At 44.9% G+C, this 57671-nt stretch carries 38 protein-coding genes, 2 pseudogenes and 1 riboswitch (1 of these 41 running past the window's edge); of the genes and pseudogenes, 4 read left to right on the forward strand and 36 right to left on the reverse strand.

Annotated elements, in window-relative coordinates:
* Positions 1 to 283: hypothetical protein (locus FU659_RS36445; RefSeq protein ID WP_222708599.1), on the forward strand; the 283-nt coding region annotated here is incomplete at its 5' end.
* A gap of 21 nt (positions 284 to 304) precedes the next feature.
* Here the strand turns inward: FU659_RS36445 and FU659_RS21580 are convergent.
* From FU659_RS21580 to FU659_RS21600, 5 genes are read right to left on the reverse strand one after another with little or no spacing between them, the layout of a single operon-like run.
* On the reverse strand, positions 305 to 2230 hold the full coding sequence (locus tag FU659_RS21580; protein ID WP_187274299.1) for a coiled-coil domain-containing protein: 1926 nt from the start codon (positions 2228 to 2230) through the stop codon (positions 305 to 307).
* Between the two features lie 37 nt (positions 2231 to 2267).
* Entirely contained in the window at positions 2268 to 4733 is a 2466-nt protein-coding gene (locus tag FU659_RS21585; RefSeq protein ID WP_147949444.1) for a coiled-coil domain-containing protein, read from the reverse strand.
* Positions 4717 to 5472, reverse strand: coding sequence for a DUF6063 family protein (locus FU659_RS21590; RefSeq protein ID WP_147949474.1), 756 nt, complete (start codon positions 5470 to 5472; stop codon positions 4717 to 4719). The genes FU659_RS21585 and FU659_RS21590 overlap by 17 nt, the downstream gene beginning before the upstream one ends.
* A complete protein-coding gene (locus tag FU659_RS21595) occupies positions 5462 to 6988 on the reverse strand; it encodes a replicative DNA helicase (RefSeq protein WP_147949445.1) in 1527 nt (508 codons plus the stop codon). Before FU659_RS21595 ends, FU659_RS21590 begins: the two co-directional genes overlap by 11 nt.
* A complete protein-coding gene (locus FU659_RS21600) occupies positions 6976 to 8022 on the reverse strand; it encodes a Wadjet anti-phage system protein JetD domain-containing protein (RefSeq protein WP_147949446.1) in 1047 nt (348 codons plus the stop codon). The genes FU659_RS21595 and FU659_RS21600 overlap by 13 nt, the downstream gene beginning before the upstream one ends.
* Positions 8023 to 8159: 137 nt before the next feature.
* Here FU659_RS21600 and FU659_RS21605 point away from each other — a divergent pair, with 137 nt between their 5' ends.
* On the forward strand, positions 8160 to 9125 hold the full coding sequence (locus tag FU659_RS21605; protein WP_147949447.1) for a ParB/RepB/Spo0J family partition protein: 966 nt from the start codon (positions 8160 to 8162) through the stop codon (positions 9123 to 9125).
* An 81-nt stretch (positions 9126 to 9206) separates the two neighbouring features.
* On the opposite strand, the gene FU659_RS21610 is transcribed toward FU659_RS21605, so the two are convergent.
* The 5 genes from FU659_RS21610 to FU659_RS21630 form a co-directional block, all read right to left on the reverse strand.
* Positions 9207 to 12896 carry an S-layer homology domain-containing protein gene (locus FU659_RS21610; RefSeq protein ID WP_147949448.1) on the reverse strand — a complete coding sequence of 1230 codons (3690 nt, stop codon included), beginning with the start codon at positions 12894 to 12896 and terminating at the stop codon, positions 9207 to 9209.
* Positions 12820 to 15867, reverse strand: a complete 3048-nt coding sequence (locus FU659_RS21615; RefSeq protein ID WP_261807958.1) for a glycoside hydrolase family 3 N-terminal domain-containing protein — start codon at positions 15865 to 15867, stop codon at positions 12820 to 12822. Before FU659_RS21615 ends, FU659_RS21610 begins: the two co-directional genes overlap by 77 nt.
* Positions 15868 to 15901: 34 nt before the next feature.
* Positions 15902 to 16732, reverse strand: coding sequence for a carbohydrate ABC transporter permease (locus FU659_RS21620; protein ID WP_147949449.1), 831 nt, complete (start codon positions 16730 to 16732; stop codon positions 15902 to 15904).
* Position 16733: 1 nt separating this feature from the next.
* On the reverse strand, positions 16734 to 17618 hold the full coding sequence (locus tag FU659_RS21625) for a carbohydrate ABC transporter permease (protein ID WP_147949450.1): 885 nt from the start codon (positions 17616 to 17618) through the stop codon (positions 16734 to 16736).
* Between the two features lie 75 nt (positions 17619 to 17693).
* Entirely contained in the window at positions 17694 to 19085 is a 1392-nt protein-coding gene (locus FU659_RS21630; RefSeq protein ID WP_147949451.1) for an ABC transporter substrate-binding protein, read from the reverse strand.
* 298 nt (positions 19086 to 19383) lie between these two features.
* Here FU659_RS21630 and FU659_RS21635 point away from each other — a divergent pair, with 298 nt between their 5' ends.
* Both FU659_RS21635 and FU659_RS21640 read left to right on the forward strand, forming a co-directional pair.
* Positions 19384 to 21189 (forward strand): cache domain-containing sensor histidine kinase, encoded by a 1806-nt coding sequence (locus FU659_RS21635; protein ID WP_187274300.1) that lies wholly within the window; start codon positions 19384 to 19386, stop codon positions 21187 to 21189.
* A gap of 2 nt (positions 21190 to 21191) precedes the next feature.
* The gene (locus FU659_RS21640; RefSeq protein ID WP_147949453.1) at positions 21192 to 22829 is read left to right on the forward strand and encodes a helix-turn-helix domain-containing protein; all 1638 of its coding nucleotides are present in this window, start codon (positions 21192 to 21194) and stop codon (positions 22827 to 22829) included.
* Positions 22830 to 23155: 326 nt separating this feature from the next.
* On the opposite strand, the gene FU659_RS38940 is transcribed toward FU659_RS21640, so the two are convergent.
* The 26 genes and pseudogenes from FU659_RS38940 to FU659_RS21765 form a co-directional block, all read right to left on the reverse strand.
* Entirely contained in the window at positions 23156 to 23221 is a 66-nt protein-coding gene (locus FU659_RS38940) for a hypothetical protein (protein ID WP_147949476.1), read from the reverse strand.
* The gene (locus FU659_RS21650) at positions 23218 to 28320 is read right to left on the reverse strand and encodes a discoidin domain-containing protein (RefSeq protein ID WP_147949454.1); all 5103 of its coding nucleotides are present in this window, start codon (positions 28318 to 28320) and stop codon (positions 23218 to 23220) included. Before FU659_RS21650 ends, FU659_RS38940 begins: the two co-directional genes overlap by 4 nt.
* 145 nt (positions 28321 to 28465) lie before the next feature.
* Complete coding sequence (locus FU659_RS21655) at positions 28466 to 28660, reverse strand: dockerin type I repeat-containing protein (protein WP_147949455.1); 195 nt, start codon at positions 28658 to 28660, stop codon at positions 28466 to 28468.
* Between the two features lie 36 nt (positions 28661 to 28696).
* The gene (locus tag FU659_RS21660; RefSeq protein WP_222708600.1) at positions 28697 to 29194 is read right to left on the reverse strand and encodes an S-layer homology domain-containing protein; all 498 of its coding nucleotides are present in this window, start codon (positions 29192 to 29194) and stop codon (positions 28697 to 28699) included.
* A gap of 32 nt (positions 29195 to 29226) precedes the next feature.
* Positions 29227 to 29427 carry a hypothetical protein gene (locus FU659_RS21665; protein WP_147949457.1) on the reverse strand — a complete coding sequence of 67 codons (201 nt, stop codon included), beginning with the start codon at positions 29425 to 29427 and terminating at the stop codon, positions 29227 to 29229.
* Between the two features lie 215 nt (positions 29428 to 29642).
* Positions 29643 to 30491: a carbohydrate ABC transporter permease gene (locus tag FU659_RS21670; RefSeq protein ID WP_147949458.1), complete on the reverse strand. Its 849-nt coding sequence runs from the start codon at positions 30489 to 30491 to the stop codon at positions 29643 to 29645.
* Between the two features lie 13 nt (positions 30492 to 30504).
* Positions 30505 to 31385, reverse strand: a pseudogene (locus tag FU659_RS21675) (carbohydrate ABC transporter permease).
* A 150-nt stretch (positions 31386 to 31535) separates the two neighbouring features.
* Entirely contained in the window at positions 31536 to 32108 is a 573-nt protein-coding gene (locus tag FU659_RS38380) for an extracellular solute-binding protein (RefSeq protein ID WP_315971344.1), read from the reverse strand.
* Positions 32102 to 32920 carry an ABC transporter substrate-binding protein gene (locus tag FU659_RS38385; RefSeq protein ID WP_315971345.1) on the reverse strand — a complete coding sequence of 273 codons (819 nt, stop codon included), beginning with the start codon at positions 32918 to 32920 and terminating at the stop codon, positions 32102 to 32104. Before FU659_RS38385 ends, FU659_RS38380 begins: the two co-directional genes overlap by 7 nt.
* A 194-nt stretch (positions 32921 to 33114) precedes the next feature.
* Positions 33115 to 34359, reverse strand: a complete 1245-nt coding sequence (locus FU659_RS21685) for an extracellular solute-binding protein (protein ID WP_147949459.1) — start codon at positions 34357 to 34359, stop codon at positions 33115 to 33117.
* A 15-nt stretch (positions 34360 to 34374) separates the two neighbouring features.
* Complete coding sequence (locus FU659_RS21690; protein WP_187274301.1) at positions 34375 to 35364, reverse strand: substrate-binding domain-containing protein; 990 nt, start codon at positions 35362 to 35364, stop codon at positions 34375 to 34377.
* A gap of 13 nt (positions 35365 to 35377) precedes the next feature.
* Positions 35378 to 37150 carry a cache domain-containing sensor histidine kinase gene (locus tag FU659_RS21695; RefSeq protein ID WP_147949461.1) on the reverse strand — a complete coding sequence of 591 codons (1773 nt, stop codon included), beginning with the start codon at positions 37148 to 37150 and terminating at the stop codon, positions 35378 to 35380.
* Complete coding sequence (locus tag FU659_RS21700) at positions 37151 to 38770, reverse strand: response regulator (RefSeq protein WP_147949462.1); 1620 nt, start codon at positions 38768 to 38770, stop codon at positions 37151 to 37153.
* A 276-nt stretch (positions 38771 to 39046) separates the two neighbouring features.
* The gene (locus FU659_RS21705; RefSeq protein ID WP_147949463.1) at positions 39047 to 40114 is read right to left on the reverse strand and encodes an LLM class flavin-dependent oxidoreductase; all 1068 of its coding nucleotides are present in this window, start codon (positions 40112 to 40114) and stop codon (positions 39047 to 39049) included.
* A gap of 485 nt (positions 40115 to 40599) precedes the next feature.
* Positions 40600 to 41088: a CYTH domain-containing protein gene (locus FU659_RS21710; RefSeq protein WP_147949464.1), complete on the reverse strand. Its 489-nt coding sequence runs from the start codon at positions 41086 to 41088 to the stop codon at positions 40600 to 40602.
* Between the two features lie 74 nt (positions 41089 to 41162).
* Positions 41163 to 42296, reverse strand: a complete 1134-nt coding sequence (locus FU659_RS21715) for a response regulator (RefSeq protein WP_187274302.1) — start codon at positions 42294 to 42296, stop codon at positions 41163 to 41165.
* Positions 42297 to 42450: 154 nt separating this feature from the next.
* Positions 42451 to 46104 carry a collagen binding domain-containing protein gene (locus FU659_RS21720; protein WP_147949466.1) on the reverse strand — a complete coding sequence of 1218 codons (3654 nt, stop codon included), beginning with the start codon at positions 46102 to 46104 and terminating at the stop codon, positions 42451 to 42453.
* Positions 46105 to 46371: 267 nt separating this feature from the next.
* On the reverse strand, positions 46372 to 47172 hold the full coding sequence (locus FU659_RS21725) for a transglutaminase-like domain-containing protein (RefSeq protein WP_147949467.1): 801 nt from the start codon (positions 47170 to 47172) through the stop codon (positions 46372 to 46374).
* A 13-nt stretch (positions 47173 to 47185) separates the two neighbouring features.
* A riboswitch (cyclic di-GMP riboswitch) is annotated at positions 47186 to 47276 on the reverse strand.
* A gap of 68 nt (positions 47277 to 47344) precedes the next feature.
* Positions 47345 to 48001, reverse strand: coding sequence for a class D sortase (locus FU659_RS21730; RefSeq protein ID WP_261807959.1), 657 nt, complete (start codon positions 47999 to 48001; stop codon positions 47345 to 47347).
* A gap of 86 nt (positions 48002 to 48087) precedes the next feature.
* The gene (locus FU659_RS21735) at positions 48088 to 49575 is read right to left on the reverse strand and encodes an amidase family protein (RefSeq protein ID WP_147949468.1); all 1488 of its coding nucleotides are present in this window, start codon (positions 49573 to 49575) and stop codon (positions 48088 to 48090) included.
* Between the two features lie 152 nt (positions 49576 to 49727).
* A pseudogene (locus FU659_RS21740) lies at positions 49728 to 49958 on the reverse strand (DUF3502 domain-containing protein); the annotation flags it as partial.
* A 390-nt stretch (positions 49959 to 50348) separates the two neighbouring features.
* On the reverse strand, positions 50349 to 50714 hold the full coding sequence (locus tag FU659_RS21745; RefSeq protein WP_147949470.1) for a response regulator: 366 nt from the start codon (positions 50712 to 50714) through the stop codon (positions 50349 to 50351).
* A 13-nt stretch (positions 50715 to 50727) separates the two neighbouring features.
* On the reverse strand, positions 50728 to 51747 hold the full coding sequence (locus tag FU659_RS21750; protein WP_147949471.1) for an HD-GYP domain-containing protein: 1020 nt from the start codon (positions 51745 to 51747) through the stop codon (positions 50728 to 50730).
* A gap of 685 nt (positions 51748 to 52432) precedes the next feature.
* Complete coding sequence (locus FU659_RS38390) at positions 52433 to 52672, reverse strand: recombinase family protein (protein ID WP_315971346.1); 240 nt, start codon at positions 52670 to 52672, stop codon at positions 52433 to 52435.
* 504 nt (positions 52673 to 53176) lie between these two features.
* The gene (locus tag FU659_RS21760; protein WP_147949472.1) at positions 53177 to 56176 is read right to left on the reverse strand and encodes a stalk domain-containing protein; all 3000 of its coding nucleotides are present in this window, start codon (positions 56174 to 56176) and stop codon (positions 53177 to 53179) included.
* A gap of 180 nt (positions 56177 to 56356) precedes the next feature.
* Positions 56357 to 57671, reverse strand: the 3' portion of a protein-coding gene (locus FU659_RS21765) for an S-layer homology domain-containing protein (protein ID WP_147949473.1). 404 nt of this gene lie beyond the right edge of the window; only the last 1315 of its 1719 coding nucleotides appear in the window; the start codon falls outside the window, past its right edge; it ends in the stop codon at positions 56357 to 56359.

A 57671-nucleotide genomic window follows, 5' to 3' on the forward strand; every position in this document is an offset into this window, starting at 1 on the left:
GCGGTTTCAGGCCTTACAGCTGCCCTCTTCTGCTGCTTTTCTCTTTTTCATCACCTGTAAGGCCGTTTTCCGTGCTTACAGAGATGCTCTTCTGCTCGAGCAGCATGTAAGGCGGTTTCAGGCCTTACAGCTGCCCTCTTCTGCTGCTTTTCTCTTTTTCATCACCTGTAAGGCCGTTTTCCGTGCTTGCAGAGATGCTCTTCTGTTCACTCATAAGGTAAAAAAAATCTGCAACATCCTCTTTGATTCAAACAGAGGATGTGCAGATTTTTTTCACATATAAAAGACTAAAGCCCGCCCTTACCTAAACAAACAATTCCATCTGCTTAATGTCGCCAAGTCTTTCTAACGAAATGGGGGCATGATCTCGGAAATAAGCTTGATTAATCTCTTTTTCCTTGGTCATCACCAATTTAGAGCCGCTTGACGCCTGTCTAAGCCTGCAGCTAAACACAACAGGGAAATAGTCCTTCAGAAATTTGCCTTCTGCATGCGCGGTGAGCGCAATAATCTGGAAGCCAAGCTGTTCCGCGATAAAGAACACTGGGTTCAGCACATGGTCACTCGATGCTTTACCAAATGGATTATCCAAGATAACCGTGCGATGCCTTTTCATATTCGCTTGAATATGCTGACGCTTCTCGGCTACATAGTTGAGAAGACCTAAGAACAGCGTCATATTCTTGCTCCATTTCTCTCCGCCGGACCAGTTATTCGACTGTTCCCACGAGAACGAGGCTTTCGTCACGTTATTCTCATTTGTCACCTTCCGGCACGATACTTTCATCGGACGTTCTTGTAGGACAATATGCAAAAGCTGCTTGGTATCCAGCCACTTTTCGATTTCCTTACGAACGGTCGACGTATATTCGATTCCATCGTCATCCCGATATTGACCTTTTTCCAACTCCGTTAACATCCATTCCAAATGTTTACGTAAAGTGTCCTTGGCTTCAAGCTCATCCCATTCGGGAATGTGAAACGAGTAAATAAACTTCCATTGATCCTCGACCCTAACTCTCGTTTTGTTCGGGATGTCTCTGAGCTCAGAAGCAATCAGCTTCAAATGACTATGAACGTGAACAATGTATTGCTCCAACTGTTGGTTATGTGTTCGCATCGTTTCCTCAGCAATATGATTAACACGTTCGAGTCGGCTGTGCATTTTTTGCTGGAACATCGTCATCTCAGAATAGCTATCTTTGTTTTCAGCGCCCTGCTCAGCCATTTCTCTGAGCTTTACATCTTTGATCTGCTTCCTGCAAAAGTCGATAAACTGCCCTTTGGCTTTTTTCACTTTCTTTTCTTCGGCGTCCAACGCTTCCGTATGGGCTAGTACCTTGTCCATTGCTTTGCGCACGATGTTCATCTGGTCATAAAGAAAGGTCGATTTTGCCTCCTGCGACATCGTGAGAGCCTCAACACCCGGATTCTCAAAACCATGAATGATTTTGTAGGGGTTCAAATAGTGCAAAACCTCTTCAATTTTATTCAGCTGACCAACAATTTGCGCGGTTCTCTGCTGCAGTCCATGCTGTTCTTCCTTCAGGCGTTGATCTTCGTTTTGAACCTGATCCTCAACCACCTGCAGCGATTCCACAAAGACAGTAGGCATTTGCCCGCCATAAGCCCCTTTGTATTGTTCAATCCATAATTTCACTCTGGATTCCTGCGCAAGGTACTCCTTCTCCACACGTACATATTCTGCTTTCACACGTAGAAGCTGGGTTTCCCATTCCTTTTGTTGAACGCGCAGCTCAGCCATCTGTTGTTCTCCTGTTGTCGGAAACTCCAGCTGCTGATCCAGCTGCAAATCGCCATGCTCCTGTAAAAGCTGCTTCATTTCCTTCTCAAGCGTGCCTAATTTCTCCTTCGCATGCGACACATCCGATTCAAGCTGCTGACGCCCTTGCGTTATGCGATTCAGCTTCAAATGTAAGTGGCGTCTTTCGTTTTTCAGCCATTCCAGAGTATGAGATGAGGGAATCGCGATCGTATCGATCAACTCGGTATACAGCTCTTGACCTTGTAGTCCCGCTTTTTCCAGCTTGACGTAGGAAAGGCGCGTTTTTGCCGTCTCCATCAAATGCTCCAAATGCTCGATAGATCGCTGACGACTGTTGACCTTAGTTTGCAGCATTTCCGCTTGCTCCAGAAGCTCTTCGTTGGCTTTAGCCAGCTTATCGATTTCTTTCCCCAGTTCCACATACTTTGCCCTTTTTCGATCCACTGCTGTATCTGAATCCGCTCGTCCTTTTGCTCGTCCATCATTTGCTATGCTGCTCGATGCTCAACTCAGCTTCCTTAACCGATTTCTTATATTGCTCCTGCTGACTTTCCAGCGAGCGAACCTCATCGCGTTTCTGAGCGACCTGTCTCTCGTATTCTTGAACGACTTCAAGCGGGTATAATGCAATGAATCGCAGAAACGTCGTTTGCAGATCTAGTGTCATCTGAATATCCTGTTCCTTGGCTAAGCGTTTGGATTGGACCTCCAGCCCTTTCCGATAAATCGTTTGTTTCCAGTCTTCGAAAAGAGCGCCGTCCACGTTATCCCGCCAGTGCTGAGGCTCAATCCAAGCTTTCTCATTTGCTGCCATAGGCATATCCATATTAGCTAGACGAGAAGCTTCTTGCGATGAAATTACTTGAATCGGAAACTGCATATCCTCAGAAACCTGACGTAACTTATTAGCTAAAAGGCTGACTTCTTCCTCCGTTGTAATTAAAGTAATCGACCATAACGGATGAATCTTCACCAAATGATGTAACCCTTGTCCTTGTAAATAGTGAATGCCGGACTCTAATAAGGAGAATTGATTTTTCCACTTTTCTTGCAGCCCTGCCACATAGACATCCGCGAAAAAGGTCATCTGATTCTTATAATCATCGATATATCGAAAAGCGAGACGCTCTTTGAGCAAATCGTCTTCTCTCTCTTGACGGCGTTTCTCTATATCATCCCGAAATTGTTCTTCAATAGAGCTTTGTTTGTCATAGACGAAAGTGAGCCTTCCCCAAGAAGATCGATAAGCCGCCAGTTCGGATAGCAGTGTATGATGTGCTTTTTTGAAAACATCCAAATCCGTTTCCGCATTCGCACGATCCGTATAGGCCATCTTAAGGCGGTCACTAACCAGATCAAAAGCGCGGCTGTTTGCTTCCTTCTCGGCTGCTAAATCCTTATTTCGTTGCAAAAGTCGAACGTTGCTATCATCCAACTTTTGATCACGTTGAATCCAATCTCTCAAGCTGCCTTCCATACTTTCCACAGCAGGATTTGCCAGGACTTGTTTACGAAGGTTTTCTCTATCTTTCTCCCGAGCATCGATAATCGATTTATGTTCAATCAATTGCGTGTTCAGATTCTCCAATGGTCCGGCTAACTCTTTTAGAACCGTGTGCTCCAGATCCAGCGTATGCTGATAGGATGTCTCTTCCTGCTTAAGCCTCTCTTCTTCAGTCTGCCAGGCTAGTTCCATGCTTGTGAATAAGCTCTTAATTTGACCTCCGTTGCCGGACCATAAAGCTTGAAGCTCGTCTTCCTCTTTGGAGCTGCCGAACTGTTCCAGTTCGTGTTTCAAGTAGTTCATTCGCTCTTCCGCTTGCTGCCATTGCTGTTTGTAAGCAGCCAAACGTAAGGAATAATAGAGCTGCTTCGTTGTTTGGACTTGCACCTCTATTCGTTCTACGTCTTCCTCCACCAAGTTCAGCTTCGTTTTCAACGTAGATTGCTCTTGCTTTTGCTTAGCAATATTCAAGGCGTCTCGCTTCTGGATCAGTAATAGCAGCTTCTGTTCACAAGCTGTCATTTGCTGACGGTGCTCCGCAAGCTTTAGCGACTCTTCTTCCTTTTGCTCATTGGATAAAAACCAATACGCCTTCGCTTCGGCTTGCGAGGCCGCGTATTCCTGCTGTTTGGCATCTAAATCAGCAAAAACATGAACATAATGATCCAATTCGGACAGAATCTTTTGATTTTCCTCTATCTTCTCTCTTAATTCCTTATACTTCTTGAAACTATCTCTGTGAGATTCGAAGATTTCGGCGAACTCTCCCTGCTCATACCCCGACATGGCATCTTCAACGGTTGGAATCAGTAGACGATCAAAGAGTTGGCTGGTCGTTTTACAATCATCGAAGAAGCTTTCTACGCCACCCTCCGAACCGTTAATCTTGGCAATGCGTTCCCATTCTGTTGCAATAATATGGTAATCCTTTTCCAACAATTGTTTATATTCTTTTATGCTGGAAGGCATCTTGGCATTCATTCGCTTGGCTGTCATGCTTTGGTAATAATCATAAATCTCGCCTTTATCTGCGGAGCGAAGCTTGCCGCCGCTTGGCTTGACGAACGGAATTTGATCAATCGCATCTGCATCCAGAGCAGGATAATCATACACATAGCGATAAGAATCCAAGCCTGTTGCTGTAAGAAACAAACTGACACACGTAACCACATAACGGCGAGGCCTTTCATTCAGAATCCACTCAATGGCCAGATGCGCAGGGCCATTTTCAAGACTGAGGGTATCCTTCATTTTGCGTCCGGCCAGATCGGAATGGGGCAGCACAGCTTGAATCGCTGTCTGGATAAAAACCGTTTTTCCGCCGCCATTTTCCAACAAAATAGCTCCGTTATGTCCGTCGAATTGGAACATTTCGTCATTGTATCGCTTGTTTCCATCTTCATAGACAACATTGGTAAACCGTATTTTAGATATCGCCGGCATATGCTTGGCCCTCCTCATCACTGGAACTAGATTGATATAGAAACTCCAAAATGCCGCGGTTGTACTCTAGCTCCATAAAATAACGCTGTACGATAACTTTTGCTTTTTCCGTTAATGTAATCTCTTGATTACCGATCTCCATAACTAATTGCTGCGCGATCATAAATTTACGCACCGAATCCATGAAGCTTACCCGGCTAATCGTATTGCCGCTCTGCTTGGAGGCTGTTTCCTTAATATCATCCATCCCACTCCATTTATCGATCACAGAGATCCAATTATAGGAAAACTCCTTTTCCATCTCCCTTAATTCACCCTCTGAATAGCCTTTCAATACCGCAATCCGCTCATTAACCAGCGCTGTCCATTCCTCAATTCCGATAAAACTTCGCGTAGGCTCCATCGTTTGATAACTGTCATAGAAAGACCCTATCAAAACAATCATGCTCACATACATGAGATACAAATCCGCATTTACGCTATTCGCACGGAGATAGCCCCTCTTAATCGCCTCATTGCTCATATGAAAAGGGGATAATCGCGTCTCCGGAATCATGTACAGCTGCTCTCCTGCAATAAGGGTTACACAATCAACCTCCCGAGCAAACTGATCGACCAGCCCGCGCACCTCGTCATCCGCCATATATTGTTGCAGCAGTTCCTTACCCACCTCTCCCTCCCGAGCGAGCAGCGTATAGATGCGAAATGCTTTCATAACGACCTTATTTTCAATTGCCATTGTCATTCCTGTCTCCCCATGAAATCAACATATTCTGAATCGTAAACCTCTCGTTTACGGTAATCGTATCCGCTTGCTCCCTAACGATCAAAGAGCGACTGCCAAGCAAAGCATATAGATCATCCAGCCATGCACCCTGAACCTCATTGTGCTGACTTTCCCCATCTTGGGCCTGCAGCGGACTTCTTTGATGCAGAAAGATCCAGAAATCGTAAAAGGACCTTTCTCCCAATAAATGAGCGTAATCGCTCTTCTCTATTTGACGGATGAACACATGCAATTCAGTATCTCCCTGCTCATCCATCATGTGCAGCAACTTCTCCATTAGCAGCCTGTAGAGCTTTCGCTGAACAGCCTGATACGGGAGGACATCACCTTCAGCCTCAATATCAAGAAACTGATTATCCCGCTCCTGTCCGTCACTGTCCTCCTGAATATTTTGCTCCGCCCAAACCGTCAGCAGCGACCATTGCTTTGTTTCTTCGATAGGTAGAAAGGGAGCCAGTACCCCCTTCATGCTTGCCACAGGCAAAGGCGTACTAAAAATGAGCGAACCAATATCCTGATCAAAATTAAATGAATCCAGACCTGTATAATAAAGCGATTCCTGTGCAGCGCTCAGTGCAGATGACTTCAGTACCATGCTTTGTTGAAAAAGAATCGAGTGCTCGCCATGCACCATCTCCAGTTCATTGGAAATGCGTAAAATCAGCTCATAAGGCCGCTGGTCAACCTGTCTAATCGTCTCTGCGTGAACGCGATCTTTGGTCTCCTTCACGAACATCCGCAGCTCATCGAATTCTTCATTTTCCAGTTGGAGGCGCAGATAAATATCGTCCAGCAAGCCTTTGTACCGTCCGAACGTTTCCTCGGATACGATGTTTCTTTTCAATTCATGTTCCAACTTTACCATTCGCTCCTGCAGAGCTTCCACATCTACGCGCATTTCATTAATTTGCCGCAGCGCGCCCTCGAACTCGCCCTTCTCCAATTGCTTACGAAGGACCAGCTGGTGAATAGACAACTGAAACTCCATATAGAACTCTTTGGTCGCGAAAACAAGCTCAAGTCCGTCATCGTCAAGCGTATAAAACTGTGTATTTATTTTCAGATCGAACGCATGCGCTTTTAAAATAGAAATATAAATGGACTCCTGTTTCCCGGACTCCCAATTCTGAAAAGTGAACTCCCGTTTCTTTCCCGTAGCGGGTCGAAAAGTCTGAATAACCTGTCTAGCCAAATCTTCGAATCCCGCCTCGTCCAGATCAATGAAAATTCCCGATACCTTTGTCAGGAACTCAGCCAGGTCTTTCACCCCTGCTTTGTTATTGCGCATTAATTTCTGCTCAAAAAAATAAAGCAAAGTGAGCAGACCCAGTTCCATGAAGTCAATCGGCTTGTTTTGCCGATCCGTTTGCCGTTTTCGTTGAAGCTCATATAACGGATCGAACAAGGCAATCTTGGCCATACGTTCCCGAAAACCGGAAACGATCTGCCCTATTTCTAAGTAGTCCATTCGGTGTTCCTCCATAAAGCACAAAGCTCTTGTGTATGTAAAATTTCTTGGGGAAAATAGCCCCCTGCCGCTAAACACTGCGTAATCTGAATCTGCTCTTGGGCGGAAAAATGGCGCAAAAAGGCTTCGGCCGCTTCGCTATTATCACGTTGATTTTCTTTTCCATACGCGAAGCTTTTAGCTAAACAGGCCCTATAGAAAGGCATTGCCAGATGAACGGGACTATCAAACCAGGTCTGTACACGCCCTTGAAGGATGTGCCAGATGCTCATCCCTTCTTTATCGATATCACCGAAGTAATAAAACTCATGCTTACCCACAGGCAGCGGCAGCTGGATAGGCAGCAGCTCGATACTTTTGGTAATTCGGTAGCCACCGCCAAATATCAACGTCGTGAAAGGCACATCCGGCAGAGCTTGCAGCAGCGCCTGATACGTGGTCTTATTTTCGACGATGAGATGACGATGAACAGGAAATTGCAGACAGGATGGATGAACAGCCATCATCAATGGATCGGCAACGGGAATCACGAGCATCTTCTCCCACAGACCTATACGGTCCAGCAGTTCTTTGCCCTGCCCCTCTGTGATCCATTTCTCATTGCCTACAAGAGCAAAACTTCTTTCGGGAGCAGGTACAGGAAAACTCGGTAAGCCATGCTTGTTAAGATAAGTATCAATAAGCTGTATATAAGGCCAATCTTGCTGCCATATCGAAGAGCTGAGGGAATAATAAATGTCCAGTTGAATCCATCGGTGTGTAAGACTTCTTGCTTGATGAATTTGCTGATGCAGCTCCCCCTTTATTTGACTCTTATGGACCCTGTACTGATAGGCAAGATAAGGCTCCTTGACCATTCTGCCCTTCTTTTTTACGATTTGCAAAATCCCTTCGTTCTCCAATTCAAGCACTGCTGCTGAAAAATCCTCATATGTGCAAGACTGTCCGAGAAAAAGATCCTCAAGATCGGAAAGTAAAATTGTACTCTTTTTATAGGCATGCAAAAAGTCGATGAGATGTTTTTTTGGGTTCATAGTAGGGGCTCCTGTTTATAGTCCATATCCTCTATTATAGCAGAGTTTTGTTCGCTGTTCGTTCGTGTTTCCATTCACACGCTTTGAACCTTGTTATATAATAATCCAAGGACAATCTGAACGATAGGAGAAACGATATGGATATTCACGAAATTTCGATGCATTTGATCGATGAGGATACGGATCAGCCCAGATACCAATTTGACGAAGAAGCCTTGCAGGAATTAATGAAAAGCATTGATGAGATTGGTTTGCTTTCACCGATTAAAGTGAGAACGACAACGAATAGCCGTTACAAAATCATTTATGGCAATCGCAGGTATAAAGCGAATAAAATGCTGGGTCGCCCAACGATTGCTTGTATTGTATCTGATGTTACGGATGAAATGGAAATCTATTTGGAACAAATTGCGGAGAATTTGACACGAGAGGGCTTTTCGCCGATTGAAGAGGCCGAAGCTTTCCATAAACTGATGACGGATGCCAAATTCAGTTCCTCCATCAAATATCTAGCAAGTAAACTAGGCAAATCCGAAGCGTATATCAAAAACAAATGTGATCTGCTAAAGTTCGGCAATGCGGTCAAAAAGAAGATCGTAAGCGGCACCGAAATAAGAAAAGATAAATTAACAGAAGACCAACTGCTACCTATTAAGGATTTGCCGATGGAGCACCGCGATGCATTAGCCTTAATTATCGCCAGAGACGAGCTCCCTGTAAGTGATGTCAAAAAAATCGCCCGTTTATTTAAAGATAAAGAGATTTCGGAGAATACGAAAGGAAAATTATTGTACAAATCAGGCCCTGATCTTGTAGAAACCTGGTCTGTCTATCAAAACAACAGAGCTGAAAGAGCCAAGCCAGCTGCAGCTCCGAAAACAGCGGTAAAAGCTGAGAAAACCAAAAAGGCAGAAAAATCTTCTCCGCTTCAAATTAAACTTCAGCAATTGCTAACTGCACTGCCTGCGCTTGAACAGTTGCCTGCTGAAAAGATTGAGATGCAAGAAAGCGTCAAAGAAAGCTTCGCTCTCAATCTGGATGAGCTGATTGGCAGCCTCGAAATGCATCTGGCACAGTGGAAAAAGATTAAAGAGCAGATATAACAAAACACCGTTACCCTCCCGGTCTCATTGGACCAAGAGGAAAACGGTGTTTTCATTTTATTTATTGTACAACATTAGCGGTTACGCTTGAAAAAACAGTCTGAAAATCATGGTTGCAGCTTGAGCTCTGGATGCATGGTCCTTTGGAGCGAAACTTCCATCTTCCATGCCGTTAATAATGCCAGCGCCTTTAATGGCATCAACTGCTGATTTCGCATAGGCAGCAATCTGAGGCTGATCCGTGAAGGCAGCGGAAAGATTGCCTGACGCAAGTTTCAGATTCAATTGCTGGCTGATTCGGTAAACCATAACCGCCATATCCTCGCGGGTAATGTTGTCGTTCACACCAAAGGTGCCGTCATCTTTGCCGTTTACAATACCAAGCTTTTGTGCGCTTGCTACTGCGTTCGAGTACCATTGGTCTTTTTTGACATCAGCGAATGTTGAGATAGCTGTTTCATCCGACAGATCAAAGGTATTAATCAACATCTTAATAAATTCTGCGCGTGTCACTTCGCCAGTAGGATTAAATAATCCATTGCCTGTTCCGTTAATTGCACCCCTGGCAGCCAGTGCTTGAATATTATCCTCAGCCCATGCCATTGCCGATGTGTCGGTAAAGGAAGCATGAGAATAGGCAGCCGCATACTGACTAAAGTGCTTTGCCTTAAATTCAACATTGCCTGTTGCCGGGTTGTACTTGCCATTCTTAACGACCTCAAGTTTGCCTGTATCATCGATGTAATAAATGATAATGTTATTCGGCTTTTCGCCTGCTTTTATTTTGTAAGGGATGCCTACTTGCACGCCACTTCCGTTAAAGCTGCTGACCTTATTGCCGTCAATACGCAGATTGAAATCATACACACTGCTTCCGTTCAACTGCCCCTGTACATTTGCCGGCAGGTTGGCTGTGTCCACCGCTTCCACAGTAAGTTGAATGATGGATGAAGCAGTTCCGCCATTTTTGCTAACCAGATCAGGATTGATTGTAACAGTTGCTAAGCCAGTATCCAACTGAATGGCTTTGATGCTGCCGTCTGCCAAAATATCCTGCACCGGAATGTCCAATTTCATTTGCTTTGTACCGGCAGAGGCACTCACTACAATGGAGATTTTGTGATCAGTCGAAGCCTTTAGTGCCGATTTAATGTCTTCTGGTTTTACCGTTGCAGAAGCCACGCCGTTGGCGTCGGTTGTCGGTTGAACGGTAATTTTGCCAGAATCAGACGTAGTAGTCGGTGTGCTCGGTGTGCTTGGGGAGCTGGTTCCTGGTGTATACTCGCCTCCGCCTCCTGTATCCGACGCTGCCGTTACCGTGATGACCGCAGTAGCTTCCTTGCCTCCATCAACCGTCGTAACTTTAATCGTTGCTGTTCCTGCAGCAATAGCCGTTACTTTACCTGACCCATCAACCGTTGCAATGCCGATGTCGCTTGAGGTCCAAGTTACCTCTTCATTGCTGACAAATTCCGGTTGGAACTTAGTTTTCAATGCACCTACCGATCCTACTTGCAAGGAAAGTTTGGCAGGATCCAGCGATATGCCTGTTACCGCTACATACGAGCCAGGAGTCGAGAAAAATGTAACAAAACTATCCATCATGCCTTCTTTACTCGTTATTGCACGAATCACCTTAGCCGATGTGACGCCGATTGGCGCGGTATAAGCTATGCTATCCTTCGTCGGCAACGAGCCATCCGTCGTGTAGTAAATCGTTGCCCCTACAGTATCAGCTGTCAATACAACAGACTTTGCAGTTGCTGTTACAAGAGGAGCCTTAAGCTTTTGCTTCACTGTTTCAGGAGTGCCTGGTTCAATAGACAAAGCGTCGAAGTTAAATCCGTCGCCATTATCAATGATGCGAAGTGTTTGAACGCCAGCATCCAATTTCACTACGACAGAGACTTCCTGGTAGGTACTCCAGGCTCCTGTAGACGGCATGGATGCGGAACCTTTAAGCGTTCCGTTTGACAATACCGAAGCGGAAACACCGCCTTGTGGCGTGGCATATTGGAGACGCACTTTGTAATAGCCTTCCTGCGGCACATTGATAAGATAATCGAATGTTGATCCTGCAGACGTGTACCCAAGATTATTCATGCTGCTTCCGTACTGTATCACCTGTTGGCCCGCTGCGACAAAATTCTCCGCCTCTACCTTGATAACCCCGTCGCTTCCCGCTGATTGTGCAGTCACGGGTTCAAAAGTGATATTTTGCATATCAAACGAGCCGCTGTTTCCTTGAATACGAATGATTTGCTCTCCGGCCTGCAGCTGTACAGAAAGCCGCGCACCTGCCCAAGCTGTCGATCCATACAAATTCGGAATGGCGTAAGAACCCAAGGTACTGAGATTTTCAGACTGCAAGAGGAATCCTCCACCATTCGGAGAGGCAACCTTCAAGGTAACAGCATATTTGCCTGAGGCAGGCACGTTAATCTTAAATTCAGCCCAAGCTCCTGTATGGATGCCTGTGATTTTAGCGTTTGAAGTGTCCGCACCATTGATGGCTGCGCCTGATAATTGATAATAGTCGTTAGCCGTTACCGGGCCAGGCAAAATATTGGTGGCAATCGTTTTGTGCCCTGTTCCGATCAGCATGACACTACCTGTCAGTGTCTGACCAGCTTCCGTACTCGAGTACGTGGCGGCCGTAACCGTCAACGGCGTATTCACGTAGTAAGGCTTCGCAGGATTCCACCGCAATTGAACATTGGCTTGCGCCGAACCCGTGTAGGTTACGTCGCCTAACGTAATCCCCATCGCAGCCGCTTCAGTACCAAGCGCAATGGCGCCAAGCTTCGTTCCATATGTCATGCCTGTTACCGTTAGGGAGATCTCCTTATTATTCACATTATAAGGCAGAGATTCCGGAGCTACGGTCATAACTACCGGATCTTTGTGATCAAGTACAATTCGATCCCACTTGTACGTAATGACGGATTTCGCCGGAATTTGTGCAGCCACTTGCGTGCCGTCACTTACCAGTTTGAACGTTTGCGTGTTGTCGGTCTGATTAACGACAACCGAAACAATGGTTTTCTTGTCTGGGCTCATAAAAGAAACGTTCGTTACGTGATCCTTCGACCCATAATTGCTGTCAATTCGGATGTAGTCCGGCTTTACAAATTTCGAGTAGTTACCCAGTGTGTAATATTCCGGCGTTAGCCAATAATGATCCGGATTGCTGGAATCCTGAATAACCATCGTTGGATCCGGTGTACCAACCCATTGATGGGTAGCGATATCACTGTCGAGCATAACAACCCACGAATTGTAGCTCTTAGCCCAATTGTGGAAATATTGCGCCATTCGGTCTGCACCCGCTGTCCCCCAAATGGCTCTTTCTGTCAGATAAATGTTCTTGGCTGGATATAGATCATGCAGCTGGGACATCATCGAAGGGTCACCGCCGTAATCGTGGAAAGCCGTACCGTCAATGGCGTCGCGATTAGCTGCATCAGCTAACATCGGCGCCGGATAATTCATTGTGTCGCTGAAGTTATGGTCAAAGACCCAAATCTTCACATCCAGACCGGCAGCAATAAATTTCTGATGAAGCAGCTTGCTAAGCTCAGCTTCCTGCTGCCAAGGCATTTTGGTGCTTGGATACTCGATCTCTAAAAGTGGTTCATTTTGCAGCGTCATGGCTGTAATGTTGATGCCCTGCGCTTTGTAAGCCTGAATAAATTTAACATAATAATCCGCCAAAACAGGCAGATACTCGTCTTTCACTGAGCCCTTGATCATGCTGTCCGTCGTTTTCATCCAGCCCGGAGGGCTCCATGGCGAAGCGGAAGAATTTCATATCCGGATTGATCGCTATGATCTTCTTAAGTACAGGAATGATGCCATAATCGATATCTTTTTGAATGGAGAAATGCGCCAGATTCGTATCGGTTTGACCTGGTGGCATGTCGTCATACGAATAGAATTGGCGGGAAGTAAAATCCGCCGTACCAATCGTCAGACGAGTCATGCTCATGCCGATGCCATTCACATTGCTCACCAGCTTGCTCAGCAGCTCATTTTGCTTCGCATCCGACATCTTCGTTATATTGAATATTGTCGATTCTTCCATCGAGGAACCCATGCCGGTGATCGTTTGATACTGTTTGTTAGGATCAATGTTGATGGTCGTCGCATACACATCGTTGCCTACGCTTGTCAGATCAAGATTCTTCTGAGGCGTAAGCTGTTTAACCTCATCACCTGGTTGCCATTGCGGGGCATAATACCATAACTGACTCTGGCTGCTGCGTTCGCTGGAAAGCCAGCTCTGTACCGCACCTTGACCGCCTGAGACCGGATTCTGCGGGGTAATTGCTCCACCGGTATTTCCGCCCTGGACAGCCGCAGGTCCAAAGCCTGCAGAACCGAACCAATTGAAGTTAATGCCGCCGCTCGTAAACTGCAGCTTGATCTTTTGGTCGCCTGCTGTCAGATTTATCCCCTTAACGGTCGCTGTCTGCCAGGTTTGCCAGCCTCCGGTATAGCCAACTCCCTTTAGTTCACCAAGTGTATGACCGCCGGCATCCAAGATGAGCATTCCACCGTTCGTGGTACCGGCATCGCCTCCCGCATAGCGGAAGTCTACGTCATAAGTTCCGCTAACTGGAACATTGATCATATATTCGAGCCAAGCGCCAGAGGAGGTATAGCCGATATCCTGCCCACCCCCGATGTCAGACGTGTTCTCACTTTTCAAACCATCCGATTTAGCCGTATAGTTCTCTGCCTCGACTTTTACATAGAGATCCTTCTGTCCTGGTTTGTCAGGCATAATGGGCAATAAAGGGGTTTCCTCCGCTTTTGCCAGCCCGTAACCATAATTAAACAACACATATTTCGGATCCAGGTTGGATTGCCCCGCTGCAGGATTCGTATAAGCTTCCGTGTAAAATGGCCAACGAACCGGCAATTTGCCCGTAAAGTCCTTGCTGCCGAACAATACGTCCGCTACACCTGCGCCTTCCGTACCAGGCAACCAAGCCTCCACAAGTCCAGCCCAATCATTTAAACGGTCGCCGATCATCAGCGGGCGTCCGGAAACTAGGACAACGATCGTAGGTATGCCGGATGCCTTGATATTGTCCAGCGTGGACAAGTCTTCTGAATCGAGCTTAAGTTTGTTCAAGCCGTCACCGTTGCTTTCAGCATAAGGCGCTTCTCCGATGAAGACGATCGCGACATCGTTGCCTTCAGCACCCCGTCCGTGCTTATTGTAAATGACGTTCTTCTTGCTGCCAACCACTTGCTGAATACCTTGCAGAATCGTTGTTCCGGTTGTTGTATTACCCTTGGCTCCCTGCCAGGTAATCGACCATCCGCCGGATTGCAAGCCGATATCTGTGGCGCTCTTACCCGCCACGAAAATCTTATTCATCCCCGACAGCTGCGAGAGAATCGGAGAGCCGTTCACCTTGTTGTTTTTCAACAAGACAAGAGACTCGCTGACGGCCTTGCGAGCCAGCGCGCGGTGGTCCGCAGAGCCGAACGTTCCCGCCAGCTTGTTATCCGTCATCGGGTGTTCAAATACACCTGATTCGAACTTAACGCGCAGAATGCGGGTAACCGCATCGTCGATACGTTCCTGCTTGATCCCGCCCTCAGCAACCAACGCCTTCAGATTCGTGATCGTCGTTTTCCAGTCGGTAGGCATCATCATCATATCTACGCCCGCGTTTACTGCAACGCTGATCTGATTTTTCAAGCCGCTAACGGCCTTGCCTTCCCAATCCTTCGTAATCTGCTGCACCGCATTATAGTCAGATATAACAAAGCCGGTGAAACCCAGTTGTCCTTCACCCGTGCCTTTAAGGACATCGGTCAACAGACGCTTATTCGCATGCATTTTCAAACCTTGGATACTGCTATAGGAAGCCATAACGGTCCGAGCTCCGGCGTCAATTGCCGCTTTGTATATCGGCAAATCCAGCGCTGTGACTTGCTCTTCTGTCATACCTGTCACATTGCCTTGGTTCACTCCGCCTTCGGTTAAGCCTTCGCCGAAGAAGTGTTTTGCCGTAGCGACCACGCTATCTGTGCGCTTCAGCTGATCTCTTGTTTCACCCTGAAGCCCTTTAATGAATGCCGCTCCCATCTCGCCGACTAGCGCCTGATTGTCACCGAAGCCTTCATAGGTGCGCCCCCATTGAATATTTTGCGGATCCGCGATTGTTGGAGAGAACGCCCAATGGGTTCCGGCGGCTTTGATTTCCTGAGCCGCTGCAACGCCGATTTGTTCGACGAGGGCAGTGTCGCGCGATGCGCCCAAACCGATGTTATGCGGGAAGAGCGTTGCACCCAGCAGGTTGCTGTTGCCGTGAATCGCGTCAACCCCATACAGAATGGGAATGCCTAGGCGTGTGGACAGTGCTCCCGATTGGTAGGAATCCACGAGCGACGCCCAATTCTCGCGGGTACTGTCCGATTGCTTGCCATTCGGGAACGAGCCGCCCCCGCTGAGCACAGAGCCTAAGTAGTAATTCTGGACATCGTCGGGTGTGACGGACGCCCGCTCAGCTTGTACCATTTGACCAACCTTTTCGTCCAATGACATTTTGGCGAGCAGGTCGCTGACTCGATCCTCCACCGGTTTCGAACTATTCCAGTAAACGGCAAGCTCTGATGAAGTTGGATCGTTCCCCTCATTGGCTAACGCCGCTATTCCGGATAATGATGAGCTGATCATAATACTTGCTGACAGCAAGGATAACTTGCGTTTCCACATTCTCATGAATTTCCTCCCTAAAACATATTATTGCCAAGGGCTAGCCTTTTACCGCACCAGCGGTGATGCCCCTAGTAATTTGATCCGTGAAGATCAGATAAATCAAAATGGACGGAATCGCAATGATCGCCAGAACGGCGAATTGCGCCCCATAATTGGAAGAATACTGCCCCATGAAATAAACTACCGCAAAGGGAAGCGTTCTCAAAGAATCCTTGTCAATATACGTAACCGCCATAATAAACTCATTCCAGCAGCTTAAAAATGCAAGGACCGCAACAGTGGCAATAGCAGGCTTTAGGAGGGGCAAGATGATTTTGTAAATCATACCTGGCACTCCGAGACCGTCCATAATCGCCGCTTCCTCCAGAGCCCTTGGAATCGTTTCTAGGAAACCGGTAATAATGAACATGCTCACTGGAATCGAGAATGCTGCATAAGGCAAAATCAGAGACAAGTACGAATTTAAGATGCCAACTTGCTTAAACAAAATAAAGTTAGGCAGCAAGGTGGCGTAGATCGGAATGATCATGCCGACCATAATGAGCGCGAAAAACGTATTCCGCAGCCTCCACTTCATCCGTGTGAAAGCGTATCCCATCGTAATCGATAAAGCGACGATAATAACAATGGAAAGGAATGAAACTAACAAACTGTTCAAAAAAAGCATCGTAATATGCGCGCCCTTAAAGGCGTCAGCATAGTTTTTCCACATCGGCGGGTTCGGCCATTTCAACATGCTGGAACCGAAGAAATCACCGCTTTTTAAAAGAGAAAAGTCAAACAGCCACACGAGCGGAAACAGCTCCGCCAAGACAAGAATCGTCATAAATACGGCGAACAGCAGCCCTGAAATACCTCGAATTTTCATCTCAATACTCACCTACGTCTTTCTTTAGCGCACGATTCAACAGCACGGTAATCAGCAAACAGATGATCACTAACAGAATGGAAATGGCATTCCCATACCCATACAGTCCCTCGCGAAACGCTTTGGAATAGAGGTAAGTCGATAAAAACTGCGTACTGTTGGCCGGTCCTCCCCCGGTCATTAAATAGACGGTCTCCATCTGCTTGAACGCAGCCACCACAGCCAAAATAATGTTGACTCTAAGCACCGGTGCAAGAAGAGGAAATACAATCTTCAGGTTGAGCTGGAACTGTGACGCACCGTCCAACATTGCCGCTTCGTGAAGATCCTTCGGCACTCCCTTGATTCCTGCGTAGTAAAGCAGAAAGGCGTAACCGAATCCTTGCCACATGCACACAAAAATAATGCAGCAAATGGCCAGTTTTGAATCTCCAAGCCAATCCTGCTTCCAGGCCTCTAATCCAATCATCTCTAGCATTCGGTTTAGCAGTCCGAACTGGGTATTAAACACGCTTACCCAGAGCTGTGTCGTGACAAAGGTTGAAATAATGGAAGGAATAAAGATGCATACGCGTAGTAATTTCTCAAATCGTCCACAGTACTGCACCAACATGGCGATCAGAACGGAAAATGGATGCTGGATCAGCACGAGCCCTAAGCCGAGAAGAATAGCGTTGAGCAAGGATTTCCAAAACACTTCATCTTTGCTTAAGATTTCAATAAAATTATTCAGACCAATAAATTGGTAATTGGCTACTCCATCCCAATTCGTCAGACTGTAGTAGAAACTTACCAGTATGGGAATGAAGATCATGGCTGTAAACAACATAAATCCCGGTGCTACGAGCCAGAAAATCGTTCTTTTGTCACTTATGATGCTATTCATGCTCATCACCCTATCGGAAACATGGGGGCCGCGCACCGTACCTCCAGCCGCTTGCCCCTCTTTTATTTGTACTAGCTATTTCGTTGCCTTTGCTGATTTGTCCGCCGCTTCGTCAATGGCATTCGCAAAATCTTCCGGCGTCATTTTAATGCCTTCCAGCTTCTGAATCGAATCATAGAACGTCTTTTGCGTATCGGAAGAGAACTTATCTTGAGCTACTGTTCCGCTGTAAGTTTTGGAGTTGTTGAAGATTTTGGTCAAATCCTTCTGAACTTCCGTTTCCTTGCCCGTTAAATATTGATCATATTTTTGGGCAGGGAATGTAATCCCATTTTGCCAAACCCCTTTGGCCCAGCCATCCGGACGGAACATCCATTTCAGGAACTCAATCGCTTCTTTCTTGTGCTTCGAGTTATTGGAAACCGCGTATCCGCCGCCAAACCAAGCTGTAAGGTCATCAGTGCTTCCTTTGCCACCTTCAATGGATGGAATCGGGAATGCGCCGATATTGTTGCGCACTTCTTCAGGGAAATTCGCGTCCGAAGCCATCCCCATCTCCCATTCGCCCATCATGAACATCGCCGCTTTGCCTTGACCAAACATATTGCGGGCTGCGCCGTAATCCTGATTCAAGAAGCCATCTCCGAAGGCTCCCGCCTTCACCCAGCGCTGCACTGCTTTCGCCGCCTCAACCGTAGCCGGATCTTTATAGGTACCGCTTCGATCCATCGCTTTCTTCGATGTGTCCCAAGTGCCGGATGCTCGCTGCACCAGCGTGTCGAACCATAAACCGGAGGTCCATGCTTCTCTGCCATCCATAGCAATAGGCACAATCTTTTTCGCCTTCAGCTTATCAAACACACTGAACAGCTCAGCTTCCGTCTTCGGTACTTGCAGCCCGTTGTCCGCAAACACCTTCTTGTTGTAATAAAGAACCCAGAAATCGGAATTGCGCGGAATGCCATACAATTTGCCGTCAAATGAGAATCCATCAAGCGAGGAGGGAATGAACCCCATATCCTTCAAATCGGCCTTATTGATTTCCGCCAAAGCATTGTTATTGACAAGCGGTTTAAGGAAATTCGTATTCCCCCAGGCACTGATAATGTCAGGCAGTTGATTAGAAGCATTATAAACCTTAATCTTGTCCTGGTACTGAGGATCGGGAGAAAGCGTCTCCACTTTAATCGTAATATTCGGGTTGTTCTTCATGTAAGCTTCAATCAACTCTTGTTCGAGCTTGCCTTGACCAACTGCGCGATCCGAATTGTTCGTAAAAAAAGACAATGTAATCTTTTCACCCTTCGGAGCTTCTGTCGCTGCTGGAGCGGTTGGGCTCGCCGTTGCTGCGCTCGGTGCAGCCGAGCTCGGCGTTGTAGAGGCACCGCCTCCACAGCCCGTAAGTCCGAGTGCAGTCGTCAGAACAGCGAGACTAATTCCTGCTTGTTTAATACGTAATGTTTTCATCGTATCCACCTTCTTGAATCTAAATTTGTCATTTATGCTTCCATGAACTCATTGTAGGTGAGAGGATGCGAATTTGTTAGACACAGTTTTTCAGGTAATGTTGTACATTTTTCAGGTTACACTTTCCATCACACACCGTATCTTTGGAGACGAGTTCTTTCTTTCTCAAAATTTTTGTCCGTTTTTATGATTTTGTTGTATAGTTTTCACATTGGACCCCAAACCGTTATTTTTCTTGTTGCTTGCCATACGCTTCTTTCTTATGATGAAATTATCCCCCAGCAGAGAAGGTACATCAATGAGATCCTATCTTTCATCCAAATGGTATCTGGATTTGCCGATTCAAAGGAAGCTGCTGCTATGGTTCGCCCCGCTCCTTCTGATTACCATTACGATCACAGGCGTATATTCTTATCAAGTCGCCTCAAATGAAATCGTTTCCAAAATGAGTGTGGAGCAGGTAAGCTCAGCAAGACAAGCAATCGATCATCTCGATTATATCGCTCAGGACGCATTGGATATTTCCGATTATTTGTATTTAACCCCTGAGATTCAAGTCATGCTGAAGTCGGATTCGGCGAGCGGCAGTTACATCAATAATGATTCTATTCTTATGATCAACCGGCTGATGGTCACGCGTCCTTATTTCCAATTTCTCACAATATACTCACCGCGCTTCGAACCGATTCAATTCAATAATAAAGGATTGTCATCGGCCATACCATTTGAAGAATATAGAGAGAAATTTGATTACGAGGGCTTCCTTACAAGAAAAAAAATTGATGAATGGAGTATTGAGGTTCCCAATCACAGCAAAAGCATCTTTTACGGAGATACGAAAAACAAGCTGCTTCTGACGAAAATATTGAAAAACGATCTTACCTTAAAACCGGAAGGCGTTCTGATACTGGGTATCGATGAAAAGGACATCCGCCGATCCTACTCGACGCCAAATGACAAAACAACCATTATCGTTATCAATTCAGATGGATCTATCCTTTCGGATACCAACGGCTTTTGGATTGGAAAATCGATAAGAGAGCTCCCTTACTTTAATAAACCCATTGATCTTCCTGATCTAATCGACCCGACCGTCGAGAAGTCGGACTGGGTGTTCTCTCATTCGCAATCCTCCCTGACCGGTTGGCACGTACTGGTGCTCCAGCCTCGCGGGGACTTGTTGTCCCAGCTGAACCGTATTAAATGGATCACGGCCTTGATTCTTTGCGTAACCTTTCTCTTAAGTCTCATCGTATCTTGGTCTGTAGCCACCGTCATTACGAAACCGATGAAGATCATTTTATCCTCTATGAAAAAATTTCAAAAAGGAGATTTCTCCCAACAGGTGGGCATTCAAGGTAAAGATGAAATCGGGCAGCTCGGCACCGGTTACAATATTATGGTTCGCCGAATTACCCAATTGATTGACGATGTGTATGCTTTCGAAATCAAACAGCGTCAAGCAGAACTTAAAGTGCTGCAATCGCAAATTAACCCGCATTTCCTCTATAACACTTTGAATACGATTGCTTGGACCGCACAGAAAAATGGTGAGCATACCGTTGCGGAAATGATTTATTCGCTTTCGGGCATTTTCCAAATCAGTCTTAGTCAAGGAAGGGAGCATATTGAGCTTAAGGAAGAGATGAAGCTGGCAGAGCATTACCTCTTTCTGCAAAAAATGCGTTACAGAGAGAAGCTTTCCTACGAAATGGAACTTCATCCCGATTTGGCAACTTTCAAAATACCTAAGCTATTAATTCAGCCTTTGATCGAAAATGCGATTGTTCACGGGTTAGAACCGCTGACCGACGATATCGGCTTTATTCAAGTCACCGTAGTTCCTTGCGGAGATCACCCAAATATGATTCAGATTGAAGTAACGGATAACGGTGTGGGCATTCCTGAAAGCAAGCTGAAGGAGATTCAGGAACAGGCTTTTGCCGAACTCCCGCATCAAACGGCCCAAAACGAAAGTTTTGCACTTCTGAACATCATGAACCGAATCCGACTATTTTATGGAGCTGAGGCCGTTATGGATATTAATAGTGTGGAAAACTTTGGTACGAGGGTTCGTTTGCTCCTACCCCATTCTAAGAGGTGAGAATGCTGCTGAATCTGCTTATTGTTGAAGACGAACTGACGACACGAGAAGGCTTATATACCATGATCGACTGGCGGTCTCTTGGTATCCAAGTGTGCGGACAAGCCAGCAACGGTCTGGATGCATTGGATATTATTAATTCCGGCGGTGTTGATCTGCTGCTATCCGATATTCGTATGCCCATTATGGATGGCTTGCAGCTTCTAACAGAAATAAATCTTAAACAGATAGATATTCCTTCTGTGCTGCTCACCGGATATAGCGATTTTGAATACGCGCAGCGCGCACTGCGTCTGGGCGCACTTGATTATATCATCAAGCCATGCCCTCCAAGAGAAATAGCATCCATATTTGAGCAGGTCGTCATAAAACTGCTAGACAAAAGAAAGCAACAACATGATTGGAACGGTCTCCAATATCAATTGAAAGAAAACATACCTATTGTCAAATCCCAGACTCTGTTGGAGTGGCTTCACCATCCCAAGCGCAAGAATGAAAACCGCATTGAGCAAGTCCGCAAGTTGGGCATGTCAATTTCCGTTGAGCATACCATTGTGATCGCCATTCAGCCTGATGGCAAGCCTCTGAATGAACTTAACTACAACCGCACAGATTTGCAATTAATTCAGTTTGCTACGACGAATATTGTGCAGGAAACGCTCGAACAAAGCATTCGGCAGCCTGTTGAGGTCATCAAGGATCAGGACGGAATTGTTGCTATATGCAGCGGCACCTTAGATCTGCTGTTGGATAAAATCATGAACGGCTTATCCCAGCTTCAGCGCAATCTTGAAAAGTATTTAAAGATTACCGTAAGCATCGGTATCAGCAGTTCCAAAGCGAACATCGACAGCCTCGCGGATGCCTATATGGAAGCGAATTCCGCACTTCAACTGCGGTTTTACCGCGGCTTGGGGGGGATTTACTTCTACACCGAAACAGAGGCCGTACTGCTTGATCCGCCTCCAGCACAAATAGAGCCTGAGCGAATCCGGCTGGAGCCGATGATCATCGATCATCTTCGATCCGGCCTATACGCAGAGGCACTGAATCTTACTGAACAGTGGCTCGACTATTTCCATGCAGAGCATGCCCATTCTCGAATGGAGATCAACCTGCAGACGATCTCCTTAATTGCTCGGCTGATGCAGCTTGGCAAAGAGCAGGAGCTGGCCGCTTCCGGTTGGTCGGATAGCCTCGTAGCTATGGCAGATCAGGTTCACCGTGTGGAGACGTTCGAGGAACTGTCGGCCCTTGTCTATAAATCGATACAACAGCTGGTCGAGCTGCGCAATCCTCATAAAACCCCTCGCCGAAAAGTTCAACAGGCTGTGGAAATGATCGCTCAAGATTATAACTCTGCGGCATTGTCATTGGCAGGTGTTGCCAAAGAATTGTTCGTGTCCAGCACGTATCTATCGACACTTTTTAAACAGGAACTAGGCATTAACTTTCTTGACTACGTCCACCAATACCGCATTGAGCGGGCAAAAGCGCTGCTGCAATCCGGAGCCCACAAAATCCAGACGATTGCCCGAGAAGTCGGTTACTTCGACGAGGCGCATTTTACAAGAACATTCAAAAAATGGACCGGGCTTTCCCCTTCTCAATACAAGAAGGAAGCGCTCGATCCCAAGTAATATAGGTGAGCGTGGCGTATCGCTATTGCTAGAGTGTTGGGCCCGGTGATAACAGTCACCATTCTCACCACTTATTCACAGACCACAACAAATGCAGCACGTTACATCTTCTGAAGTAAATCGGCTACCAGTTCTTTCGGAGGATACTTATAAATATCCAGTTCCAAACGTTTCACGATACTTGAACCTTACGATCTATCTCAAAAGAGTATAGGGGCTTTTTAATTACATTTCTCACATGTTTTTCATTGAAATTTTGCAAAAAACGCATGCTTCGGGAGTTTCCTCCAAGAGCATGCGTTTTTTCATAACCTGAACACTCTGTGTTAATTCAATATTTTTGTTGCAATGAATGCCAAATCGATAATATCAATTTTTCCATCATTGTTCATATCACATCGCTTAATGCTTTCCCAATCCGGACTTGAGGAGTTTTGCCGTAATTCGTGGCCATGATAGCCAAATCACCAATCGATACTTTGCCGTCATTGTTCAAATCGCCTGGAATACCAACAGGTACCGGCGTTATTCCAATACTTTTGGAGGAGCCTAACGCTATAAACTCATTCCCGTGTTCATCCCCAAGCTTCGTACCCGTCACGGCAATTACAGCCGTCTGGGCTACGGTAAGCAGCTTTGCTTTGAAGGTAAGCTTTACCAACAGGGCATCACCGGCAACTGCGTGACCGGCACCTTGGCTGGCAGCAATCAAGCGAAGTTTACCAGGCGTACTCTTCACCGTCTCCAAGAGGCTAAGGTGAGTGAGTAGAGACTCCGCAGAAACGAATTCCAATAAACTCGCATCGTAATCAATTGAAATGTCCTCAGCAAATATCTGCTGCGTAACACCATTCAAACCATAAGTGATGACAATCTGCTGTCCGACCTGAACAGTGCTGCTGCCGGTTAATACGGTAGACGAACCTTGTGGAATGACGACATGTACCACCACCGCAGCCGTTGCCTGCTTGCCACCATACGTGGCCGTAACGACGGTGTCACCTTGCGAAACTCCGAAGATCGTGCCACTTTCCACAGTTGCGAATGCCGTATTGCCTATTTGGAACATAGATGCTGGTGTTACGTCTTGATGGGAACCATCCGAATATTGTGCGGTCACTTTCACTGCTGCGGACTGGCCTGTATTCATTTCATAGCTCGCTGCGTCAAACCCGATCGATTGCAACGTTGGCTGCACGATTTCGTTCTTCTTAAATACGTTTAGCTCGGATGCAGAAGCGAACCCGCCGTAACCTTCAGTCGCCTCAAGTTTAATGTAAGCAGCCTGAACAGACGCGAAATTCACTTCTTTTGCCAACGCATTTCTTAGCCACGCTCCGCTTGCCACTTTCGTATACTGAACGCCATCTTGGCTGACGTATACGTTATAGGCCGTGATCGTGCCGTTACCGCTATCCGGACGCGGCAAGTATTCCAGCTTACTGATTGAGTACGTACCGCCCAAATTCAAAATAATGGATTGCGGCAGCGGATCGACTCCAAGCCATTTGATATGCCACCAGGTGCTCGGATCGCCGTCGAGTACATTGCTCGGATCATTTCCAGGTTGGAAACTGGTTGCCGTTGCCGTCATTTGGCTTTGCGGAATTTTCACTAAACCGGTTTGCCCTGTTACGGTGACATCCGCCGTTGCTTTGAAGCTGCCGTCCGCCGTAGTAACGTTAATCGTCGCCGTACCTGCGCCTTTCGGAGAGACGATGCCGTTCTCATCCACCATCACAACGCCCGGATTACTGGTGCTCCACGTAACCGTCGTGTTCGCGGCATTCAATGGCGCTACCGTCGCTTCAAGAGCTACTGGAGCATCAAGCACATTCAAATTCAATGCGGTGTGATTCAGCGTCACGCCCGTTACAGGCGCTGTTCCGATGATGGGCAGACCCATCAGCTTCACATCTGCGATGCTCGCTTTCGCAGTTGCGTCTGGCAGCCCGGTAATTGTAATTCTTGCATAGCGGCCTTGGCTGCCGAACGTATCTTTCAGCACTTGGCCCGCTTCCGTATTGTTCATGCGGTTAAGAACCTGAACCCAGTTCGTGCTGCCCGCTTCACGGACTTCCAGCTTGTATTTGTACACCTTGTCACTTTGCTCGAATGAGATCTCAAGTCCTTGGATCGAGTACATTTTACCTAAATCAACGCTCCATACATGACCCGTGCCGCTATCATTGGCCGACCATCTTGTGTTCAGATTGCCATCGTTTGCGTTCCCCGCCGGGTACAATGGATCTGAGCTATCAGCCGTTGCCGGCTTCCCTTTCGCAATGTCGCCCAATGTTGGCGGTGCCTGAGGCGTTTCATACACGTCGATTTCGGATGCGGATGCGAAGTTGCCTACTGCCGCTACCGCCTCCAACTTCACATAGCGAGCATCAACAGGTGTGAATTGGACATATTTCTTGATGTTGTTGCGAACCCATGTACCTGTACTTATTTGTGTATAGTTCGTTCCGTTGGTACTTACATACAAATTATAGGTCGTAATCGTGCCATTACCCGCATCAAGCCGCGGTGCGTAACGAAATTGGCTGATATTGCGAACTTTACCGAGATCGAGAATAATCGATTGCGGAAGTTTGTCAGAGCCGTCCCATTTCGTGTGCCAGACGGAATTCTCATCGCCGTCAATTGCTTTGGACGCTTCACTGCCCGGCTGGAAGCTCAATGCCGTGGCGGTCATCTGGTTTTTCGGAATCGCTAACGGTATTAGCACCGAACCATCCCGGTACACGTTCAGTTCGGCCGCAGCCGCAAAACCGTTAACGCCAGCTGTCGCTTCCAATCTCACAAACTGCGCTTCCACCGTAGTGAAGGTCACTGTTTTTTCCAGCTTATCGGCGTTCCATGTACCTGTGGCCACCTGCTTATAGCTGGTTCCATCCGTGCTCACATAGACCTTGTAAGCTGTAATAATACCGTCTGTGCCTAAATATTGTCTCGGCAAATATTTCAATTTATTTACAGACAGCTTCGTGCCGAGATTGAGTGTAATTGACTGCGGCAATGGTGTGCTGCCATCCAGCTTGGTGCTCCAGATCGTCTCCGGGCTGCCATCCAGTGCGTTAGCTACAGGCGTCGTCGTATCGGCGCTCGTAGCTGTCGCCACGATGTCCGCCTGCACGATTTTCGTCGGATCGTTATCTGTTTCAGGCAGCGAAATGACAGATGCGTCTGTAAGCGGCGTCGTATCCGCCACAAAACCCGCCACTTTCAATTCAATGCCTTGATTCGTCGGCATATCCGGTGTTTTCACATAGACGATACCGCCTTTATCCGCCGCATCGAAGTACCACCCGCTTGCAGCGTTCGTCCATTCCGTTTTGCTTGCATATTCCGTATAAGCGGAGCCGCCAACTGCAATGCTGCTCGGCTTCCCATGCATATGAATTTGGAATTGGTTTGTACGTGCTGCCAATTTGCCGTTGTAATCGCCAACGCTCGCCCCTACTTGAACTTTCAATTCGCCTGTTCCTGTTTCAGGAGCGATTGAAGTAATGAGTGTTTTCGCATATTTGCCTGTACGGTGCTCCTTCGATACCCCATCATCTTCGTACATCGTGAAGCTCGACGTTTTGTACGGATAGATGTCGTATGTGATCGGATTTGGCGGCAATTGGCCGTCATAAAGTGTCTCCGGATACATCGGGATAATGGCTCCCGCTTTGACGAGAAGTGGCAAACGGCTCAGCGGAGCGTTGTATTCGTCAAGCATTTTGGAACCGTAATGCTCGGTTCCTGTCCAGTAGTCAACCCATTTGCCCTTCGGCAAGTAAATGCCGTTTCTTACTTCAGCATCTTTGTACACCGGTGCAACGAGGAACGACTGACCGGACATGAATTGGTACTGTGTCTGTGTGCCTTTTGTATTTGGATCGTTCGGGAATTCGTACACCATCCCTCTGGTAAAAGGCGCGCCCGACTCATAGGATTCGTTCAAATTTGTGTAAAAATACGGCGTCAAGCGCTGTCTAAGTTTCAAAATATCGCGATTATAGCTTGTATAGGGCTCTCCATATCGCCACGGTTGTTTATCAACGGATGCCCAACCGGACATACTCATTAGGACCGGCGTGAATGCTTTCCACTGCAAATCACGGACATAAGTCTTGGCGCTGCCCCCGAAGATCCCATCCACGTCACCGGTCGCGTAAGTCATGCCTGACAACCCGGCGCCGATCATCGAAGGAATGTGGAAACGGATATATTCCCAGTTCCCGGACTGGTCTCCCGACCACACTGTCGAATAACGCTGCGTACCTGCCCATCCGCCAACGGACCATACGAAACCGCGATCACTGGAGTTATTCTCCACCCCTTGATGTGCCTGTTTCGTTGCGTCCAAAGCAAAGTCGTATCCTGGACCGACCCATGCTACGTCCAGCTTGTTCAGACGGGTGCCGGCTACGCCCACTTCAGTAGCGATATTCGCAAGCCCGTTCTGCGTCCACAAGCCAGTATAGAAACCTAAGTTATGAAGCTGTTGAACCGTGCTTGGAAGCTGCACATACCCGCAGCCGTAACCGTCGTTTGGCAATAGCCATCCGCCTGGCATATCGTTGTCGCGGAATCCCTGCGCAACCTTCAGCACATCTGGCGTCGAAAGTTTGTTAGTTTTATTAGCACCAGTATTGCTTGTATTGTAGCAATCTGCATCGCCCATGCTCATGCCCCATCTCGGAATGAGCGAAGGCTTGCCCGTCAAATCCGTGTAGCCGTTCAAAATATCTTTGAACGTATCACCGTAAAAGTAATACGCGTCAAAGCGATTCTCATTGTGCGTCAGCTGTGCAGGACTGCCGAAATCGTATGTTCCGTCTTGGAACGTGTTCCGCAGTACGCCGTAGCCTGCCGTGCTCAAATAAAACGGAGATGGATTGGACACCGTGCCGCTACCCCAGTCGCCGAAGTTTTTGGCAATCTTGATTGTCTTATCACGGTGAGAGAAAAATCCGTTCTGCATCCCTCCGCCGTAGTAGTACTCATCTACTCCTCGTGCAAGCTTTTGTGTAGTCGATGATGAGCTGTAGTTTAACGGTGACTCCTCTTCCCAGACCACTGTCGTGTTGTCGCTCTTGTACATCGCGAATTTGAGTGGGCTTTTGTAAGCACGCAGTACGAACTTGCCTGTTGTTATTTTGAAATAGCTGCTCTCTTCCGACCAATTAACAGCGACCGGACCGAAATCTTCCTTGATCACGATCGGCTCTTTAGGCGTGGATGAGCTTTTGCCAGCCAGGGCTTGGAAATTCCCGCCTACACCAAGCCAAATACGAACCATATCGTCGCGATTAAAAATAACCTTTACTTTATCGGAACCAGACGTAATCGTAAACGTCTTCTCATCGGTTTTCTCAAATTTCGTGATGTCTCCTACGGCTGCCGCATGTGTAGTTTGCCCGCCAATGAACATTAGCGCTACTACGATCACCAGGCAAAAAGCGAAGCCTAAAGCGTGTTTCAGCGTTTTCACTTCATACACTCTCCTTTTTCATCCTAGATCTTATTGGGTCATCCCGCCTGACAGCATAGGGTACCCATGACGGGGAGCCACGACACGCTTCGGGAGCATGCTCCTAAAGCGTGCGTCTTCCCTCACAAACGACTAAGGTACAGCCTTACTCCAAAATTTTGCTTGCTACAACCGCAAGGTCGATAAGATCGATCTGACCGTCATTGTTCACATCAGCAGCCTTCACTTGCGTCCAATCCGGACTCGACGATGATTTGCCGTAATTCGCTGTAACAAAGACAAGATCACCGATACTCACACGTCCGTCATGATTAATATCTCCGATAATGCCGACGACCACATTGACACCGACAGAGGAAATGGCGGCTGTCGTTTCTCAATTCGATAACAATCTTCTCAGAACAACGGCCGACTCCGCCCGGGTCGCATGCTCCTGTGGAGCGAACGTGTCTTCTGTTCTGCCATTCATTAAGCCTGAGCTGATGGCATAACCTACTGATTTTTTTGCCCAATCGCTTATTGCGCTTTCAACAGTAAATTTGTTTGTAATGCCCGCTGTCATGTCCTCCACTTTAACTCCCTTAGAGTAGGCGTTCGCCCTCATCAGCATAGTTGTCATTTCCTCACGTGTAATGTTGTGCTCAGGAGCGAATTCACTTTCGGAAACCCCTTGAATCAAACCTGCTGCATAAGCCTTCTTTACCGAGCTCTCGTACCAGGCGCCTGATGGAACATCAGCAAATGGAACTTGAACGACTGCATCTTTCAATTTCAATGCCTTGACGATCAACGTGGCGAACTGAGCTCTCGTCACATTGTCATCTGGAACAAAATGGTCGTCATTCATGCCTTCAACGATGCTTTTAGAAACCATTTGCATAATATCAGCTTTCGCCCAGTGACCAGCTAAATCGCTAAATTTCCCTTTTCGCCCTCCACGTTCCCAATTTTGGTGTGGGCGATCGTAATTTCATTGTTCTTAATGATTGGAGATACCGAAAATCCTTTTATATTGGATTCCGCTTTCACAACTTCCAATTTGTCTGGATCGAAGATGAATTTCACCTCGTACGCATATAGATCCTTCAAGTTTTGTCCGCAGCGCATTTACCAACATTTTACGTTTCAGCGGTATCCTTCCTTTCTATATCCTCCATCTGCAAGTCCCCTATCTATGCGATCAGAAAAATGTCTATTTCGTATTGAAAAGGTTCCTCCTTTCTCTCGTATTGATACAATTTGTATCAATACATACAAAAGAAGAACACAATCCATTCATTTATAGATCATGCTCATCCTTTTTAGCATTGCTATGGAAAGCCTCACCCTTTCAGAGCTCCAGCTGTAATCCCACCGGTAATCTGCCTTTGAAACACGATATAGAATACGAAGATCGGCCCCATCGATACACACAGTGCTGCAAATAAGGGTCCCCATTCTGTACGATATTGCATTTCACCCTGCATCACAGCAATGGCAACAGGAATCGTATATTTCGCAGGGTCATTGATAAGCACCAGCGCAAACACATATTCATTCCAAATGTTCAATACAGTAATGATCCCCACGGAAATTAATCCTGGTTTGGCAAGCGGAAGCATGATTCGAAAGAAGATTCCGTAATGAGAGGCCCCGTCAATCGCAGCCGATTCCTCCAATTCGCTTGGCAGTGATTTGAAGAAGCTGACCAAGACGAATACGGCAAACGGTACCGCTGAAATCGTGTAGACAAGAATAAGTCCAAGCATTTTGTTCGTCAAATGAATATCATTGAGCAAAAAGAAGAGCGGTATGATCCCAAGAAACAAAGGAATCATCTGATAAGATAGATAGGAATAGTACAGCAATCCATTCCCTCTGAAAGTGTATCTAGCGATAACGTAGGCCGTCGTGGCCGATAAGAACACGCCTAATATCGTGCTAACGACAGTCACTACAAGGGAATTCACAAAATAATGGCCAAAGTTATACTTTTCCCATACATAGGAGAAGTTGGACCAAAGTAAAGGGAGTTGTGGCAGATTCCAAGGCTTGCCCAGAAAAAACTGCTGATTGTCCTTCAATGAGCTTAAAATCGTCCAGAACAACGGATAAAGCACACAAACCGTCCATATCACTAAGATCAAGTTGGCAAATATGCGAAAAGTCGGATTCATATAACCTTGCTTCATAAGAAAATCTCCTCTACGTTAATTCGATGGTTTCTCGCTTCATCAACCTCTGAAGGGCTGCTACTGTAATTAAAGAGAGAACCAAGATGAGGACGCCAATCGCAGATCCATAGCTAAATTTACCGAATTTAAAAGCATTCATATACAAGTATGAACCCATTACTTGTGTTGCATTGTCAACGCCACCTTCATAAGTCATGATCGTGACGATAATGAAGGAGCCATTCAATGTTGTCATCACAATCCACAACACCGATGTCTTGATTTGCTCCCACGAAAGCGGAAGTGTAATTAGCCAAAACTGACTCCACTGCGATGCTCCATCTATTTCGGCCGCTTCATATAATGACGAGGGAATACTAAGGATTCCGGCAACCAGCAAATGATGGTAAAGCCAAGTCCTGCCCATATCGAAGGCGGAAGCAGCGCGAATATGGACCATTTATCGCCTAACCAGGCAAATTCAAACTTTTTATCCGTAAATAAAGAGATAAATGAGTTCAGAAATCCAAGGTTTGGATTATACACATATCGCCACAGTACACCAACAACGACGACTGAAAGCACATTGGGGATGAAAAAAACGGTGCGGTAAAAACCTGCTCCTTTGATATTGAATCGGGTAAGGGCAACTGCAAAGAACAGCGACAGGACCATGAAACCAACGACTTTGCCGATGACGAGAATAAAGTCATTACGAATCGCCTTCACGATAATGTCGTCCTTCAACATCTCTTTGAAATTATCAAAACCGATAAAGTTATATGTTTCAGAGCCGCCCGACCAATCAAATAAGCTTAAATAAATACCTTTAAACATCGGATATACACTAAATACAAGGTAGAGCAGTAAGGTTGGAAAAATGAAGGAGGCAATGAACATATTCCGCTTCATCTTTGCTGTTCCCAGTGCTTTCGTTAGGTTCCTCTTCGTCGTTTCCGGTGTGGCTGGCGTAATCTCGTTCATAAGTTCCTCCTTTCTAAGAGCAGAAACGATCATATAGAAAATTGCTTTTCTATATGATCATTCCGCGCTCATTCGTTATTACTTCTTTTCCTTGGCACGTATTTTAGCAGTAGCCTCTTCCATGCGGTCTGCCCATTGCTGCGCCGTAATTTCACCTTTGGTCAACGCCACTGTTGCATTGTTTCTCGCTGTTACCAGTTCCTCAGGAATAACAACTTCAGGCGATACGATGGTATTCGGAGAATTATAGAACTTTGCCGCTTCTTTCGTGAGAGCAGGCGCTTTCGTACCTTCGAGGTCAGCTTTAATGTTAGAAGGAGCTTTGGAAAGCTCAGCCCAAGCCTTGCTTTGCTTTTCTGTATAAATGAATTGCATAAATGCCTTTGCAGCATCCGGATTTTTTGCTTTTTTCGCAATAGCAACGGTGGAAGTGTACGGATTGGCTACGAATTTACCACCTTTATCTTGACCGACGGAAGGCAGGAATCCGAACTCAAAGCCAGCAGGAATGTCTTTTGACATTTCGCTTTCAACCCAAATGCCCGTTGGGATGAAAGCTGCTTTGTGCTGAAGCCACTGTGTTTGGGAATCCGTGTGGTTCAGAGCCGGTGATCCCTTATCAATAAAGCCTTTATCTCGCATCTCTACCATTTGCCCAGAGCTTTCATAACAGGCTCGCTCTTCCATACACCTTGCTCCAGTGAATTGATTTTCTTGACAATGGAAGTGTCGTAGTTGTTCATAGCAACGATCGTAGGGTCTAACAAGCCGCCATTGATATAGTACGGGTACACGCCTGTATGAATGTATACACTCATTGCACCATCGGCTTTAATTTTGTCCCCGAGCGCCTTGAAGCTCTCAAAGTCCGTAGGTGCGTCCCAGCCCTTACTCTTGAACATCGCTTTATCATAGAAGGTTCCCCATGAACCGAATACAAGCGGAACCGCATGAGCTTTACCTGCTTTATATTCCTCCGGTTGAGCGATCAGGAGATCCGTGATTTTCTTTCCGTCAACGTTTTTCGCATCTTTCAACCAATCTGTAATATCCATAAGCTGATCGTCTGTCACCATTTGTCTTGTGTTCGAACCTGCGCCGTCAATGTATACAAAGTCTGGCGGATTGCCTTGAAGCCAACGAGGCTTCATCTGCTCATTAATTTTAGCTCCGGCAGATTCTTTAATCTTCAAATCCGGATTCAGCTGTTGAAACTCTGTAATCGCTTGTTTCCACCATGCATCGCCATACCCGCCGACAAAGTATTGAATTTCAAAGTCGCCGGTTAGCTTTGTCACTACTGGCTTAGTAGATTCTGCCGCCTTTGCGGTTTCAGCTGGTTTGGCACTTTCTGCTGGCTTCGGTGTCGCAACTGTAGACGTACTGCCGCACCCCGTCAGAGCAATAAGAACGCTGGACATCACAACTCCCATAGTCATTGCTTGTTTAGAACGATTTACCATTTCGTTGACCTCCTACGAACTGTTATCTTTGCTTTACACACATTAATCATAATCATTCACAGGGGCTTCAACCATAGAATAAATCACTGTAATAGTTGAAAAAAGTATTGAATTCAACAAGGATACCAACAAAGGATAAACGACAAAAAAAGTCAGGTAAAACTACCTGACCATCATTTATTTGCCTATTCGATTTAGCGATTTTTATTAAGAGCAATTTGCTGCAACCGATTGAGCGCTTCCTTTGGTGTGATTTGCCCTAGCAGTACCGTTTGGCCCATATTCCTCGTTGCGTCCATGACCGCCGACCATGCCGGGTCATTAATAGGGTAAAATTTAGCCGTCTCGATCGCCTTAAGGTTCTGATTCATCATCTTGTCATTAGCCATCAACTTCTTACCCACCGTCTGTATCGTAGGCAGCAAGCCTTCCTTGAGTACAAACTCTTCATTACGCGCATCGTCATAAATAAAATCAAGAAATAGAGATAATGCCTTTTTGTTCGTATGTTTCGTTTTGAAAGACATGAATACATCCTGCACGCCTAGCACGAAGGGCGTTTGCCCCTCTTTGACCGGGATCGGTCCCTTCGCCCACTTCAGCCCCGGATATTCATGCGGGACTACCGCCTCAAAATAATTACCGGAGATCAGCATACCTAATTTGCCATTGCCGAGAATCCGCTGCTTCTCATCTCGAGTTGTAACCGCAGGCTCGGCATCCGTCAAGCCATCACGATAGAGCTCTTTGAGGAATGTTAAGCCTTCCACGTTTTCTGGCGAGTTGATCGACCATTGGCCATCCTTCATCCAGCCTCCGCCCGCACCGAAGAAAAAGTACGACAGATACGCCCAAATCTCATTATCCGTCAAATCAACGCCGAAGCCGTAAGCTTGTTTCTGCCCCTTGATTTTTCTAGCGGTTTCCTTTAGCTCCGTCCAGGTTGTTGGTGACTCTTTGATGCCGATCTCATCAAAAATATCTTTGTTATAATACAATTGCCTGATCGTTGCTACGAAAGGAATTGCAAACTGCATCGAATTAAACTGGCTATTATTCATAAAGATAGGATAAAATTTTGTTTTAAGCTCTGGTGAAAGCAGCTCATCCATATTATTTAACAGCCCATCCTTGGCAAAATGAGCATAAAGGTTCGACAGCAGCAAGTCCGGAGGCTCGTTTCTAGAAATCATTGTATTATAGGCGCTATCCAATATATCCCAATTAATAACCTGAAGTTCAACATCAATGTTCGGATATTTGGTTTTGAAGTCCCTCACCAGGTTTTCCCAGTAGGGCCTTGTAGACGAACTATAATCGGGCGCGACGAAGGAAATTAATGCTTTAGACTCTGAATTGGGCGAAACGACCTCTTGATCGACGACTCCTAGGCATCCCGTGAATATAAATGGCACTAAAAGAAGAAGTAATTTTCTCATACGTCCCTCCCCTGGCTACTTTTCCACTAAGGGAAAGAGAAGCTCTTGATTTTCTTGGGTATACATATTGTCTTTGGTGATGACTAGAGAATCTACGAACTGACTCGGACTTACCTTCACCCCATTCAAAGCTTTCAAAGCGGTTTCAATCGATACATATCCCATGTTAAAAGGCCTCTGGACGATTGTCGCGCGAAGGATGCCCTCCTCAAGCAGCTTAATTTCATAAATAGAGCTATCAAAGCCTACAAGTTTGACTCTCCCTGCTGTATTTACTTCTTTCATTGCTCTGGCTGCTCCCAATGTCGACGTCTCGTTTAAGCCGACAATTCCTTGCAGATCCGGATGAGAGATAAGCATCAATTTGACAAGCTCATACGCATCATCCTCCGTGCCGTGGAAATAGAAGGTCCCTATATTTTCGATTTCCCGATAATTTCCAAGCGCAGCCTTCAAACCATTTTCCCGCTCTTTTTCAGCGGTAGACCCTTTCGCGTCACCAATGGTCATTACTTTAAATGAACCACCGCTCCAGCTTTCGGCGAGCGCTGTCCCCGCTTTTTTGCCAGACTCTACGTTATCCGTTGTAATAAGACTTTCTGCTGTGTAGTTCTGGATCGGAGAGTCTATCAGGATAAGCTTCACACCTGACACTCTTATTTTATTCACCAGTGGCGTAAGCTTGCTAGCGTCTGAGGCGGCGAGGATGATCGCATCCGGCTTCTTCTCTAAAGCTTGATTCAACATCCGGATTTGTTCCTCTGTATCAGATTCGGTTAAGGGACCCGTAATTTCTGTCTTCACATCGAATTCCTTCGAGGCTGCTTTCACCCCTGTACGGACTGTCTGCCAAAACTCAGAGCGAAGATTGTTTGTCTTCAAAACTACCGTGATCGAAAGCTCTTTGGGCTTCGAACTACGCAACGTTTCAATGCCATACACAACGATAAATCCTGTTATTACAATGGAAATCACAACTAATAGAATCGGCCTTGTGATGGTCATCCGCATCTCCTTTCTACAAGCCCTTCGGGAGCACTATCGTCACCTCAGTACCTACCCAGCGTTCGCTCTTGAAGGTTAACCCGTACTTGCTTCCAAACAGCTTAATTCGTTCATTCACATTACTAAGCCCTATACCTTTATTTCGACCACTGGTTAACTTCACGCCTTGATCCATCGTTTCCAGGTCCATCCCCACACCATCGTCTGAGACAATAAATATGAGATCTTCTCCCTCTTCTCTCGCTATAATCTTCACCGTGCCAAGCTCCAGCTTGTTTTTAATTCCATGGTAAATGGCATTTTCAACAATAGGCTGCAGGATGATTTTAGGAACTTGATAGTCGAGTATACGAGGGTCTACATCGATTTCGAAATCGAGCTTATCCTTATATCTCATCTTTTGAATGGATAAATAGTTGGTTATGTGTTCAAGCTCCACACGAACAGGAATCGTGTCGGTATTTTTATTAATGATCGCGCGAAAAAGCTTCGCTAATGCCGAAGTCATTTGAACAACCTCGGTATGCTTCTTGCGTTCTGCCATCCAGATAATCGAGTCCAATGTGTTATACAAAAAGTGGGGATTAATTTGCGACTCCAGCAATTTCAATTCGCTCTTACGCTTTAAGTGCTCGTTCTGGATGATCTGGTTCATCAAATCCCTTATTCTCGCTACCATGATATTAAATGTCCGGCCAAGCTGTCCGATTTCATTCTCGCTGAGAATCTCGGTCCTAATATCAAAGTCTCCTTTTTCCACCTGCTTCATGCTGCTTTGAAGCTTTTTGATCGGCCTGGACAGATGACGTGCAATCAGAAAGGAAATCTGAAGCGCAATCGCAAGTGCCAGTATACTCCATAGAATATAAGATACCCTGATCTGATCCTGGTTGGCGATCAACTCATTGGTATAGGCAACTCCGACAATTTTCCAGCCAAAATGCGTGTCCTTGATCGTATATATCCGCTTTTTATTTCCTTCGCTCACGATGAAGCTGCCGCTGCTTTTGGACGTAACCTGATCGATCAATTCTGTCTTCAAATTACTATTAATAAGCTTCTGCTGTGGATGGTAGACAATGTTACCTTCATTATCGACAATGAAAACGTATCCCCTTTTTCCCAAATTGATTCCACTGCATATTTCATTAATGACGCTGAGATTCAAATCTACCAAGAAGATCCCTTCACCTGTTAAACCATCGGCACTCTTCAGCTCCCTGCTGAGAGATACGACCCAACGATACTCGTTCTGGAAAATGTTCTGCACGTGAGGAGAAGAAATGACCGATTTGCCGCTTCCCTTCTGCGCTTTGGTATACCAAGGTTGCTCAGTAATATTTGCATTTGCGTTCAAGCTTGTAATTCTGCGGTCAGAAACGAACCAGTCATTATAGCCGAAAACCATGATCGAAGCAATATCCTTGCGGGAAATTAATATCGACTGAAATAAATCAGATATGCGTTTCTCATAAGGTCTTCGTTCCTCTTCATTGATGAAGCTCGTGCTCGAGATGTAATATTTCACATCTTTATTCGTCATCGCGAGCGTACCTATATTTTCCATATTTGTCACATAGGATTGAATATTTAAGTTTACTTGCTGAATGATCTCTGAAATATAATGCTCCGAATTTCCTTCTACGGAATTAGCAGATAAATTGTAGGAGATCACGCTCGTTATGGCTAGAATGAACAGAATCAGGCATGAGAATGCGACAGATATGCTGGATTGAATACTTGAAAACTTGAAAAGATCGAATTGGATACCTCGTCCTTTTCTCATTTACGCTTTCTCCTTTGATAGCCGGTCACGGTACTCGGTTGGGGATGCACCCGTCTGCTTCTTGAACAGCACACTAAAGTACTGCGGGTCACTATATCCAATTTTGGAAGCGATTTCATACGCTCTTAGCGAGCTGCACTGTAATAGTTCTTTGGCTTTCTCCAACCTTACCTTGGTTACATACTCCATAATCGTTTGTTCGGTACGCTGCTTAAACACGACACTAAAGTAGCTTTTACTCATATGCACGTGTCGGCAGATGTCCTGTAAGGACAGATTTTCGTCTGAATAGTGCTGCTCGATGTAGTCAATTACAGCTCGAATATGAGTGGTGATCAGATCGCTCCTTTGCTGTGAAATGGACGTAATCGCTTCGTTGCAAAATCTGTTCAGCCAGATCTCTATCTCATCTAATGTTCTTAAATTGTTGATGTCCAGCAGCACTTTCCCGTGGTGTTTAACGAGGTCGTTCTGGTTGCCCAGCAAGTCGTGAATCGTGTTCACAATTGCAATTACAATCGATTGGATTTGCAAATAACAAGTACCGATCGGCATCAAAGAAGCCTTCAAGGAGCTGACTAATTGTTCAATGAGGCTTTGGGCCTCCGAATATGTACCCGTTCTGATCAGTGTTGAGAACTTGAGGCTCCAATCTATGTCTAGCTGCTGCGAAGGTGTCTGCGTAGACTCCATATCCAAAATACTGATGACACGATTATGGCCTAGCAAATATCGGTAATCAAGTGCGGATATCGCTCCTTTATAAGAGAGGGGGAGCTCGGATAGTGTGCTGCAAACAATGCCAACACCGATGGTGACTGTTAATTTCAAATACTTCTCGACGCAGAAGCGCATCACTTCCGCAATGTTGAATGCATCTTCATATAAAACTTCCTCATCCTTCCCGTAAAGGATGACGATGATGCTTCCTTCCCGGGTTCGGAAGAAGATCGCTTCCCTCCCCTCCATAACTTCCTCTATGACATTGTATACCGCAAATCTGAGAATCTCCGGATCGTTTTCCCAGCGTCCCTTTCCTATTTCACTAATCTCGTCAACATCGACCACCACCACCAGACATGGCGCACTGATCCGCGGCAGTTGGAAATACTGCAACCGCTCTTGGATGTCAGTTGCACTCATAGAACGATTGATCATTTGCTCCAAGAACCGTTCCTTTAGTAACGGCAGACTTTGTTGAAGCTGCTTCTTAAGCTTCGACATATTTTCACGATTCTCGTTTTCCTTGTCCATTTCCTGTTTCACTTTGTCGAGCAGAGCGCGCAGTTCATCAGCCGTTATCGGCTTTACAATAAAATCATTAACCTTCAAACGCAGCGCCTGCTGCGCATAATTAAAATCATCATAGCCCGTAAGGATGATTACCTTCGTATAAGGGTGGCTGAACTGAATTCGCTTCGTTAATTCTATGCCATCCATAATCGGCATACAGATATCCGATAATACCAAATCTGGCTTCCGTTCCTCGATTGCTTCCAAGGCCTCACTGCCATTCGCATAATCACCCACAAATTCAAAGCCGTGCTCATGCCAGTCCATACACTCTTTGATGCCTTCCCTAACTTCAAAATCATCATCAACGATCAGGATTTTATACATGAACAGGTCACTTCCTTTCGAAGCTAGCATTAGACAATTTTCTTTAAATATTGCAATTCTACCCTTATTTTCCCTTATACCAAACAATTACTATCATCATATTCCCTCCCTTTGAGTTTTTCAATCCTATTTATGGAAGTTTCTTTAAAATCACCACATGATTTGCGCAAAAAAACCGTCTGTGCGCTCTGCGCAATCACAGCCCGGTCGCGGCATTCCTTGCTCGGATCGAACCAGCACAAAAAGAGTAAACCTGATTAAGGTCTACTCTTTTAATTAATGGGCGCCTACTCGAATTGAAGCCGTTTGGTTGTCCCACACCGTGCTTGGAATTTCTCGGCGCAGCACAGGTGCTACTTCCGTCGCGAAACGTTCAACCTGCTCACGCTGCTCCGTCTCGGTCAAGCCATCAACACTAATGCTTAGTACTTGATGGCCATAGGCCTCATGATAGTTGAGAATCTTCTCGATCACGCTATCCGCGCTTCCTACCAAAATAGGTCCATTCTGTATGTTGTCATCAAGATCCTTAAATGGGGTTTGATTGTGCTGCGCGGACGCTGTAGATTGAAAAGCATTATAATAAGGACGGTATCGCTCAATTGCTTCTTCCTTCGTGTTCGCCAAATACAAGCTGCCCGCTCCTGAGCCTACAACGGCTTTCTTGGGGTCGTGACCATAATAAGCCAGACGATCCCGATAATGATCAATGAGTGCTTTATATTTGGATTGATGATGAAACGTGTTGGATGAGAAAATCGGTTCGCCATACTTGGCCGCCAGCTCCGTTGAAAGCGTACTGGATGCGCTGCCATGCCACACCGGAATCGGTTGTTGAAACGGTCTCGGGTAAACGGTAACGTTATCAAGCGGCGGGCGGTACTGACCTTGCCAAGTCACATTTTCCTCATTCCAAAGCCGTTTAAGAAGTCCATATCGCTCCGCCAGAGAATCCCACTGCTCCTCCTCCGAAATACCAAAAAGCGGGTAATGACGCGGATCATTTCCCTTCCCAATAATTAACTCTAATCGTCCATCTGAAAGGTGATCCAATGTGGCATAATCTTCAGCCACACGCACAGGATCCAATACACTTAAAACCGTCACCGTAGTGAGCAAGCGAATACGTGAAGTTTTTGCCGCAATCGCCGTAAGCACGACAGGTGGCGAGGAGGATAAGAATGGAGCACCATGCCGTTCACCTACACCATACGCTTCAAAGCCAAGCTCTTCTGCAAGAACAGCCTGCTTCAGCACATTTTGGAATTTCTCCTGCTCCGTAAATTTTTCTCCCGTTATCGCATTAGGAATATTCATCATCAAGCTAAATAGAGCAAATTTCATCTAACACATCCCCCTTCGACCAACGAAGAAGCTGTCATTCAGGTATGTCCGATCTGCATCATTCTTCAATTTATTCCCATCGTAACACATGAAGGATATATCAGCAATCATTTTTCACACTATTCCGATTAACTAAGTATGTTATAAGTGTAATAATAAGCCCAAACTTAGTTGCCTAGAAGCAACATGCTTGGACTTTTCCAATTTATATGAGTTTGTCAGTTATTCTTTGAGGTCGTATTGGAGCCTTTACGTTGAACTGGCTTATCGGTTAAAACAACTGTAAGAGTGAGTGCCGCTAAGTAAAAGGCGAGTGGCGACCTTTTACGCCTAACTAATCCTTTTTTCACGGTGAAGTCCTCCTTTCTAAAAAATCTTCTTACTCACCATTAACCAAATATCAGAATATTCAAACACATTAAATTCACTTCATCTAATATTAAAAAGGCCATTTGAGGATATTCCCTCAAACAGCCTTGATTTTCTTATTTTTGTAGTTGTATCCACATGGTCTTATTACGAAATTCTTCCTCCTGTCCAAGCTCTCTCCCGTACCAGCTTGGTACAGAAAACTGACTTGCAGCCTCCACATCAGGGAATTCCACTTCTACAACCATCAGATCAATCTGTTTGTACTCATCGATTTCGTAATGAACCCCTTGAGAGCTAACCGTCGTGCGAATTTTCTCCAAAGGAATTAAACCTGTGCGCTCGAGCAATTGCTTGTAGATAGGTTCTGTAATGGCATACTCAATCTCTTCTCTAACCATTCCATTCCCCGATTTAAACGTATGTGTAAAATGCGATGATCCATCACGATCAACGAGTTGGCGCACTCTAATTTCCTGATCCTCAGAAAAGGCCAAATAAGTTTGATAAATATACTGTCTGGAGATTAAAGTAATCTCCTTCTGATCTAATTCAGCCGCGGGGAACACGGTTAATAAAAACTTTCTTTCGATTTCCTTACTCATGCGTAAAGCCCCTCTCTAAGTACATCTCGCCTCTTGGTCATTTTACCACGCACAAATAAAAAAAACTTCTCATGTCATGAATAACTACCGTTTTGGATCCATTGCTCATACCACTCAACAATAAATGGCTGAGGGGATATCCCAAGTTCTTCCAGAAGAAGCGTATCCAATTTATGATATTGCTCTTCAACAGCACTTCTATCACCTATTTCAGCGTAAAGAACCATTAATGCGTGATAACTGTGCTCATAGTAAGGCTGCCGCGCTTGTATCCGATGATAAACCGACATGGCTTCCATTCGTAACCCTTGTTGAATGTAATACTCGGCTACTTGCAACGCTTCATTCAGCCAAAGGATGCGCAACCGTTGTCTTTCATTTTCAGCCCATAAATAATCATGATCACCTAAGTAGTCTCCTCGGTATGCATCCAGAACACGTTGATGCTCAAAGAGGTTATCCATATCGATTGGTGACAGCCTCGTCATGTTTCGCTCCCACTCATCGGCGTCAACGCTTACTGCATTTGCTTCAATCATATAGGCATCTTCCATGCTAAGAATCGGTATTTCTAAACCTTCTTTTTTCAAACATTGTCGAATTTGATAAATCGTTGTGTATAAGTGGGTCGTCGCTTTCTTTTCGTCAAAGTTAGGCCACAATAACTCATGAAGAACACTTTTACGCACTAATTGACCCCTATGATGGATTAAATATGCAAATACTTCCTGCGCCTTCGCTGTACGCCATTTGACAGAGCCCATCTTTTCGTCGGAAAGACTAATATTAAACGTTTGTAAGCATCGAACAAAAACAGCATTGTGGATCATGTTTACGGGGTTGATATACTCCCTGCGTTTCGCTAAGCGTTGGACCGTTGCTTGCAGTCGTTCACGTTTAATTGGCTTCATCACATAATCTACCGCATTTAATTCAAAGGCTTGCAATGCGTATTCATCGTAGGCGGTGACAAAAACAATATCCAAGTTGGGACATGCCTTCTGCAGCAATTCGGCAAGCTCTAGTCCTGTTATCTCTGGCATATGAATATCTAGGAATGCCACATCCGGCTGTATTTGATTGACCATACGAATGGCTTGCTTCGGTTCCAAAAAGGTTTCTACGGCTTCTACTTCAGCCTGCTCCATGAGCATACTCTTCAACTGTATCAGCGCAAGTTTCTCATCATCAATTAGGATAACTCTCACAAACTTCACCATCCTGTTAATACCGTTAATCTATTCTCATTATATATGGTCTTTCGGTTATTAAAAGCTATTTTGTTAGCTAAAATTGTAATATTCCATCAAAAGATACAAAAAAAGTCTGCCGGGATGTTCCCAGCAGACTGCAGCAACTGATTTATTTGCTCTTCAGTAATTTCCTTCTCAGGATGACTCCCAGAATAATCAAGATGAAACCGGCTATTTCAACATTCAAATGACTAGCTTCACCTGTCTTCGGGAGTGTTTGCACGGGTGTTCCCGGAACAGTTCCCAGTGGGACTTCCTGAACGTCAATGTCGATCAAGGTTTCTTTTTCGTTTCCGTCCTTATCTTTTACACCAATAATTATTTTATCTTTTCCAATATATCCAGGGTTTGGCGTGTACGTCCAATGACCATCCGGATCTACTGTCGCTTTGCCATTATCCGGTTTCTTAACAATGGCAGGAATACCCCCCAGAGGCACGTCAATTTGGCCTACAATGGGAATATCCTGATCCGTCGTCTTTTCCACCGGCGTCGGTGTCGGCGTAGTTGTTGGCGCCGGTGTTACGCTTGGCTTCGGCGTAATCGTCGGCGCTGGTGTTGTACTTGGCGTCGGCGCAGCCGTTGGCGTCGGTGTTGTGCTTGGCTTCGGCGTAGTCGTCGGTGCCGGTGTTGTGCTTGGCGTTGGCGTGCTCGTCGGCGACGGGTCCGATGTTGTGCTTGGTGTCGGCGACGGTGTAGTCACCGGTGTTGGCGACGGTGTAGTCACCGGTGTCGGCGACGGTGTAGTCACCGGTGTCGGCGACGGTGTAATCACCGGTGTCGGCGTTGGTGTGATCACTGGCGTCGGCGTTGGTGTGGCCACCTTCACATTTTTGACATTCAAACCGTAGCCTGCTGTTGAATTAATCGTGGCAGGATGCTCACTGGAATCAAGTACATAGCCAGATGGAGCCGCGGTTTCTTTCACCACATAATCTCCTGATAACAACTTCTGGAAAACCACTGTACCGGTCGAATCCGTTGTCTGTGTGCCAATAAGTACTTGGGTTGTACCGGATTTCCGATACAAATCAAAGGTTGCTCCGCTAAGCAGTAATGCAGCATTAACTGAATCTACTTTTTTAACGGTTAGCGAGCCTCTGACCCCACTTCCTGTTCCTGATCCACTTGAAACACCAACCACAATACTTTCAGTCGTATCTTTAGTCACGGAAGTCACATTATTACCACTAAAGCTGACCTTATTGGAAACAGTGTCTTTGTCATTGGCAACAATCAATGATTGGTATTCTAGAATATACGCCGTATGAATCTCGTTCAGGAAGCTCAATACGAAGGACTGCTTACCGTCAATATCTGTGTTGATAACCAACGTGTAGTCAGTGTTCTTATTCAATTCTGATTTCTTGGACACATCTCCATTACCAAGCACTGTAGTGCTGTACAAATGGAACGATGCAGGCAATAAAAACTGGTTTTCAGATGGGGTATCGACTAGTTTCGCATCGGCTACCGTAGACTGTCCGCGATTAATATTAATCGTCCAGTTTATTTTATCTCCGCTCTGTGCACCAGTTTTGTTCACATACTCTCCCCCTTGGGGGATGTTGACTGTCGCCGTCAGGCTCTTGGATACCGGAGCAATTCCGTCAAACAATTTTGCCGCATTGTTGACTGAAGTCGAGTTAATCAGTTTACCGTCAAGGCTTGTGTTAAACACAATATAGTAGGGAGCGGAAATTTCCTTCAGGAATGTCACAACCAACTTATTGCTGCTATCCACGTTATAACTGTAATATGTGTTATCAACAACCGTTCCTTTCGATGGATTGCCATTGCTTGGAATAATCATGTTATACAGAACAAGCGAACTCCCGATCAACTGTTGACCCGATTCCAAAGTATCCTCTACAACAGCATTAGCTAGGGTTTTACTATTATAGTTAACCCCGACTGTCCATGTAAGCTGTTTCGAGACGGCATTGTAAGTGCCTAATTTGAACCCGTTATTCTTCACTTCGTCCCTAGGAACAAAGGTTGAAGTTACTGTTTTCGTCTGCGTGTGTGAAGAACTGTCCGTCCAGTCGATCTTGGCACTGTTAATGAAATCCGTTGTGCTATTAGCAGGACTGATCCAATCATTATTAAAAGCAGTCTTATAACTAATGCTGACAGGTCCGGAAAGATCATTAACAAACGTTACTTTAAAGCCTTGATCCGATAATACAGCGCTGTCTACGGTGTAGTCCGCCGGACTAGTCAGAGTCGTACTGCCTTGCTTAATAACCAAGGAACCGGATACTAATTTGAGCCCTTTATTAGGGAAAGTATCCGTAACAACAACGCCGCGCATCGGTTGGCTATCTCCATTAATTGCGATGTTCCATGATACTGTTTTAGCTTGGTAGTCTTTTGCTCCCACACTTTTGACAATAGCCACTTGGGTAATGTCTCGAGTTGCCGTAGAATTATCAGTGCTGCCATAAGTAACCTTATTGCTTATGACCGCATCGTCAATAACTCGATCAATTGCCTTCGTTTGATACGTGATTTTGTAAGCGGATGAAATCGAATTATTAAATTGCAGTTTAAATCCTGTTTTGCTAGGCGCAGATGTGTTTGTCAATGTGTATAGACTTGAAGACAATTCAGTGCCTAACGATTCATTACCTGACGAGTCCAGCGTTACCGGGTAAACGTGAACCGAGTTTGCCACCAACGCTTGGGTGTTATCGAACAAGTCTGTCAACAAGGCCGCTGCCTGTGCAATTGTCTTCTCATTGTAATTATATTTAATTGCCCAGTTTATAGTTTGTGTAGATGCATCATACCCTGTTGAAGATTTCGCCAAAGCACTTCCATGCTGCACAGTGACAGTCGCTGTAGCGGTAACAGGCGCTTTATTGCTGCCTCCAAACGTTGCTGTGTTCACGAATGAAGTTTTGTCCAAATCTGTAACCGGTGTGGTGTATTGAATACGATATGCCGTTTGAATAGGGCTGTCGTTGAAGTTAACAGTAAGCGTATTACTAGCCGTACTTAGTGTGTACTTACTAGGGTCAACCAACGCTCCCTGACTCACCGTTCCATTCAGATTAATACCTAGATCGTAAACCGCAACTGTAACCGGAACGGACAGACCGGCAGGAATAGGATCCGTAACAACCGCGTTCTGAACAGAATTTAACGCTTTGTTCACATCAACGCTCCAATCGATGTTCTTGGCATTGAAGCCTTGAGGCACACCCCTTTTTGCTATCGTAGAAGTGACGTTCGGCTTAAAATTAAGCGTAAAAATTTGCTCACCGGTTTGAATCGGGATTTTGATAATTTGGGTCGTACTTCCTGTGATTTTAGTCGTATCGAATTGCGTCTTGAAAGTAAGAATTCCGCGCACGTAATCATGGCTCTCTATGTAATTGTTAAAAGTCATGAGAACTTGATGAGTACTCGAGTTCACATTGAACGTTCCTACATCCGTATCATCGATGATTAGCGATCCATTGATGTCATTGAAAAGCAAAAACTGCTGCGGCAATGCGAATGTAAATACATCGTCTTTATGATAACCATGATTATTTGGCAAAGACCATGTATAGTCCAGTTGCACTTTGGAGCCTTGCTCGTAGACGTTATCCGTCACGACATGTCCCGCACCATCATATACAGCCATAGTTACACTATCGATGATATTACTTGTAATCGTGGCTGCTTGGGTTTGAGATAAAAACCCGATTCCATACATGCTCTGCGTAAAAATCAAAAGTGCTATAAGCAGAGCACTTATCTTTTTCTTCAGCATTGTCTTTCAACGCCTCCATTTCCCATTTATACATGTTAATTAATATTAGATTTTCCAGGGGCTTCCTCCTTCTTCTAAAACGTCTCCCTCCAATCTTTCACAATTGGTACTTATCACTTATGTTATAAAGAAGGCACATATTACATTTTAGTTCATTAGACTGAACACAATCTGAACAATAAGACGCAAAACAAAAAGCCTGCATTTAGGATCAAATGCAAGCTTTTCCATATATGTTTTTTTTCAAATACGTACGGAACGTATCTTTTAATATATTTTCGTGATGGTGTAGTCCGCCTCAGCCTTAAACATTGGCGTATCTTGTCCACCTTGTACACGGACAGCATCGTACGTCGTATCGATCGTAACCCATTCTTTACTATCCTGTAGATAAACTTGGTTCCAAGCGTGATACGTATCAGGTGCATCTACTTCATATCCCATCACTAAGCGCGTTGGAATCCCTTGGCTTCTTGCCATTGCTGCGAAGGTAGCTGCATAATCATAGCAAATTCCCTTGCTTGCCTGATAGATCTCATCCAAATTCGGCGTGTAACCAGCCTCAACGGTTTGTACTTTATCGTAATCATAGGTAAAAGTCTGAGTCAAGTAGGAATAGATAGCGGCAATTTTATCTGCATCCGATTTCGCAGCCGCAGTTAATTTCTTTGCCTTAACGACAGCTTTCGTTTCATTGTTCCAATCAATAAGAGGAATGGATTGTAAAAATACAACGTTTTGGTTTTCCATCTTAACATCTATATTTTCTTGCGCAACGACTTTATATTTATTATTGCTTACTAATTCCGCGATTAGGACATTATAGCTGCCATCGCCTAATTGCAAGGGATATTGGGCCCCTTTTACTAGATTATAATCAAATTTGACGTTTTCTTTGGTAATGCGAACAATCGCTTTGGCATCCTTACCTACGGTGTAGTTAACTGTAAAAATCCCCTTATCCAGCGAGCTTTTATCTACGATGGATGAAGCGGCATAAGTGCCTTTTGGCGCTAGCATAAGAAAAAATGCCACCAATAGCGTAATTACAAAGGTTTTTTTGAACACAAAAAACTCCCCTTTCGGTAACTGGCTACCATCTTAGTATAGATACTAAGGAAGGTCCTTTAGCTTTGCGTCTCTAGCTTTCGCTAGATTTGCCTTTATCGGTGGAAAGCACCGAAATCATATTCTTTTCTGTTTCTACTATAGCATATGCCAATATGATTGAATAGAGAAATTATTCCTTATTCTCTATTAATTTTCCTTTCACCACAATGCGCTGCGTCGGATTTTCCATAGGATGGCAAGTAATCAAGGTAATTTCCTGATCCTTACCATTACCTTTAAGAACCCAAACATCCTCTGGAAGCACATAGAGCTTGTCTTCCACTTTGTACATATACTTTTTACTCCCTGTGTCTACTTCTATGATATCGCCAACAACAACTTCATCGAGTCTATTAAAATTCTTTCCATAGGTTAGGTTCCGATGACCGGCAATGGCATAATTGCCAATAGCGCCTACCTTCCCCGTATGAGCAATGCTGGCAACGGAAAGCTTCATGTTATCCACTGTCGCATCCGTTAAAATTGGAAGCTTCAGATTAATCTTATCGATAATTAAAACACCTTCGATATTTTTCTGCGGTATAGGAGACGGCGTCGCTGTTGGTTCTGCGCTCAAAGGTTTTAGCTGGTTATTAGACTTCGACTCATCACCATAAGTAGGGGAGGAGACAATTTCTGTCGCTGACTCCAGCTCTGATGCTGCCTGATCGATATGCTGCAAATTTTCCTGCCACTGCTTTAGAATTTTCTGCTGCTGGTAGCTCTCATAGCGGTCAGAAACGGTCGGATAGAGCAAAATTACAATACCAAGGATGATGCATACCATTGGGAGTGTTCTTTTTAACATCATGGTTTCCTGCCTTTGTCAAACTATAATTTGAATGCTATGGCTTATCATACTCCTTCATCTTATCAGCATTCCAACTTTTTTTCGAATTCTGGTTTAAATCGATGCTGCGTCGCTTGTTCGAAGCCATAGGCAATTTGGATCAAAATCGGTTCACTAAAGGCTCTTCCTGAAAAAACGACGCCAAACGGTCCCTTGGTAGAATCGCCATCCGCATCTATACTGCCTTGTAAGGCATACCCTGCGGGAACAGAAATTAACGGGTAACCGAGGCGAGCAGCAATATACATGCCATCTACATCCCCTGGCAGCATCAAGGCATCTAGGCCATGCTTATCCAATACAGCATCTATCCCTTGTTGAAGGGGCAATTCCATAAAATCTTGCTTCATTTGCAAATACGCTTGTTCCGTCAACGTTGTGGCTGCTGACTTTATGAGGGTATCTTGGCCATATTTCAAAGCACGTTCTTCGTGCTTTTTATTATAGGCGATCAATTGTTCCAAGGAGTGAACCGGCACAGAATCAGCTAATTGGGATAAATACTGATCCAGTCCTTTTTTAAATTCATAGGTGATGACATCATTATTCCAAGCATGTTCTTCAATATGAAGATGAACTGGGTCTATGACGGTAACGCCCTCTTTTTTTAGGGTTGTAATAGCAGCTTCCATAATCGATAGTCGTTCTTCGTCCAAATGCTCGTAATAATATCTTGGAATCCCAATCCTTGCTTGTCGTAAATAATCAGCCTTTAGAAAAGGTGTGTAATCTTGAAAGGAGAGATTTTGACTCGCTAAGGTAGCTGAATCACTATCATCAATTCCTGTTAGAGCGCCTAGTATAATAGCTGCATCCGCAACGGTTTTGGCAATAGGCCCTGGCGTATCCTGGCTGCTAGAGATAGGTATGATGCCAGAGCGGCTAATTAATCCAACCGTTGGCTTGATGCCAACCACGAAATTTTGTGCTGCTGGCCCCACAATGGACCCCGCTGTTTCCGTTCCAACGGCGGCCGCTCCAAAGTTTGCAGCAACTGCTGCCGCTGATCCAGAACTGGAGCCACTAATGAATAACTCTCCGGGTCCATATGGGTTCAGCGCAAAACCTCCCCGTGAACTATACCCGGCTGGCATTGTGCTGGACATGAAATTAGACCATTCTGTCATATTCGTTTTGCCGAGAAGAACGGCACCTGCCAAGCGGAGCTTGGCTGCCACGAAAGCGTCCGCTTTCGCATAGGATTCAGCCAGTGCGATAGATCCAGCGCTCGTATGCATGTTATCCTGTGTATCGATATTATCCTTCAACAATAGAGGAATGCCGTGGAGAGGCCCACGACTTCCCGTTTCTTTGCGCTCTTTATCCAAAGCCCTCGCGATTTCAATCGCTTCCGGATTTAATTCTAAAATAGAATGGATGATACAGTCGTACTTGTGTATTCGCTCCAGATAGACTTGAACGATATCTTCTGAGCTCAAAGTGCCCGCTTCCATAGCGGCCTGCAAGCCTGTTATGTCTTTTTCTACTATCCATTCCAATTGACTGTTCATCAATTATCAGACCCCTTACCTACTTGTCGTCACTTTAACTTACCATAATTTGCAAATGAAAAAACATGGAAAGTTTGACTTATAGTGATGTATAGGTTTTAAAAAAAGAGATAGCCCAATCGACAAATCAAACTGTCAATTAGGCTATCGTTTTATTTACTGAGATCGGAATCTTTCAGGTATTGCAGCCATTGTTTTTTATATTCAGCTTGAATTTTGTCCAAACCGGCTGCTTTTGCTTTTTCCATGAAATTCTTTAAGCCGCCTTCCACATCTGCGACAAGTCCTGCTTCGAGTGGGAACATATATTGTTTCTCCACTTGATCTAATGCGGCCTTCTCAGCTTGATAAGAGGAATAATCCTCCGCGAAGCCCGAGAAAAGCATCCTCCGCAGTTGACTTTGAAGCGTCAATCATAAAAGAATCTGTAACTTGATGATTTACGTAAGCGTAAGCATTATAAATCATTACGATGGCTATGACATAAAAGACAACCCACTTGTTTCTCATATTTTCTCAACCCCACAAACTAATTTCCTTTTAATTCCTATTGTACCATTGGACGTATCGATTCAGTGAAAATTTGTCATTCATATTGAGTTAGGATATCCCCAAGATGAAATAACAAAGAAAAGAGCATCCTTCAACAGGATGCTTCGTCAAAACCACAGATGATGAGATTATGTCCCGTTTTCCCTACTCATTAGCCCTTGCTTCCGCGTCCCCTGCAAGCATACTCTCACTTCATAAGTCCCTCTTTGAATTATGCCTTTTTATAAAAATAGTACTCTTTTAACAGCTTCTGCGATTCTATCTCTATTAAAAGGCTTGACGATAAAATCTTTAGCCCCGGCCTGAAAAGATTCGACTATCAAATTTCTCTGTCCCATTGCAGAGCACATGATTACCTTTGCCAGAGGGTCAATTCCTATAATTTGTCTTAGGGCAGCAATGCCATCCATTTCAGGCATGGTGATATCCATGGTCACCAAATCCGGCTTAAACCTTTTATACAAATGAACGGCTTCAAGACCGTTGCTGCCTTCGGCGACAATTTCATACTGCAAGTTTAAAAGAATGTCTTTCATCATAGCTCTAATAAAAGCGCCATCATCCACAATCATAATTTTCGCCTTCATCACTTAACGCTCCTCATACGATGACTTCTTGAATATGAAGCTGCCTTTCTTCACTTAAATCTATGAAGGATTCACTAATTTTAACTAAAGGATGCAAGTCGTCATGCGGATTAATGAATACGACCTCTCCCCATTGTCCATCGGTTAATTTGACTCTGCGACCTACCAAGTGCTGAATCATTTTGTTGAGAAAAGTAGCAGAAACATGCGGATCGAGTTCACCGAAAGCGCCTCTGCGCATCTGTTCAATAACTTCATGAAAGGGAAGAGCTTCGTGATAAGGACGCTTCGAGGACATCGCGTGAAAGACATCCGCAACAGCTACAATTTTGCTCAAAGGGTCAATTTGCTCTTCCTTTAATCGGAGCGGATATCCTCTCCCGTCAGAACGTTCATGATGCTGGAGAGCAACCTGCGCGACGCGAGGGCTGAGACCCACGGTATTCTTAAGAATTTCATAACCATAAAGGGTATGTCGTCTCATCTCGGCAAATTCCTCATCTGTCAGTTTTCCAGGCTTTAGTAGGATTTCGCTGGAAATCCGTACCTTCCCCACATCGTGTAGAGTGGCTGCCAGTGTAAGCAGCGTAATTTCCGTCTGTCCGAGCCCCATCCACTTCCCAAGCAGCGTAGAAAGCACACCCACTCCAATATTATGCTGATGCGTATATTCATCCTTGGCACTGACTGCTTCGAACAACTGAAAAACATCAGGGTATTCCGAAGCCTCCTGTATGATAGGAATCAATTCATTTTTGATCTCAAGAAGCGGCATTTTCTTCGTACCACCAAGACGATTAAACAAATCTTTGGAGTAGTTAGCAGCGTCCGAAATCAATGTTAGTTGGGCATGATGCACTTCCGACCGGTAGTCCCCCATCATCACAATCACCTCTGACGCGTTTACACGGTGCTGCTCAAGCAGTTTAATATGCTCTTGCTCAATGACAAAGCCCGCTGGAAGCAGTACGTTTCCAACTGCATTGGTAATGTCATGCTTGACTCTTTTTCCCAAAAGCCCATCAAAGGACATTTCGATTTCCCCCAAATTAAACTTTATGTCTATTCTACTAAATGATTCTCTCAAAATTCTCTCAGAGTACTAAATGTATTCTAATTAAAGATAAATAAGGCGTATATTGCTTTTTTTGGATATAGAAAAAGCGATCGCTCCGCAAATCTAATAGATTCGCAGACATCGTCGCTTTTAGTGGATTAGTATTGTATATGGCTTCTTGGATGAACCTTCAGTCATTCTTTTTCTTTTTTCCGTTGATAATAAGGAACATACATCGGGTTAATCTTCTGAATGTTTTTTAATTGCTCCGTTAAATTAAACATTTTAGGGCTCGTCGGAGGAAAAAACCACTTTGATCTAGCCCCCAACAAAAAAAGGGGACCCGGCCAACAGGGCGTAGGTTCCGAGATTTTAGTGATTTTTCAGGGTTTGAGGGATAAGGAAAACTAAGGCGTAAAGCCTTGTGTGGTAAGGGTTTGGGCGATTTTATCAAAATGAAGGAATTTCATTTTCAATGCGCCGCGGAATGCCGAATAGCTCAAATCATTTCAAAAATCATTTCAAATTTTACGATCAAAGAGTCTGCAACTAGAATAAACAGTGGATAACTGTTAAGCGATTTTTCATAATGGTCACACCGACTGTTCTCGGATATATCGACTTTCGTCTTGTGCTAGGGAACTGAGGATCGTAAGCAATTCTACAACTGTGGTATCGAGCGTGTTAATGTTCTCCTCTCGAATAAAACAACTACCCCAAGGCTTTTCAGATCACGCACATATTTCAGCAAATTTAAGATATTCCTCGCAAATCTTGATATGGATCTAACTAATATTAAATCGATCTTGCTATCATGTGTATCCTGAATCATTCGATTAAATTGAGCGCGGTTCTTGGTACTTGTACCTGTAATCCCTTCATCAGAATAGATATCGACCATTTCCCAGACTGGCTTGCTGTGTATGTACTAGGTGTAATGATTAACCTGATTTGAGTAACTTTCGAGTTGTTTTATGGAAGAGGTGCTCACGCGACAGTACGCTGCCACTCGCTTTTTTACTTGTTACCGGATACGTCCGTAAATTCCAACGTATTAATTGGAACGACAGGAGAGAGGTTCCTTATCCAGAAAGACTTCATCCGCGGGTTTCTTTGACATTAGCACATTCCATTTGACAATAATCAGGCGGAACGCGATCTAGCATGGTAAAAGTCAAACAAAAAGTTTCGGGAGCATTCCGTACCGTATCTGGAGCAAAGATTTTCGCCCGATTGCTGAGTGTGAATTTGACATTTCTGAAACAGGAACGTCCTGTCCTCCCTTACCAACTCATTGCTCGGTCAATTCAGTTTTTAGATGACCTAGTAGTAACAATTTTTCAAATGGCATAGCAAACAGCCAGCGTCCCTCATATCTTGTAGGGAGTGCTGGCTGTTTTTGATCTTAAAAATCGATTTCAATGGAGTAAAGAGGACTGCCTTCACTATGAATAATTGAATACTTAACATTTGTTCCATTGATCGAAAGCGGGATGGTCGGTGACATACCGTTTAATTGCTTGTTACTGTGCGCAGCTTTAGTTAATTCATCACTTAGGCCCGACAAAGTGGTTCCTTTTTCTTTTTCAATCACTGCCTGAGCAAAATTAAACTTGTAGTCATCCTTTTCACCTGTGTAATCAATCATTAGCGTGTGATGCAAGTCTGCCCCATTTCTACTGGAATCGGGTTGATAATATCGAAGAACGGTACGATTATTTTTATCTTTGACATTAAAATATATGCGATTTGCAGGACCTGTTGCCTGTTCCATCGTATAGTCCAAACTGTCCGACGGTTGTATCGCTAACCCACTCGATGAAGCACTCTCATTTGGCTTAGAACTTTCTTTCGTCTGTTCCTTTGCGTGAGAACTGTCCTTTGTGCTCTCTGACTCCTTCGAGTGCGTGTTCGTTTCCTTTTTCGTTGCGATATGAACCGTTCTTGTGGCATTATCCCATTGCACTTCGTATCCGAACGCTTCGGCAACAAATCTGGAAGGTACCATAAGTTTATTATCTACGATTTGTGCGGATACGCTTAGAGCAACCGATTTACCATCCACGAACGCATTAACAGAATTCAACGTGAGCTTTATCGTATGACCATCTTTTGTTCCTGTTGCCGTTTTTGTCGTATCATCCCAAGTCACGTTGGCTCCGACAGCGTTAAATATGTCGCGTACAGGAAGCATCGTCGTCCCGTCAATGACGACAGGCATCTTTTCTAGCTTAAGCTTTTGACCATCCACCATCACCCGAATTAACGATGCTGGCTTACCGATCAAGATTGTTCCACGATAACCCACGGCAATGAATTTCTCTCCATCCCATACAATCGCGTCCAATCGTTTATCCGTTAATTTAGCTAATGGAGAATACTGCAACCCGTCACTTGAAGAAAATAATCTATCTGCGTAGTCGAAACCGATCGCTACATATTGCTCACTGTTCCCCGCGAGTTTCTTTAGTCTGTTATCAACGTGTCCGTACGTCCAATTTTCCCCGTCTGTTGATACGGCAGTAACCTTCTGGCTAATCGCCGCAAATTGAGTGCCATTCCAGTTGAGATCATTCGCCACATTACTGTGGTCACTGTCGCTAAAATGCATATCAAGCTGTTCCCAGCTTGCGCCATCATACGAACTATACAACTGATTTTCAAATGATCCGTGACTATCCATTTGTTTTAATCCAATCCGTATATCTCCGTTCGTCACCATATTTCTCATTGGAGGAACGAAAGTGCCTAATGCACTCCAAGTAACTCCATCTTTGGATGTAGCATATGTATCATTACCCATTGCATAAAACTCACCATTAAACCAGAACAAATCAATGTTTCTGCCCATATCAAAAGGAAACTTTTTGAATTCCCATTGTCCGGGTTTTTGGGAAAGCGCGTAGCCCAGATATTCTTTTCCATCCAATCCATTGCCGATGCCGTAAGCTAATACGGTGCCATTGCCAGCCGCTATGGAAGGCCACAACCAATACGGAGTCTTATTTCCTTCTAATTGGACAGTCTGCCATTCATATCCGTCTGCCGATTCCCACAAGCTACCAATACCAGCAGCAAACGGTCCCATAGAGGTATCACGGACCGAACTGGATGCGACATACCTGCTACTTCCGTCAACAACTACGTTAGTAAAGTTTGCGTATGGCTTCTCTCTAGCTACATCCCAATAGTCATTAATTTTTCCTTTCACTAAAATAGAGCCATATGCGCCCACTGCTATATATTGTTTGCCATCATAAATCAGCTTGGCCGTTCTAGGATTATTAATGAAACTTTGCCAATTTTTGTTTCTATCAGCAACCTCGCTAGAAATAGTCTGCCATGTCGTAAGGTCTTTCGACTTCACCATTCTATTTAACGTAGAGGCAAATACGTACTGCTCTCCATCCCACACGATCGAAGATAGAGAAAATCCTCTGGCACTCTCAATTTCCGATTCTGTCCACTCGCTTCCATCTTGGGATGAATAGACGACATTTAAATTCGATTTACCTTTTGGTGTCCAAGATGCGGAGAGATAGTAGCCAACTGCAATGATTTGCCCATTGCTGTATATGGCATCATTTATACTAATTTTATTATTAGGCACGCTTAGCGTCCACGTATCCAGATCAGGCGAAGTAAATATGGCTGAACTTCCCGTATTAGAAGATCTTGTAGTGGCTACATACATAGAACCTGTATAGATCAATTTGCTAAACTGATCTGGATACATTACTCCAGTCATCTTATATACGTGCTGGCGATCATAATTAACTTTCCGTGCGTTCCAATTTACTCCATCTTCAGAAACGAATACGAGAAAGCCCGTAAAATCAGATAACTCACTGCTGCTAAACTTGCTCGGAAACCTTTCATGCCAGTCTCCTACAGCGACAAACTTTTGACCATCCCAAATTACGCTAGATATTCGTGTAACCGCGGGTTGAATCGTTCGATCCCAAGCTACAATCGTAGACTTGTTAATGATTTGCTGATCTTCTGCACTAGAAAAATCTCCTACTGTAAGCGATATGTCGAGTGTTCCGCTACTCCACCGGCTTCCATCATCCGACGATAAAATCGTGCCTTGATCGCCAACAGCGACAAACTTCGTTCCGTTGGTCGTCACCGCCTTTATATTATCTGTCGTACTAGCGTCAACAGATTGCCACTGTCTCCCGTCATTAGAGCGAAGAATCGTCCCCCCATCCCCAACTGCCACATAAGTGTGAGCGTCATTCACAACGACATCGTTAAGATCGTTTGCTTCCATCGAAGCCAATTTAGACCATACTAATTCTCCAGATGCTGATTGTGCATTAGCACTTACTGGGGCAATCGAGCAAAAAACAAGAATGAACGCTGAAATATATACAGTTAACCTTAGTAATTTTGTTATCAAATTAATTATCTCCAATTCTGACTAAAGCTGATTTGGGATCTACTAACCGTTTCAACTGTTTGCTGTACTACTAGATGAAATAAACAACACCAAGCATGGCATTCCGATCATCAACACATTAAATAAAAAATAAACTTTGATCAATATCTCTATCGACGATCTCCAACCGCTGCTCATGTGTCATGAGTAAAGTTTCAGGAACAACCTATAGATCGTCCTTGCTGCTTCTCCTCTAGTTACACTAGACTGAGGATTCAATTGGCTGGCTGATGATATTTCAAGCATACGCTCTTTAATAGATAGTGCCACTTCTTTTTTCGCCCAATCTGAAACAGTATCGCGGTCTTTTATAAATGTAAGGTACTCCAAGACATTTTGCGGATATTCGTATTTCCGTTTATTTACCATTGATCGAGAAACAACAGCTGCCATCTGTTCTCTGGTGATCAGTTCGTCAGGTCTAAAAGTACCATCATCCAAGCCGACTATTATTTTTTCCTTTTGCGAAGACGCGACATAATCATGGAACCAATCAGCCTTTTTTACATCTTTAAAATCAGCCGTTAAGCTGCTATCCAAAGCGTAAAAGCTTTTTACGAGCATTGTAACGAATTGCGACCTTGTAAGGGGAGAATCAGGTTCAAACGCTTCTTTCGTCACACCTGTGACAATTCCTTTTGCGGTTAAGAAATCCACCGCTTTATTCATTTCTTCGTCTTTTCCACTCATATCTTGGAATTTCTTACTGGTTTGAGCAACATAATAGCTACCGATCTTTTTGGTCTTTATCGAAATGCCTTGGTTATATGAATCAAAGCTTCCACCAACCTGAGTAATCGAATCTCCCTGTTGTAAAAATACACTATCCAAATGCGGATTATCATTATCATTTGGAAGAACTAGGGTTATGTTTTGAGCAAGCTGGACTATTTCATCACCGTTCTCATCAACGAACTTTATTTTATAAGCATCCTTGTCTTTCATAATGTTTACTCGAATTGATTTACTTTTGTCAAAAAGTGTGTCTACCGTGTTTATATCAATACCTAATGTTACATGAAAAGGATCAAGCTGCACATAGAGCGTGTCAACACCCTGAAGCCCGGAAAATGCCTCTTTATCAAGCCTTACTGTGAGACTTCCGTCCTCATTTAACGAATCGGCACCTAAAGTAAGCGCTATGTTAATGCCTCTATCAAGTGTTATCCCTGACAAATTGAGTTGCTTATCCACTGCGCTTTTAACCCTTGCAGCATCATCTACCATGGACGAAAGCATTGACTTGTCTATCACATATAAACCATTAGTGCTGCCTAGCTTTCTTTTAACAAGTGATGCTATCACATCTTCGGCTTCATTCGTAACGTACTCTTTCACATTACGTGTATTCTTGTCTTGTACAGGAATCGTATTTAACCTTGCTGCCCAGCTTGAGATGGTACTATTTATATTTGCAATATCGCCTGTAACAATAACCGTTGCTGAAGCAATTCCA

It is taken from the genome of Paenibacillus sp. N3.4, assembly GCF_008017805.1.
Taxonomy (GTDB): Bacteria; Bacillota; Bacilli; order Paenibacillales; family NBRC-103111; genus Paenibacillus_E.

Excerpts from the sequence above, each read along its gene's own strand:
- FU659_RS21730 (WP_261807959.1), bottom strand. The coding sequence starts at position 48,001 with ATGGTATGCATCATCCTTGGTATTGTAATTTTGCTCTATCCGACCGTT.
- FU659_RS38390 (WP_315971346.1), bottom strand. The coding sequence starts at position 52,672 with ATGGTCGATATCTATTCTGATGAAGGGATTACAGGTACAAGTACCAAG.
- FU659_RS38385 (WP_315971345.1), bottom strand. The coding sequence starts at position 32,920 with ATGGTAAATCGTTCTAAACAAGCAATGACTATGGGAGTTGTGATGTCC.
- FU659_RS21690 (WP_187274301.1), bottom strand. The coding sequence starts at position 35,364 with ATGACCATCACAAGGCCGATTCTATTAGTTGTGATTTCCATTGTAATA.
- FU659_RS21600 (WP_147949446.1), bottom strand. The coding sequence starts at position 8,022 with ATGAACCCAAAAAAACATCTCATCGACTTTTTGCATGCCTATAAAAAG.
- FU659_RS21615 (WP_261807958.1), bottom strand. The coding sequence starts at position 15,867 with ATGAGAATGTGGAAACGCAAGTTATCCTTGCTGTCAGCAAGTATTATG.
- FU659_RS21610 (WP_147949448.1), bottom strand. The coding sequence starts at position 12,896 with ATGAAAACGACGGACAGCATGATCAAGGGCTCAGTGAAAGACGAGTAT.
- FU659_RS21620 (WP_147949449.1), bottom strand. The coding sequence starts at position 16,732 with ATGAAAATTCGAGGTATTTCAGGGCTGCTGTTCGCCGTATTTATGACG.
- FU659_RS38380 (WP_315971344.1), bottom strand. The coding sequence starts at position 32,108 with ATGGTAGAGATGCGAGATAAAGGCTTTATTGATAAGGGATCACCGGCT.
- FU659_RS21665 (WP_147949457.1), bottom strand. The coding sequence starts at position 29,427 with ATGCGCTGCGGACAAAACTTGAAGGATCTATATGCGTACGAGGTGAAA.
- FU659_RS21750 (WP_147949471.1), bottom strand. The coding sequence starts at position 51,747 with ATGTCCTTTGATGGGCTTTTGGGAAAAAGAGTCAAGCATGACATTACC.
- FU659_RS21745 (WP_147949470.1), bottom strand. The coding sequence starts at position 50,714 with ATGAAGGCGAAAATTATGATTGTGGATGATGGCGCTTTTATTAGAGCT.
- FU659_RS21685 (WP_147949459.1), bottom strand. The coding sequence starts at position 34,359 with ATGAGAAAATTACTTCTTCTTTTAGTGCCATTTATATTCACGGGATGC.
- FU659_RS21630 (WP_147949451.1), bottom strand. The coding sequence starts at position 19,085 with ATGAAAACATTACGTATTAAACAAGCAGGAATTAGTCTCGCTGTTCTG.
- FU659_RS21710 (WP_147949464.1), bottom strand. The coding sequence starts at position 41,088 with ATGAGTAAGGAAATCGAAAGAAAGTTTTTATTAACCGTGTTCCCCGCG.
- FU659_RS21695 (WP_147949461.1), bottom strand. The coding sequence starts at position 37,150 with ATGAGAAAAGGACGAGGTATCCAATTCGATCTTTTCAAGTTTTCAAGT.
- FU659_RS21585 (WP_147949444.1), bottom strand. The coding sequence starts at position 4,733 with ATGCCGGCGATATCTAAAATACGGTTTACCAATGTTGTCTATGAAGAT.
- FU659_RS21595 (WP_147949445.1), bottom strand. The coding sequence starts at position 6,988 with ATGGACTACTTAGAAATAGGGCAGATCGTTTCCGGTTTTCGGGAACGT.
- FU659_RS21735 (WP_147949468.1), bottom strand. The coding sequence starts at position 49,575 with ATGAACAGTCAATTGGAATGGATAGTAGAAAAAGACATAACAGGCTTG.
- FU659_RS21590 (WP_147949474.1), bottom strand. The coding sequence starts at position 5,472 with ATGGCAATTGAAAATAAGGTCGTTATGAAAGCATTTCGCATCTATACG.
- FU659_RS21720 (WP_147949466.1), bottom strand. The coding sequence starts at position 46,104 with ATGCTGAAGAAAAAGATAAGTGCTCTGCTTATAGCACTTTTGATTTTT.
- FU659_RS21625 (WP_147949450.1), bottom strand. The coding sequence starts at position 17,618 with ATGAATAGCATCATAAGTGACAAAAGAACGATTTTCTGGCTCGTAGCA.
- FU659_RS21635 (WP_187274300.1), top strand. The coding sequence starts at position 19,384 with ATGAGATCCTATCTTTCATCCAAATGGTATCTGGATTTGCCGATTCAA.
- FU659_RS21705 (WP_147949463.1), bottom strand. The coding sequence starts at position 40,114 with ATGAAATTTGCTCTATTTAGCTTGATGATGAATATTCCTAATGCGATA.
- FU659_RS21700 (WP_147949462.1), bottom strand. The coding sequence starts at position 38,770 with ATGTATAAAATCCTGATCGTTGATGATGATTTTGAAGTTAGGGAAGGC.
- FU659_RS21660 (WP_222708600.1), bottom strand. The coding sequence starts at position 29,194 with ATGGTTTCTAAAAGCATCGTTGAAGGCATGAATGACGACCATTTTGTT.
- FU659_RS21670 (WP_147949458.1), bottom strand. The coding sequence starts at position 30,491 with ATGAAGCAAGGTTATATGAATCCGACTTTTCGCATATTTGCCAACTTG.
- FU659_RS21605 (WP_147949447.1), top strand. The coding sequence starts at position 8,160 with ATGGATATTCACGAAATTTCGATGCATTTGATCGATGAGGATACGGAT.
- FU659_RS21640 (WP_147949453.1), top strand. The coding sequence starts at position 21,192 with ATGCTGCTGAATCTGCTTATTGTTGAAGACGAACTGACGACACGAGAA.